54 protein-coding genes (2 of these 54 running past the window's edge) are annotated in these 56612 nt (G+C 59.2%); 31 read left to right on the plus strand and 23 right to left on the minus strand.

Annotated elements, in window-relative coordinates:
• From GFER_RS08015 to GFER_RS17635, 4 genes are all read right to left on the minus strand, one after another.
• A protein-coding gene (locus tag GFER_RS08015; RefSeq protein ID WP_040098198.1) for a sigma-54-dependent transcriptional regulator crosses the window boundary here: on the minus strand, nucleotides 1-48 show its beginning. 1335 nt of this gene lie to the left of the window's left edge; only the first 48 of its 1383 coding nucleotides appear in the window; its start codon is at nucleotides 46-48; its stop codon lies off the left edge, out of view.
• A gap of 205 nt (nucleotides 49-253) precedes the next feature.
• The gene (locus tag GFER_RS08020) at nucleotides 254-2758 is read right to left on the minus strand and encodes a PAS domain-containing sensor histidine kinase (RefSeq protein ID WP_040098200.1); all 2505 of its coding nucleotides are present in this window, start codon (nucleotides 2756-2758) and stop codon (nucleotides 254-256) included.
• Nucleotides 2759-2847: 89 nt separating this feature from the next.
• The gene (locus GFER_RS08025) at nucleotides 2848-3816 is read right to left on the minus strand and encodes a polyprenyl synthetase family protein (protein WP_040098202.1); all 969 of its coding nucleotides are present in this window, start codon (nucleotides 3814-3816) and stop codon (nucleotides 2848-2850) included.
• Nucleotides 3817-3852: 36 nt separating this feature from the next.
• On the minus strand, nucleotides 3853-5391 hold the full coding sequence (locus GFER_RS17635; protein ID WP_052446180.1) for a sensor histidine kinase: 1539 nt from the start codon (nucleotides 5389-5391) through the stop codon (nucleotides 3853-3855).
• Between the two features lie 127 nt (nucleotides 5392-5518).
• Here GFER_RS17635 and GFER_RS08035 point away from each other — a divergent pair, with 127 nt between their 5' ends.
• Entirely contained in the window at nucleotides 5519-5965 is a 447-nt protein-coding gene (locus GFER_RS08035) for a FixH family protein (RefSeq protein ID WP_040098204.1), read from the plus strand.
• Nucleotides 5966-5976: 11 nt separating this feature from the next.
• Here the strand turns inward: GFER_RS08035 and GFER_RS08040 are convergent, their stop codons facing one another.
• The 3 genes from GFER_RS08040 to GFER_RS08050 form a co-directional block, all read right to left on the minus strand.
• Entirely contained in the window at nucleotides 5977-6945 is a 969-nt protein-coding gene (locus GFER_RS08040) for a helix-turn-helix transcriptional regulator (protein WP_052446182.1), read from the minus strand.
• 202 nt (nucleotides 6946-7147) lie between these two features.
• Entirely contained in the window at nucleotides 7148-9727 is a 2580-nt protein-coding gene (locus GFER_RS17640; protein WP_052446185.1) for an EAL domain-containing protein, read from the minus strand.
• Between the two features lie 44 nt (nucleotides 9728-9771).
• Complete coding sequence (locus GFER_RS08050; RefSeq protein ID WP_040098206.1) at nucleotides 9772-11067, minus strand: glutaredoxin family protein; 1296 nt, start codon at nucleotides 11065-11067, stop codon at nucleotides 9772-9774.
• A 194-nt stretch (nucleotides 11068-11261) separates the two neighbouring features.
• Between GFER_RS08050 and GFER_RS08055 the strand changes: the two genes are divergently transcribed.
• From GFER_RS08055 to GFER_RS08065, 3 genes are all read left to right on the plus strand, one after another.
• A complete protein-coding gene (locus GFER_RS08055; protein ID WP_040098208.1) occupies nucleotides 11262-11897 on the plus strand; it encodes an HAD family hydrolase in 636 nt (211 codons plus the stop codon).
• Nucleotides 11898-11983: 86 nt separating this feature from the next.
• Nucleotides 11984-12745 (plus strand): lytic transglycosylase domain-containing protein, encoded by a 762-nt coding sequence (locus tag GFER_RS08060; protein ID WP_040098210.1) that lies wholly within the window; start codon nucleotides 11984-11986, stop codon nucleotides 12743-12745.
• Nucleotides 12746-13191: 446 nt separating this feature from the next.
• Complete coding sequence (locus tag GFER_RS08065) at nucleotides 13192-15321, plus strand: thioredoxin domain-containing protein (RefSeq protein ID WP_040098212.1); 2130 nt, start codon at nucleotides 13192-13194, stop codon at nucleotides 15319-15321.
• A 103-nt stretch (nucleotides 15322-15424) separates the two neighbouring features.
• On the opposite strand, the gene GFER_RS08070 is transcribed toward GFER_RS08065, so the two are convergent.
• Nucleotides 15425-16384, minus strand: coding sequence for a hypothetical protein (locus tag GFER_RS08070; protein ID WP_040098214.1), 960 nt, complete (start codon nucleotides 16382-16384; stop codon nucleotides 15425-15427).
• A 280-nt stretch (nucleotides 16385-16664) separates the two neighbouring features.
• On the opposite strand from GFER_RS08070, the gene GFER_RS08075 reads away from it, so the two are divergent.
• The 8 genes from GFER_RS08075 to GFER_RS08110 all read left to right on the plus strand — a co-directional run bounded on the left by GFER_RS08075 (nucleotide 16665) and on the right by GFER_RS08110 (nucleotide 26193).
• Entirely contained in the window at nucleotides 16665-17024 is a 360-nt protein-coding gene (locus GFER_RS08075; protein WP_040098216.1) for a DUF1622 domain-containing protein, read from the plus strand.
• A gap of 174 nt (nucleotides 17025-17198) precedes the next feature.
• Nucleotides 17199-17603: a hypothetical protein gene (locus GFER_RS08080; RefSeq protein WP_040098217.1), complete on the plus strand. Its 405-nt coding sequence runs from the start codon at nucleotides 17199-17201 to the stop codon at nucleotides 17601-17603.
• Between the two features lie 481 nt (nucleotides 17604-18084).
• Nucleotides 18085-18549 (plus strand): c-type cytochrome, encoded by a 465-nt coding sequence (locus GFER_RS08085; RefSeq protein WP_052446186.1) that lies wholly within the window; start codon nucleotides 18085-18087, stop codon nucleotides 18547-18549.
• 29 nt (nucleotides 18550-18578) lie between these two features.
• Nucleotides 18579-19490 carry a heme o synthase gene (locus tag GFER_RS08090; protein ID WP_082047971.1) on the plus strand — a complete coding sequence of 304 codons (912 nt, stop codon included), beginning with the start codon at nucleotides 18579-18581 and terminating at the stop codon, nucleotides 19488-19490.
• Between the two features lie 6 nt (nucleotides 19491-19496).
• The gene (locus GFER_RS08095) at nucleotides 19497-20519 is read left to right on the plus strand and encodes a cytochrome c oxidase subunit II (protein ID WP_052446188.1); all 1023 of its coding nucleotides are present in this window, start codon (nucleotides 19497-19499) and stop codon (nucleotides 20517-20519) included.
• Complete coding sequence (locus tag GFER_RS08100; protein ID WP_052446190.1) at nucleotides 20516-23056, plus strand: cbb3-type cytochrome c oxidase subunit I; 2541 nt, start codon at nucleotides 20516-20518, stop codon at nucleotides 23054-23056. The genes GFER_RS08095 and GFER_RS08100 overlap by 4 nt, the downstream gene beginning before the upstream one ends.
• A 12-nt stretch (nucleotides 23057-23068) precedes the next feature.
• Complete coding sequence (locus tag GFER_RS08105) at nucleotides 23069-23464, plus strand: hypothetical protein (protein ID WP_052446192.1); 396 nt, start codon at nucleotides 23069-23071, stop codon at nucleotides 23462-23464.
• 167 nt (nucleotides 23465-23631) lie between these two features.
• Nucleotides 23632-26193 carry an amino acid permease gene (locus GFER_RS08110; protein ID WP_052446193.1) on the plus strand — a complete coding sequence of 854 codons (2562 nt, stop codon included), beginning with the start codon at nucleotides 23632-23634 and terminating at the stop codon, nucleotides 26191-26193.
• Between the two features lie 105 nt (nucleotides 26194-26298).
• Here GFER_RS08110 and GFER_RS08115 read toward each other — a convergent pair whose 3' ends face one another.
• Genes GFER_RS08115 through GFER_RS08130 form a run of 4 tightly spaced genes read right to left on the minus strand, consistent with a single transcriptional unit; the run spans nucleotide 26299 to nucleotide 30106 of the window.
• Entirely contained in the window at nucleotides 26299-26493 is a 195-nt protein-coding gene (locus tag GFER_RS08115) for a hypothetical protein (protein WP_040098222.1), read from the minus strand.
• A gap of 37 nt (nucleotides 26494-26530) precedes the next feature.
• Entirely contained in the window at nucleotides 26531-28183 is a 1653-nt protein-coding gene (locus GFER_RS08120; RefSeq protein ID WP_040098224.1) for a putative manganese-dependent inorganic diphosphatase, read from the minus strand.
• 49 nt (nucleotides 28184-28232) lie between these two features.
• Nucleotides 28233-29162: a DUF3108 domain-containing protein gene (locus GFER_RS08125; RefSeq protein ID WP_040098226.1), complete on the minus strand. Its 930-nt coding sequence runs from the start codon at nucleotides 29160-29162 to the stop codon at nucleotides 28233-28235.
• Entirely contained in the window at nucleotides 29159-30106 is a 948-nt protein-coding gene (locus GFER_RS08130) for a calcium/sodium antiporter (protein WP_052446195.1), read from the minus strand. The genes GFER_RS08125 and GFER_RS08130 overlap by 4 nt, the downstream gene beginning before the upstream one ends.
• Before the next feature lie 213 nt (nucleotides 30107-30319).
• Here GFER_RS08130 and GFER_RS08135 point away from each other — a divergent pair, with 213 nt between their 5' ends.
• Together GFER_RS08135 and GFER_RS08140 are read left to right on the plus strand one after the other, a co-directional pair.
• A complete protein-coding gene (locus tag GFER_RS08135) occupies nucleotides 30320-30607 on the plus strand; it encodes an ArsR/SmtB family transcription factor (RefSeq protein ID WP_040098228.1) in 288 nt (95 codons plus the stop codon).
• 5 nt (nucleotides 30608-30612) lie between these two features.
• On the plus strand, nucleotides 30613-31785 hold the full coding sequence (locus GFER_RS08140) for a class I SAM-dependent rRNA methyltransferase (RefSeq protein ID WP_040098230.1): 1173 nt from the start codon (nucleotides 30613-30615) through the stop codon (nucleotides 31783-31785).
• Between the two features lie 42 nt (nucleotides 31786-31827).
• On the opposite strand, the gene GFER_RS08145 is transcribed toward GFER_RS08140, so the two are convergent.
• From GFER_RS08145 to GFER_RS08160, 4 genes are read right to left on the minus strand one after another with little or no spacing between them, the layout of a single operon-like run.
• Nucleotides 31828-32637: a methyltransferase domain-containing protein gene (locus tag GFER_RS08145; RefSeq protein ID WP_040098232.1), complete on the minus strand. Its 810-nt coding sequence runs from the start codon at nucleotides 32635-32637 to the stop codon at nucleotides 31828-31830.
• Entirely contained in the window at nucleotides 32634-33437 is an 804-nt protein-coding gene (locus GFER_RS08150; RefSeq protein ID WP_040098235.1) for an alpha/beta fold hydrolase, read from the minus strand. Before GFER_RS08150 ends, GFER_RS08145 begins: the two co-directional genes overlap by 4 nt.
• A gap of 50 nt (nucleotides 33438-33487) precedes the next feature.
• A complete protein-coding gene (bioF, locus tag GFER_RS08155; protein ID WP_052446197.1) occupies nucleotides 33488-34687 on the minus strand; it encodes an 8-amino-7-oxononanoate synthase in 1200 nt (399 codons plus the stop codon).
• Nucleotides 34687-35502, minus strand: coding sequence for a 6-carboxyhexanoate--CoA ligase (locus GFER_RS08160; RefSeq protein WP_200889305.1), 816 nt, complete (start codon nucleotides 35500-35502; stop codon nucleotides 34687-34689). The genes bioF and GFER_RS08160 overlap by 1 nt, the downstream gene beginning before the upstream one ends.
• A 150-nt stretch (nucleotides 35503-35652) precedes the next feature.
• On the opposite strand from GFER_RS08160, the gene ccsA reads away from it, so the two are divergent.
• The 8 genes from ccsA (at nucleotide 35653) to GFER_RS17645 (ending at nucleotide 44021) form a co-directional block, all read left to right on the plus strand.
• Nucleotides 35653-36456 (plus strand): cytochrome c biogenesis protein CcsA, encoded by an 804-nt coding sequence (gene ccsA, locus GFER_RS08165; protein WP_052446199.1) that lies wholly within the window; start codon nucleotides 35653-35655, stop codon nucleotides 36454-36456.
• A 15-nt stretch (nucleotides 36457-36471) separates the two neighbouring features.
• The gene (locus tag GFER_RS08170) at nucleotides 36472-37521 is read left to right on the plus strand and encodes a cytochrome c biogenesis protein ResB (protein WP_040098236.1); all 1050 of its coding nucleotides are present in this window, start codon (nucleotides 36472-36474) and stop codon (nucleotides 37519-37521) included.
• Nucleotides 37522-37701: 180 nt separating this feature from the next.
• Nucleotides 37702-38139 (plus strand): response regulator transcription factor, encoded by a 438-nt coding sequence (locus GFER_RS08175; RefSeq protein WP_052446201.1) that lies wholly within the window; start codon nucleotides 37702-37704, stop codon nucleotides 38137-38139.
• Between the two features lie 135 nt (nucleotides 38140-38274).
• Nucleotides 38275-39129, plus strand: a complete 855-nt coding sequence (rpoH, locus tag GFER_RS08180; protein ID WP_040098238.1) for an RNA polymerase sigma factor RpoH — start codon at nucleotides 38275-38277, stop codon at nucleotides 39127-39129.
• 184 nt (nucleotides 39130-39313) lie between these two features.
• Complete coding sequence (locus tag GFER_RS08185) at nucleotides 39314-40063, plus strand: outer membrane protein assembly factor BamD (protein ID WP_040098240.1); 750 nt, start codon at nucleotides 39314-39316, stop codon at nucleotides 40061-40063.
• Between the two features lie 348 nt (nucleotides 40064-40411).
• On the plus strand, nucleotides 40412-41998 hold the full coding sequence (locus tag GFER_RS08190; protein ID WP_040098242.1) for an acetyl-CoA hydrolase/transferase C-terminal domain-containing protein: 1587 nt from the start codon (nucleotides 40412-40414) through the stop codon (nucleotides 41996-41998).
• A gap of 185 nt (nucleotides 41999-42183) precedes the next feature.
• Nucleotides 42184-43005 carry a carbohydrate deacetylase gene (locus GFER_RS08195; RefSeq protein ID WP_040098244.1) on the plus strand — a complete coding sequence of 274 codons (822 nt, stop codon included), beginning with the start codon at nucleotides 42184-42186 and terminating at the stop codon, nucleotides 43003-43005.
• A complete protein-coding gene (locus GFER_RS17645) occupies nucleotides 43002-44021 on the plus strand; it encodes a glycosyltransferase (RefSeq protein ID WP_161807399.1) in 1020 nt (339 codons plus the stop codon). The genes GFER_RS08195 and GFER_RS17645 overlap by 4 nt, the downstream gene beginning before the upstream one ends.
• 46 nt (nucleotides 44022-44067) lie before the next feature.
• Here the strand turns inward: GFER_RS17645 and GFER_RS08205 are convergent, their stop codons facing one another.
• Both GFER_RS08205 and GFER_RS08210 read right to left on the minus strand, forming a co-directional pair.
• Nucleotides 44068-44670: a peroxiredoxin gene (locus GFER_RS08205; protein ID WP_040098246.1), complete on the minus strand. Its 603-nt coding sequence runs from the start codon at nucleotides 44668-44670 to the stop codon at nucleotides 44068-44070.
• Between the two features lie 146 nt (nucleotides 44671-44816).
• Nucleotides 44817-45719: a tyrosine recombinase XerC gene (locus tag GFER_RS08210; protein WP_040098248.1), complete on the minus strand. Its 903-nt coding sequence runs from the start codon at nucleotides 45717-45719 to the stop codon at nucleotides 44817-44819.
• A 144-nt stretch (nucleotides 45720-45863) separates the two neighbouring features.
• Here GFER_RS08210 and GFER_RS08215 point away from each other — a divergent pair, with 144 nt between their 5' ends.
• Genes GFER_RS08215 through GFER_RS08225 form a run of 3 tightly spaced genes read left to right on the plus strand, consistent with a single transcriptional unit; the run spans nucleotide 45864 to nucleotide 48227 of the window.
• Complete coding sequence (locus tag GFER_RS08215; protein WP_052446205.1) at nucleotides 45864-46727, plus strand: esterase/lipase family protein; 864 nt, start codon at nucleotides 45864-45866, stop codon at nucleotides 46725-46727.
• A complete protein-coding gene (locus tag GFER_RS08220) occupies nucleotides 46690-47085 on the plus strand; it encodes a secondary thiamine-phosphate synthase enzyme YjbQ (RefSeq protein WP_040098250.1) in 396 nt (131 codons plus the stop codon). The genes GFER_RS08215 and GFER_RS08220 overlap by 38 nt, the downstream gene beginning before the upstream one ends.
• Nucleotides 47082-48227, plus strand: coding sequence for a DUF362 domain-containing protein (locus GFER_RS08225; protein ID WP_040098252.1), 1146 nt, complete (start codon nucleotides 47082-47084; stop codon nucleotides 48225-48227). The genes GFER_RS08220 and GFER_RS08225 overlap by 4 nt, the downstream gene beginning before the upstream one ends.
• A gap of 82 nt (nucleotides 48228-48309) precedes the next feature.
• On the opposite strand, the gene GFER_RS08230 is transcribed toward GFER_RS08225, so the two are convergent.
• The 5 genes from GFER_RS08230 to GFER_RS08250 form a co-directional block, all read right to left on the minus strand.
• Nucleotides 48310-48504 carry a hypothetical protein gene (locus GFER_RS08230; RefSeq protein ID WP_040098254.1) on the minus strand — a complete coding sequence of 65 codons (195 nt, stop codon included), beginning with the start codon at nucleotides 48502-48504 and terminating at the stop codon, nucleotides 48310-48312.
• Nucleotides 48505-48534: 30 nt separating this feature from the next.
• A complete protein-coding gene (locus GFER_RS08235; protein WP_040098256.1) occupies nucleotides 48535-48771 on the minus strand; it encodes a NifU family protein in 237 nt (78 codons plus the stop codon).
• Nucleotides 48772-48857: 86 nt separating this feature from the next.
• The gene (locus tag GFER_RS08240; RefSeq protein ID WP_040098258.1) at nucleotides 48858-50024 is read right to left on the minus strand and encodes a class I SAM-dependent methyltransferase; all 1167 of its coding nucleotides are present in this window, start codon (nucleotides 50022-50024) and stop codon (nucleotides 48858-48860) included.
• A gap of 106 nt (nucleotides 50025-50130) precedes the next feature.
• Complete coding sequence (locus GFER_RS08245) at nucleotides 50131-50775, minus strand: HAD family hydrolase (RefSeq protein ID WP_040098261.1); 645 nt, start codon at nucleotides 50773-50775, stop codon at nucleotides 50131-50133.
• 53 nt (nucleotides 50776-50828) lie between these two features.
• Nucleotides 50829-51605 carry a glycerophosphodiester phosphodiesterase gene (locus tag GFER_RS08250; RefSeq protein WP_052446206.1) on the minus strand — a complete coding sequence of 259 codons (777 nt, stop codon included), beginning with the start codon at nucleotides 51603-51605 and terminating at the stop codon, nucleotides 50829-50831.
• Between the two features lie 407 nt (nucleotides 51606-52012).
• Between GFER_RS08250 and glpX the strand changes: the two genes are divergently transcribed.
• From glpX to ruvB, 6 genes are all read left to right on the plus strand, one after another.
• Nucleotides 52013-53014, plus strand: a complete 1002-nt coding sequence (gene glpX / locus GFER_RS08260) for a class II fructose-bisphosphatase (protein ID WP_052446207.1) — start codon at nucleotides 52013-52015, stop codon at nucleotides 53012-53014.
• 74 nt (nucleotides 53015-53088) lie between these two features.
• Nucleotides 53089-53916 (plus strand): cytidylate kinase family protein, encoded by an 828-nt coding sequence (locus tag GFER_RS08265; protein WP_040098266.1) that lies wholly within the window; start codon nucleotides 53089-53091, stop codon nucleotides 53914-53916.
• A 173-nt stretch (nucleotides 53917-54089) separates the two neighbouring features.
• Complete coding sequence (locus GFER_RS08270; protein ID WP_040098269.1) at nucleotides 54090-54836, plus strand: YebC/PmpR family DNA-binding transcriptional regulator; 747 nt, start codon at nucleotides 54090-54092, stop codon at nucleotides 54834-54836.
• A gap of 61 nt (nucleotides 54837-54897) precedes the next feature.
• The gene (gene ruvC / locus GFER_RS08275) at nucleotides 54898-55407 is read left to right on the plus strand and encodes a crossover junction endodeoxyribonuclease RuvC (protein ID WP_040098272.1); all 510 of its coding nucleotides are present in this window, start codon (nucleotides 54898-54900) and stop codon (nucleotides 55405-55407) included.
• Nucleotides 55408-55426: 19 nt separating this feature from the next.
• Entirely contained in the window at nucleotides 55427-56026 is a 600-nt protein-coding gene (ruvA, locus tag GFER_RS08280) for a Holliday junction branch migration protein RuvA (protein WP_040098719.1), read from the plus strand.
• Nucleotides 56027-56059: 33 nt separating this feature from the next.
• Nucleotides 56060-56612, plus strand: partial view of a Holliday junction branch migration DNA helicase RuvB gene (gene ruvB / locus GFER_RS08285; RefSeq protein ID WP_040098274.1) — the 5' portion only. It continues 473 nt past the right edge of the window; only the first 553 of its 1026 coding nucleotides appear in the window; the start codon lies at nucleotides 56060-56062; the stop codon falls past the right edge of the window.

Genomic DNA, 56612 nt, shown 5'->3' on the forward strand with positions numbered 1-56612 from the left:
ATTCTCGCGAATGAATGCCTCGTCGTCGACAATCAGGATTTTTTCCATGCTTTCCTGCCCGCCTTCCTGAAACCTGAATCCGCGAAATCCGAACGGACCCAGGTGAAAATTACCACTCGCAAACGAACGGCTACCAGATATTAGGCGAATTATCCCATTATGGCAACGACAAAAATGGTGAATTTTCGCCACACTGCAGATAATAAATGTGCTTTAGGGTATTTAGAAGACCTAGCAGGACGGGCGGGATTGCTCAGCCCCTATTCAAAGGAAACCACAAAATAAACTCCGCCCCCTGCCCGGGTTGACTCTTCACCTCGATGCGACCACCGTGATCGGAAACGATATTGTGGGTGATGGAGAGCCCCAGGCCGGTGCCCTCGCCTTTGCTGGTATAGAAGGGCTCAAAGATAAGGGGCAGACGCTCTTCGGCAATTCCCTCGCCGCTGTCCTTGATCACCACCCGCACCTGATCGGCGCAGACCTCGGCGGCCACACTGAGGTGTCCGCCCTCGGGCATGGCGGCAATGGCGTTGGTCAGCAGGTTGAGAAAGGCCTGCTTGATTTTGGCCGGATCCAGAGGAAAAGGCGGAATGTTCTCGGCGATGGACTGGTCGAGCTGAATATTCGAACGTTCACACTGTTTTTCAACCAGAAACAGAATGTCGCGCAGAACCGGCGCCAACGGACTCGGCTTCAGGGTCGAATGGGCGGTGGTGGCAAAGGTCAACAGCTCATTGACCAGGCCTTCAAGGCGTTCCATTTCCTGCAGAGCGCGCTGAATCAGGCTCCGGTCAGCGGGATTGCTCAGCAACCGGTCATGCAGATCATCGAGCATGATGCTGATGCCGGTCAGAGGGTTGCGGATTTCATGGGCGATACCCGCAGAGAGCCGCCCCAGGGATGCCAAGCGCTCCATGCGCTCAAGATGCTCGCGCATGTTGACCCGCTCGGTCAGGTCCTCAACCGTCAGGATGCGCCCCTTGGTCTCGGCCTGCGCCAATAGCGGCACCAGTGCCAGGCGCACCGTCATGACCCGCCCCTGGCGTTCAAGCTTGACGTAGCGCGCCCAGCGCTCGCTGGGGTTCAACGGCAAGGCCTCGCGCAAAGGCTCCAAAAGCTCAGGCCATTGCGCCAGACAATCGAGAAGGTCGACGGAGCCGCTCATTTTCCCCAAAACCAGAATTTTGCGCACGGCTCCGTTGAGGGACGTCACGCGACTGTCCTCGTCAAGAGTCAGGATCCCCGTTTCGATGTTTTCCAGCACCGTTCGCTTAAAATTGCGCTCGCGCATGATTTCCGTGCGTGAACGCCGCAGCGCCGCCAACGAATCGACGAGACGGCGGCGACGGTTTTCGAGTTCCCGAGCCATGGCATTAAAGGATTCGGTCAACTCGCCCACTTCGTCCTGTCGGCTCACCGTCACCACACCCGCCAGCTTGCCGCGAGCCATCTGCCGCGTGCCTTCGGTAAGGCGCAGCAAGGGCCCGGTAATGCCCTGCGTCAGCCACCAGGCGACGGCGAACACCACGGCCATGGTCAGGGTAACCAGCAACCATGAGCGGTGCATGAAGCGCGTGACCTCGGCACGGATGAAGGCCGAGGTTTCCAGCGCCGCCTGATGAAACTGGCGCAGTTCGGCGCCGATGGTGATTCCGCCAAAAACTCCGCTGTCCCGGTAAACGCCGCGATCATAGGGAATGGGGGCATACGCCATGATCTTCTGGGACCCGCCGACGTTGGTAACATCGACCACACCGAGATCGCTTCGCAAAACCGCCTGTGCCGCCACCGGGTAGTTGGGATGAATGAAGCCTGCGTAAAAGAGATTGTAGGGGATGCGTCCCGCCTCGATCTCTTCGGAAGAGGAATCGACCCGGTAAGGTGGCACGAGCCGTCCCTGGGCATCGAGTCCGCGCAGGTTCCAAAACTTGGGATGGGTGATGATCCATCCTTCATCGTCAAACATGAAAGCATAGTTGCCGCTGTCATAGGACGGGAAAAGAACGTAGTTTTCTGCGGTGGGGGTGATGTGCTGGGTAAACGCCATGAGGTGACGGTGATCAAGGGAAAGAACCAGCACCGCCTGCAAGGCTCCGTCTTGGTCGTGCAGTGGCTTGGCAAAACGCACCACCCCTTCGTACTTGGCTCCCTCTACCGCCTCTTCCGGGGTTGCCGCATCACCCAACTGCTCCTGCTTGCCGACATGCCAACCGGTCAAATGTGTGACGTGAATTTCACCGGGCGGCAATTCCCGCGCCCGCAGAAAATAATCTTCGGTTAAATAGGTCGTATTGCGTGGGTCGGACAGATCGCGTAAATCCGTGCGCGGCACCCCGTTTTCGATGCGCAGACGCTCCCGGCCATCGGCCCCCACCAGCGTCACCTCGCGATACAGAGGAACGTTTTCACGAACTTCGACGGGTTCGGCGTTGGTTCCAGCGCGATACCAGACGGGTCGGCGGTGGTGTTGCTGAAACCGCAGATAATTTTCGGGGCGCGGGGGAATCAGCGCGAGGTCGTACAGGTCTTGCTCGATTCTGCGCAGAAACAGGGCAACGTCCTCGGCCACCATTTGCGCGCGCAATTCGAGCGCCTTGGCCGCCTGCTGGTCAAGAGCGCGGGTGGCGCTGTCACGCAGATAGACCTCGACCTCACGCAAGTTGCCGGTGGAATAGGACGCCAGAAAGGCCAGAGGAACAAAAGCCAGGACAAGAAAGGCGAAAAGGACCTTCTGATGGAGATTGATGCGCGGCATTCGTCGATTATAGCCGCAACCGGCGGAAAAATAGAAGGGGGCGATGCAAAACCCCGGACGGGCGCGGACGCGCCCACCGGGGCAATGAGCTATTTACGGCGACTGACAACGTAGTCGGCCAGATCGAACAGGGCCTGACGGGCTTCGCTGGCGGGAAAGTCGCTCAAACGCGCCTTGGCCTGCGCGACCAGTTCCATGGCGCGCCGACGGGTGTGGTCGATTCCGCCGAAGCGCTCAATGAGGTCACAGACGAATTCCAGGGACTCGGGCGTCAGTTCATCCTGCTCGATGATTTCCTCAACCCGCGTGCGCTCTTCGGCACTACACTGGCGCAGGGCATGGATCAGCGGCAAGGTCATTTTGCCCTCTTCCAGATCGTGCCCACGGGCCTTGCCGAACTCGGCCTCCTCCGCGACATAATCCAGGGCGTCGTCCATAAACTGAAAGGCAATGCCCAGATCCATGCCGAAATCCGCCAGAACCTTGCGCCGCTTGGCATCGACCTCGCCGAGAATGCCGCCGACCTCGCAGGCCGCTGAAATCAGCACCGCCGTTTTGCTGCGCACCACATCGAGGTAGCGCGCTTCATCCATGCTCAGATCGCAGGTGCCGATGAGCTGCATGATTTCGCCTTCGGACATGCGCGTGGTCGCATCGGAAAGCACCTGAAGGATATCGAGGTTGCCGCCGCGCACCATAATGGAAAAGGATTTGGCTAAAAGAAAATCGCCCACCAGCACCGAAGCCTGATTGCCCCACAGAGTATTGGCCGAGGCATTGCCGCGGCGCAGTACGGCGTCATCAACCACATCGTCGTGCAGCAGGGTCGCGGTATGCAGAAATTCAACCACCGCGCCCAGGCCGATGTGCTGATCTCCCTGGTAATCGCAGAGTCGCGCGCAGAGCAGGAGCAGCATGGGACGCATGCGCTTGCCGCCGCTGGCGATGACATACTCGCCCATCTTACGGACGAGATAGACATCAGAGTCGAGAAATTCCTTAAACTGGCCTTCGACCTTCACCAGGTCGGCAGAGAGAAGCTTCAGAGCATTTTCCATGGCAGGGGCAATCTTCCTCAATCGGTAAAAGTGCTGCTATCCTAATGAATTATCCGGACTGATGTCAAAACATTTTTCCTCTTGCGCCAAAGGCAGCAGCACACGGAACTGCGCGCCGCCGTTCGCGCGCCGAGCGGCACTCACGCGACCTCCATGCTCGTCCACCAGCTTGCGGCACACGGCCAGCCCCAGACCTGTTCCCTGACCACGCTCCTTGGTCGAGTAAAAGGGTTCAAAGACCTTCTCCAGGTCGGCTTCGGCGATGCCCGGCCCGCTGTCGGCCACCAGAATTTCCGCGCAGCCATCCACCCGGCGAATCTCTAAACAGATCTCGCCGTGGCCGTTCAGGGCCTGGCCGGCATTGAGCAGCAGATTGATCAGAACCTGCCTGAGTTTATCTGAATCGCCCGCGACGATCACCGGCGCGGGCGCAAAAGAGGTGACCCAGCGGATGTCCCGAAACAGTTTCTGCACCTGCAGGGAGCGGAGAATGTCGGCCGCCAGGGTGTTCAAGTCGAGAGGTTCGCAATGGGTCGGCTGCTGGCGGGCAAACCCCAGAAGGCCGCCGGTGATGCGGCGACAACGCTGACATTCGCGAATAATGGTTTCCACATCCTCGCGGCGCGCATCCCCGTCGGGAAACTCATCCCGCAGCAATTCGGCGTAGCCGAGGATAATGCCGACGGGATTGTCGATCTCATGGGATACGCCGGCTGCCAACTGCCCGATGGCGGCCAGCTTTTCAGCGCGCACCAGACTGTCCTGCATCTGCCGCAGATCTTGATTGGCCGCGGCAAGAGCGGTATTTTTTTCGAGGAGCTCGCCATGCTTGGCCGCCAGACTGGATGCCATGTCGTTAAACGCGCGCGCCAGGGCCCCGATTTCATCGCGGCCTCGCAGATGCAGATGTTGCGGGGTTTCGCCGCGGGCCAAGGCACGCGCCCCGGATGTCAACTGGCGTACGGGACGGCTGACCCAGCGCGCCATCAGAGCGGCGAGGACCAGCGAGGTCAGCGCGGCAATCAGAGCGATGCGCAAATAATCGGCGCGCGTCGCCGCTTGCAACTCTCTGATGCCCGCCGACGAGATCAGATAGCGGACAGATAAAACGTGTTCACCCGTCGGCCCGAAGGCGGGATGAATCAGGTCGAGAAAATGCTCGCCGCCAAGCTGCCGCCTTTCCAGCGATGTTTGCGGCTGCTGCACGCGCAGGGACCCAGGATCGGCTTCGAGCAGATCACCCACCGCGACCACGGCAGCCTCGCCCAACAGGGGCGAGGCATAGAGCAGGCGCCCGCTCGGAGCGTACAGGGAAAACTGCATCAGATCCTGATTAAAACTCAGCAACTCACGGAGTTCTCGCGGCGGCGGCTGTTGGGACGGAGGGAAGGTTCCGCGAAAAAACCTCAGCAGTTCGGGGGTCGCCAGGCGCGCAAAAGCCAGGCTCTGGGTATGAAGATGTTCTTCCCACTGACGCGCCTGGCTGCGTTCGAGAAACCCGAGGGTTGCCGCCAGCACCAGCACTTGCAGGGCCGCGGTGAGGAAAAAGAGTTTTTTACCGATAGTGGAAATCACATCATCTCCGTAGGCGCCAAGGGCCTGTGGTCGCGGGTGCGATTCGTGCTAAGATTAAAGAGGATTTGAAAAGTTCCAAGCGAAGGAAGCGTTGAGAGAAATCTTCAACAACGGAAAGGAACGGCCGATGAAACGCCCTGCCTTTGACAGCCGCATCCCCCTTGTCATCGTCATCATCGGCGCCCTCTCGGTGTTTCTCACCCTTGGCGGACTCAACCTCTCCATGCGCCAGTTGCCACAGTCCGCAAACCCCGCTCCGAGCGCGCCCCGCGAGGTGTTTCCTCAGGAGGAACGCGCGGCGGCAGGTCTGACCTGGGAACTGGCCTTGAGCATCGAAGAGAATCAGCTCCGGGCGCACCTGACGGACCACCAAGGTCGGCCCGTGACCGGCGGCCAAGGCCTGCTTACCCTGGCGGAAGGATCGCGGCAGCTGCGCGAACTGCCGTTGCGCGAAACAGCCCCGGGGCTTTACGTTGCCGCTTTGCCCACCGACCTGGCCGAACAGGTGCAGGCCCGGATCCGCATCGAACAGGCGCAAAATCACATCGCCCGCTCGATGCTCATTATGTTCTGAGCAGAAGGGGTTTAAGGGGTCAGAGGCGAAGAGGCATTGGGCGCGGCAGGCCGTTCGGGGATAAAACGAACTTCCTCGGCGTCCCAGCGATAACCACCGGCATCCCAGATCTTTTCGAGGATGTCCCAATCCATGTGCACACCCCTCATTTCATCATAGGTATCCGAGGCTTCCAGCATTTCTCCATCGTCGATCACGCCGTCGCCGTCGAGGTCGGCCCAGATGATCGGGGCGACCTTGAGAACCTTGTCGCCGTTGGTCGGCACCGACAGGCTGCGGCCCGTCGGACTGACCACAATCTCTCCGCTGAAGCGGGCCTGGCTGCCGACGTCCGCCGTCGCGTCGACCTTGAGCCGATATACCACGCGCGGCCGCTCCTCGCCCGGCTTGATGATCCAGCGTGCCACCCCCGCTTCGTTATCCAGGCTCGAAGGAGGCGGACTGGCTTCAACCATCTTCCAGCCTCGGGGAAAATGCTCGCGCAGAATGAAACCCTTGGCCGTGGTATCGGCCATCAAGCGAATCCGGACCGGAATGACCGTCTCCGGCGCGGCATAATTGGGCAGCAGGCGTTGCGCGGAAAATCGGTCCAAGGCTAGTTCGTCTTGGCGCCCCCAGAAAAACACGGTCACCGCGACCGCGACAAAGGCAAAAAACACCAAGGCAACAATCCGGCGCAGTAAAGGAGATCCCTTCTCTCCCGCAGGCTCTTCAGGCACGACATCCGCACCCTGATCCGGCGCTGTCGGGGCTGTGCCCTTTTCCAAAATATCACCAACGGGGATTTCCAACGCCTCGGCAAGACGCAGGGCATTCTCGCGCTTGATGCTTGGATAGCGGTTATTCTCCCAGCGCGACACCGTATCGGTCGTCACGCCGACGACCTTGGCGACATAGAGCTGGGTCAAGCGTTTTTCTTCGCGAATGCGGCGGATCGCATCGCTGTCAAGGTTGACCATGGGTGGCAAAGGCTGCTTCATAATCCCCTCGAAACGAAAAAATCACACGACTTTAGCAGATTTTCACCTCAGGCGTAAACATCAAACAAAAACACTGCGATGGCGCGCTACGCCAAGTCCGCCTCGCCCCCTGCAGGGAACGCAGAAACAGATGCGCACCGCGGGGCGGAAAGGGGGGGGTCGCGAACCGGTGGACAATAACACAGCGCAGGGATGGAGGGCGTCAGGAGGAAGACGGAGCAGGGGAACCTGGCTTGGCCTCAAATGGGCAGATGTCTTTCAGCGCGAACCCGGAGCGCAGAAGTTCGGTAAATTCATCAACACCGATGGGTCGACCGAAGTAGAACCCCTGCAGCTCGTCGCACTGGCGCGCAAAGAGAAAGTCGAGCTGCTGGCGGGTTTCGACGCCCTCGGCGATGACCTTGATATTGAGGCTGTGGGCCACGGCAATCACCGCGTCGACAATCGCCGCGTTATCCGCGTCGGTGGTGACATCCTTCACAAAAGACTGGGCGATCTTCAGGCGATCGAAGGGAAAGTGCTTGAGGTAGCTCAGGGAAGAATAGCCGGTGCCGAAATCGTCGATGGCCAGGTTGATGCCTCGCACCTTGACGTCGGTCAGGGTCATGATGGTGATGTCGGCATTTTCCATGATAGTGCTTTCGGTCAGTTCCAGCTCCAGCCGGGCAGGGTCGAAGCAGGTCGACTCCAGTACGTGATCAAGCTGGTCGATAAAGCACGGATGGTTGAACTGACGGCCGGAGATGTTGACGGCCAGACGCAGGGGCGCAAAACCCTGCGCCGTCCAGGCATTGGCCTGCTTGCAGGCGGTGGTGATGACCCATTGGCCGATGTTCAGGATCAGGCCCGTGTCCTCGGCCACACCGATGAACTTATCCGGGGTGAGAACCCCCAGTTCCGGATGGTTCCAGCGCACCAGCGCCTCCATACCGACCATACGCCCGGTGCGAAGATCAAGCTGGGGCTGGTAGAGAAGGAACAGCTCGTCGCGCTCCAGCGCCTTGCGCAAACAGGTTTCAACTTTAACCCGCTCCTGTACCCGCGCGTTGAGATCCTGAGAGAAAAACCTGTAGGTATTTTTCCCTTGCTCCTTGGCTTGGTACATGGCGATATCGGCGTTGCGCAACAGATTGCCCGAATCCTCACCGTCCTCGGGATAGATGGAAATGCCGATACTGGTGGTGGTGATCACCTCTTGATCGCCGAGCATCACCGGCGTGGCCAATCCGTGAAGAACTTTCTGCGCCACATCGGCGGCGCCGCCCTCCTGATCGAGTTCGGCCAGAAGAATGACGAACTCGTCTCCGCCCAGGCGCGCCACCGTATCGGTCTGGCGCACACTGGCAATCAGACGCTGCCCGACAATCTTCAGCAGCTCATCGCCGCTGGCATGGCCGAGGGTATCGTTAATGGATTTGAAACGATCGAGATCCAGAAACATGACGGCGACTTCATGACCACCGCGACGCGCCCGCGAAAGCGCACCGTCGAGGCGATCATGAAGCAACGTGCGGTTGGGCAGCCCGGTAAGGCGATCGTAATAAGCGAGTTGCTGAATTTCCTGATCGGTGCGGCGACGATCGATGGCGACGGCCAGAATATTCGCCACCGACTGCAGAAAGAGCAGATCCTCAGGCGCGAATGAGCGCAACTGCCGGGTATAAACACCGAGTACGCCGAACGGCCGGTGATGCCCCGGGATGGCGATGCAGGCGGCGGACACCGCTTGCTCCGGCACAGGCCGGCAAAACTCAAGCGGTTGCCCTTGGGCCAAGTCGCCTGAAACCACCGGCCGGGTCGCCTCAAGCAGGGCTTGCCCCTCCAGGGTCCAATTCAGACAATCCGAAGGTCCACGATCCTCGCCTGAGTGGGGCGTCCAGCCCGAAGCGGCGCGCATCACCAGACGGCGCTCCGCGGGATCAAGTTCCAGCACCCGGCTCCAATCGCCGCCCAAAACCTGAGAAATTTCTATGACCACCTTGGCCATGAGATCATCGAGTTCCATCCCGGCCAGGGCGTCACGTCCCAACTCGGCGACCATGGCCTGCTGGGCAACGCGGTGTTGAATCTCCTGCTGGGAGTGCGAATGCGCCTGCAGATTCTGCAAGCAGGCGCGCAGAGTGATACGGCTGCGACCGGACTGGGCGCAATCAAAAGGAACGAAGTAAAGATTGCGGTGAAATTCACGGCCGAAGATCACCTGCTCGTGAGTGGACAACAGATCGAGCAGCGCGCCGCTGTCGAAAAAGCGCAAATCGTACTGGCAAAGGGTAACGCAGCCCTGCTCACGCACCAGGGCCTGCACCTGGCGCTTGTAGGCGAGGCGGTCCGGAGGATCCTCAAGAAACTCGATGGACAAGAGCTGCTCGCTGGTCATTCGCAGACCGGAAAAGCCTTGGCGGCGCGCAAGCTGGAGTTGTTCAAGCAAAAAGCGGCGGTAGATGTCGACCAGGGGCTCCGCCAGAGGTGAAGGTGGAAATTGTGCCGGGACAATGCAAATCTGCTCGGCGCGAGGGCATAGTCCTTCGGGAAGGTCGAGCGTTTTAAAGTAATCCTGAATGGCGGCAACGGAGCGCCGCGCCGTCAGATAAAGAATCTTCTCTCCCTGCTCCAAGCCGTCCCGGGCAAACTCGCGAATGACCTGCCGGTGATCTTCATCGGAATCGAAGAAAAATCCGACATTCTGGCCCCGCGCAATGCTTAAGACCTGGCGCCTTTTCGTCGCCGCCGGAGAGCCGCCGCCCCCTGAAGAATCGGCACGGATGGATTCGGGGAAAGACATGAACGACCTCAACAACATAAAATTCTTAAATCCTGTCAGTTAACTTACACGCCCTGCTCCATGCGCTTGCGCAGCGCGGCCACACACCAGGTGATCAGAACCGCCAGAATCAGCAGCCCAAGGGACACCAGAACCTGGCTGAGCAAAAGTGGACGCAGCAGCAGAACCGTACCAAGCAGGAGCATCATGGTTCCCGAAAGAAGCTTGAGAACCCGTCCCTGCCACTCGCTGAGCTTGGACGCGCCTAAGGTCCAGGTAAAGACCACAAGAATGACCAATAAAGGGACAACATAAACTAGGTTGTACACGGAAAGGAACAGATAATATTGCCAGGTGGGCAATTCATGCAAGGTCAATACCCGCGTGTAAACCATGGGGAATCCCGCAGTGCACAAAAGCTCATACATGTTGGCCGCAGCCGCCAGGACAATGGTGGCGCCGATCATCGAGCCTAAGCTCGACGCCTTGAGCAGTCCGCGCATTCGCTGAAACAGTCGCGGTTTGGCCGACTCGGGAATGGAAAGACTGAAGCCCTGCTTGAAATAGAAAAAGTCCTTGATGTTGATCCCGCCCATGATCAGGGCAAGGGCTCCCGCCGCCAGGGTCAGACCGCGTATCTGTCCGAAGGAAAGAAACAGGTTGAGCCAGGCCGCCATGAACAGAAAATAAAACAGGCCGGAAAAAAAGATGAATATGCCGCCCACCAGCAGCATGCGGCCCCGCGAGCGCAGATGAACCAGTAGGCTCAACAGAAAGAGCAGCACGAAAAACGCGCAGGGGTTAAAGCTGTCCAGCAGACCGATGACCAGGGTGAAGACCGGCAGGCTCAGGGTGCGCCCATCCACCCGCCCCACCCAGGGAATAAAGACGCTGGTGTCCTCGCTTTGCGTCTCCAAGGCCGGCGGGGGTGACCGTGGCTGTAGCCGACCCGCCGCCGCCAAAGCCAAGGTGTCGGGACAACCGGTGAGAAGACATTCTTCAACCGCCGCCTCAATCTGCCGCCCGCGCTCGCGACCGAAGCCGAACCAGGCGCGATCGCCGAGAAAGATGGAGGGAGTGGTGACGGACACCTCATAAATATCGGCAAGGCGTATCAACTCTTCGAAATGGCGGCGATTGGTCCAAATATCGCGGACATCAATCACCAGCGCGGGCCTATCCACGGCAAGTTCTTTGAGAAATTCTTCGGCTTGGCGGCAGTGGGGGCAATTCGCGGCCGAATACACCAGGAGCACGACCTGCCGTGAACCCGCCGCCCCGGTTTTTTCCACGGGAGCCGCCACCCCCTGCCAAGGCGACCCCGCCAGTATCAGTAAAAGCCACAACGGAAACCCGCGCATAGCCCTCCCCAATCGGTATCAAGGCGCATGTTCCCATTGATTCTATCAGCCCTGCCCTGCAGCGCAGCAAAATTGAATCGATTTTTCGCCCTCTTGCAATTTGTGCCGCCGAGAGTCGCGCGTGATCCTCGGCGGCGTTGCTTCGTCAGCCACCCTTTGCCTCGGCGGGCGGGATGAAGTATCATTGCCCTATCATGATCAAAGCCATCTTCTGGGATAACGACGGCGTTCTCGTCGACACCGAACCTCTCTACTTCCAGGCCACCCGTGAAGTCCTCGCCGAGACGGGCGTGGCGCTGAGCCGCGAAGCCTTCATTCGCATTTCCCTGCAGCAAGGGCGCAGCGCCTTCGATCTGGCCCGTGACCAAGGGGCCACCCCCAGGGAACTTGAGGACATGCGCCGCCAGCGCAATGAGCGTTACAGCGCATTGCTCGCCCACGCCCCCCCGGCCCTGCCCTGGGTCAAAGAGACCCTGCACGCCCTGCACGGCCGCTGCCGCATGGCCATCGTGACCAGCAGCCTGCGCGAGCATTTCGACATCATCCACCGCAACACCGGCATTCTCGGGTATTTCGACTTCATCCTCACCCGCGAGGACTATCAACACACCAAACCCCATCCCGAACCCTACCTGACCGCTCTGAAACGCAGCGGCATCGCTCCCGCGCACTGCCTGGTCGTCGAAGACACCCAACGCGGCCTGCAATCCTCCGTGGATGCCGGCCTGGCTTGCGCCGTCATTCCCAACGGGCTGACCGGCGACAGCGATTTTTCGCGCGCATGCCATGTGCTGGGGGATATCCGTGAGGTCATCGGCCTACTGGGTTGAGGTCCGCCCCAAGAAAGACTTCGGCACGTTTCCTGCTATTCAATGGTTGCTGATTCGAGTCCATGTCAAACCCGGGAGATGATTTCATGGCCGTCAACCCCATTGCCAACCTGCGTGAAATGCTTGCCGCCCAAGCGACCGGCGCCGACACCGATACCGCAAAAAAAACGCGCGTGTTTGAGCAGTTGCTCGACAGCTCCCTGGCCCAGGGCCAGCCCTTGAGCGGCGATCAGGCCCGCCATCTGGCGGCGCTGGTGAAGCTCGAAATGATGGCTGGCCTCATCGCCTGGGACGATAACGGAAAACGCGACACTGCGTCCTTTTTTGCATCGCTGCCGCCGGTTCCGCCGGCCAATCCCGCCGTCGCCCGTCAAAAGTTCAGCCTGATGTCGGAAAACCGACCCGTTGCAACGGCCGCGCCGCGCTTGACCCATAGCACGGAATCCAAACCCGCATCGACCATCGAGCAGTTGGTCGACAAAGCGGCGCAACGCTACCAGGTCGCTCCCGAACTGATCAAAGCCGTCATCAAAGCCGAAAGCAGCTTCAACCCGCGCGCCCAATCGCCCGCTGGTGCCCAGGGCTTGATGCAACTCATGCCCGCCACCGCTCGAGAACTCGGGGTCGAGGATTCTTTCGATCCGGAGCAGAACATCATGGGTGGCACACGTTATCTGCGCGACCTGCTCAAACGCTACGACGGCAACCTCGATCAGGCCCTGGCCGCCTACAACTGGGGCATGGGCAATCTGGCCCGCAGCGACGGCCGCTTACCCGAGGAAACGCGCAATTACCAGATCCGCGTCAAGCAGTACCTGACGGAATTCAGCGGCAAACGCAGCGCCTAAGCGTTCTCTTCAGTTCCGGGCTCAAGTCATGTTCCTGGTTTTTTTTTTGCCGGCAGAGTTGCTAAGGGCCGGATGTTTAGATCTCCCCCACTCAAAGTTGGTTTTTTTAAAAAAACCCTTGACACCTTCCGAGCTTTGTCCTACTTTCTAAGCAGAAACAAATAAGAAAAACCTAACACCAAAAGACATACCCTCACAGCTCCAGAAAGACCTTTTGCCCCGTGTTACCTCCCTGACACGGGGCACTTTTTTGCTTGACAAAAGATTTAAGAAACTTCATATTAAAAAAAACAAAGACATTTTTCACCGCCTGGTTTCAACGAAATCAGCCGGTTTTGCCCCGTGTATCTCCTCCCTGGCACGGGGCATTTTTTTGTCTGCCGCTCTGCCCTTCATCGAAATTCACGATAAACTAAAACTTGAATCCGACCAGGAAGGAGTATTGCATGCAAGCAGACCACCCCCAGGATCTCGTCACCCGCCTCAGCCAAATCGACCAGTCACGCCTGCCCGCCGACGGCGGTCCCGAGTTCAACCGGCTCATTTTCGAAAAAAGTCCCTACCTGCTGCAACACGCGGAAAATCCCCTCGATTGGTATCCTTGGGGTGATGAGGCCTTCGAACGCGCGCGGCGGGAAAACAAGCCGGTGTTTCTCTCCATCGGCTATTCAACCTGCCACTGGTGCCATGTCATGGCCCATGAGTCCTTTGAGGATCGACAGGTCGCGGACGCTCTCAACCCCCATTTCATATGCATCAAGGTCGACCGCGAGGAACGCCCGGATATCGACAACACCTACATGACGGTCTGCCAGATGCTCACCGGCAGCGGCGGCTGGCCCCTGACCCTGCTGCTCACCCCGGAACGCCAGCCCTTCTTCGCCGCTACCTACCTGCCGAAAGACTCCCGCGGCGGCATGATGGGCCTGCTTGATCTGGCGCGCAAGGTGACCGAACTCTGGCAGACGGAGCGCAGCCGCATCGATCAGACCGGCGCGCAGATTCGCGAATCTCTGCTGCGCCTCGAACAAACAGCTGCAAAGAGCGCCACCCTCGACGCCCAGAGCTTGCGCGCCGCGCGTGATCATTTCCTGCAATCCTTCGATCGCCACCATGCCGGTTTCGGCAGCGCACCAAAATTTCCCACACCGCACAACCTCTCGCTGCTGCTGCGCATTGGCCAGCGCTTTGCGGATCAGCAGGCGCAGGTCATGGCCTTGCAAACCTTGCAGCAGATGCGCCTGGGTGGCCTCTTCGACCAGATCGGCTTCGGCCTGCACCGCTACTCCGTCGACGCGCGCTGGCTGGTGCCGCATTTCGAAAAGATGCTCTACGATCAAGCGCTTGCCACCCTTGCCTACCTCGACGCCTGGCAAGCCACCGGCGAGAACTTCTACGGGCAGGTCGCCCAGGAAATCCTCGACTACCTGGTGCGCGACCTCAAGCACCCCGAAGGTGCTTTTTGTTGCGGCGAGGATGCGGATTCGGAAGGGGAAGAAGGCACCTTCTACGTGTGGACGCCGGAACAGATCCGATCGGTGCTCGGCAAGGAGCAGGGCGATATTCTATGCCACATCTACGGCGTCACCGAATCGGGCAACTTTGAAGGCAAAAACATCCTGCACCTGGAGCGCGATGTCGCGGAACTGGCGAAAGAGACCGCAACGCCCCCTGAGCAGCTGGGCGCCCTGCTCGGCGAGGCGCGCCATAAATTGCTCGCCGCCCGCGCCCGACGCATTCGCCCCCACCGCGACGACAAAATACTCACGGGCTGGAACGGCCTGGCCATCGCCGCTCTCGCCCGCGCCGCAGCGCTGCTCGACCAACCGGCGCTCATCACCCATGCCGCCAAGGCCGCCGATTTCATTCTCGAGCAACTGCGCACTGCAGAAGGTCGGCTGCTACGCCGTTACCGCGCCGGCGACGCCGCCATCCCCGCCTTTCTCGAAGACTACAGCTTCTTTATCTTCGGCCTCACCGAACTGCACCAGGCAGGCTTCGACAACCGCTACCTGGCCACGGCTTTGGATCTGAGCCGCGGCATGTTGCACCTGTTCAGCGATGCCCAGGGCGATCTCTACGACACCGGTGACGATGCCGAAACCATCATCACCCGCGGCCGCAGCCGCCACGATGGAGCGGTCCCCGCCGGCAGCTCCCTGGCCGTCCTCAATCTGCTGCGCCTCGGACGCCTGTCAGGCGATGCACAGCTTGAACAACGCGGAGAAGATCTGCTCGCCCGGCTGCTGCCTGCTGCCATCCAGAACCCCCAGGCCTTCAGCCAATTGCTCATCGCTCTTGATTACGCCCTCGGCCCGCGCGAAGAGGTGGTCATCGCCCTGCCCGATGCCGACGCCCGCCCGACGGAAATGCTCAAGGTTTTGCGCCAGAAACTGCGCCCGCGCACCCTGGTTCTGCTGCGCCGCCCCGACGATGCGGTTCTCGAACACCTCGCCGCCCCGGTCCGCGACAAGCAGGTCGTCGATGGCCGGATCACCGCCTGGCTGTGCCGCGATCAGAGCTGCCAGGCGCCGGTGACCTCGGCGGAGGAACTGGAGAAAATGCTGGCGGGGTGATAGCGCACTCAGACCTTTTGGCCGCAAACTCAACAAGTCATCCAAACGTAGGTTTGACCCCGGCAGAAATCACCTGGTTCAGGCCATCGGCGGCGCGCGCCCACTAGAAGGGAGTGGAAATTTTCACCAGTGAGGCGACCGCGCTCTGCCCCCTGGCGTTGTGCAGCCGAGTGAATGTCAGAGTTTTAGCCCCGGGCGTGTCGGGGCTACGCTTGATGCCCATAGGGTCCACGGTCAGGCGCAGAGGTTCAGACCAGAGGTGAGCCTCGGGCCTGCTTAAAACGTCGACGACCAGTTTGAAGTGCGTGCGGTCTGCTTTGGTATCGCAACCGAGCTTTTCAAGTTCGCTTTCAATTTCGTCAGCTTGCTTCCGCAGCACTGAGCAGTCCATGGGCGTTGACAATGCCGAGACGGAAAATCCGCGTGTAGCACGCTCCGAAACCCGTGCTTTGGCTTGGAGCAGGGTGCGGCGGCGCTCCAGCCCGGCACGTTTGTCGCGATGCATGGCAATGCGGTTAAGGGCGATTTGCAGCAGATGGTTGTAGGCGCGCTGCCTCAGGAGGCAGAGAGTTTCTTCCGCCTCCCAAGTCGGATCGAGCAAGCGATGGTTGCTGAAATCGACGGCGACCTGAGGCACGTCCTTGAGAAGGATGTTGCCCTGCGATGCGGTGCCGAATGTAGATTGTTCCCTATAGTCCATAAGCAGCAGAGCATAGATGGAACGGGGCTCGCCACCACCGGGGCTCCGTAACGCGGCCAGGATGGCATCTTGCTCAAAAACGCGCGTCATGTGCTCTGCCGAGGCAAAAAAGAGTTTAAGCCGTGAATCCTGGCCGAACGCGGCACGATCCACCCTGATCGGTTCTTCAAGGCCGTCGACCAGCGCCATCACCTGATCCAGGGCTTTAATAACCACAGGCCTGAGCTTTCTTCGATAGCCTGCAACGCCCCGCAAACAAGAGTCGGTTTCGTCCACGGCCTGCTCGATGGCGGCTCTGACCAAAGATTCAGGATAAGGCCCTGTGTGATTTCTGCGAAAGATGGATTGAAGCATCCCCAACATGGGTTTTTCTCCTTTAGCCTAAAGAAAAAATTTAGTCCTGTGCGCTGTCCGAACGAATCGCGCAGGGGATTTCTTCGTCCGTAACCACAAGAGCTATGTTCAAGCAACCTTCATGCCTCGGGGACCCCATCCCGTTGTTGAAATGTTGAGGAAAGATTGGTAGATTCTGTCTGCACCTACACCCCCTCTATTTTTTCCCAGAGGGCCCGCAAACCTTTCAATTGCGTTAGCCTGACACCCGCTTTCTTGGACTCCAGAATATTAAAAGTGGATTGGACTTATGATAGAAGTGGTAAAACCCTTTGCAGAGTGGTGTGCGGGGATCGTTGAAATCTTAGGAATCGCAATGATCACCTTGTCTGCTCTGTATTCCATCGGATGGGGCATTGCTCAACGGATTAAGACGGGAGACGACCAAAGTGCATTGCTCATTTGGCAGAAAATCCGTCAGCGCATGGGCCGCGGCATCCTGCTCGGCCTGGAATTTCTGATTGCCGCCGACATTATTCATACGGTTGCCGTTGAGTTTACCTTTGAAGCGATCGGTGTCCTTGCACTCATTGTGCTCATTCGAACCTTCCTCAGTTTCACTCTCGAGCTGGAAATTGAGGGCCGCTGGCCCTGGCAGAAACGCGAGTGAGGCAATAGGTTTTAAGCGGAGATTCCCAGAAAACGTCCGCCCTGTTCTGCTTTTCAGCGACTCTACCCTCGGCCCAAGTTGTCCGTCCCATGGCTGATGGGCCGGACATATCATTCAGGAGTGTCCGCCGGCAGACCTTATCCCCGCTGTTCCCGAATTTTTTTGAGGCCACCAATGCAGCAAAAACCCTCTATCAGCAGTGACAGCGGCGCCAAAATCGGACGGATCTGTGAGCGCCCCTCCTGGGTATTCCCTGTGGCCCTGCTGACCAGGGCGGCGCATCAACTCGGGGCGGCGGTCGTTCTGGCGGCGTACCTGCTCGATGCCATTCCGGGGCCACCGATGGCCTACCTGGTGCTGGCTCTGGTCAGCGGCGGAGCACTGCTGGTCACAGAAGGGATGCAGCATCGCCAGATTTTCCGGGAACTGGTGGGAATCATCACCCTGCTGAAAGTCCTCATCTTCGGGGCGGCGTATCATGGTTTTCTGCCGTTGCAGGAAACAACCCTTCTGGCCTTCGTCATGGCCTCGATCGCGGCCCATGCCCCCAAGAAAATCCGGCACAGACTGCTCCTCTAGTGTCCCGTGTGGTTAGTCGTGTCAAATAATTCTGAGGTATTTTTGGTGCTGTCAAGGCGTCGCCAACGCAGGCCTAGCCGTACGCTAAGTCAAGTTGGCGCAACGCAGGNGTCGTGTCAAATAATTCTGAGGTATTTTTGGTGCTGTCAAGGCGTCGCCAACGCAGGCCTAGCCGTACGCTAAGTCAAGTTGGCGCAACGCAGGCAGCGCCAAAAAGAGCCAGAATTAGAAGGCAGGATTAACCGCACGGGGCACTGATACCTCTCGCCGCAAAATTGCCTTTCCCGCCCCTCTCCACCACGTCAGCGCGCGCAGACCGACAAAACAGTTGATCAGATGCTGGGGCCTGAAAAATCAGCCCCCTTCTTGACATCTAGCGGCAATATTTCAGAATTGCCTCTGGCACTGTCGCGCCATCTCGCGGTCCAGGCATTTACCAACAGCTTTTGGATTGCCGGCGGGGACAAAAGGAGGATTGAGGATGTTGCGCAAATTGATTGGTGGAGCTTTAGCCCTTCTGGTCCTGGGAGGTCTGCTTTTTTACACCTTCCGCTATCAGTGGCCGGGGGAAGGTCAGCCGGGGTTGACCATGGCCGACGGCGATCCGCGGCAGGGGCGCCAGGCAATCCTCACTTACGGCTGCGCAAGCTGTCATGTGATTCCCAACGTTCGTCAGGCGACCGGACGGGTGGGTCCCAAGCTGGAAGACATTGGGCGTCAGATCTATCTTGCCGGCGTTCTGCCCAACTCGCCTGACAACATGATTGCGTGGATCATGAATCCTCGTGAAATTTCCCCCAGAACGGCCATGCCCGACCTTGATGTCAGCGCCCAGGATGCTCGGGATATGGCCGCGCATCTCTACGGCCAGAGGCCGGGCCGGAAAAAGGATCACGGCCACGCGGATGCCCGGGAGAACGGTGTTCATCACTCCCGCCAACCCTGAAAATTCCAACCCACCGAGGAGTGCACCCCATGGGAACCCCTGCTGCTGAAGCCGCCACCACCACTGAGTTATTATTTCGAATGGGGGATCGCCTGCGATCCTATCTCTCCCTGGCCAAACCCAGAATCCTGCTGCTGGTGGGGTTGACGGGCCTGGCCGCCATGGTGCTGGAAGGGTCCCTGCTGACCGATCCAATGCGATTTGCCGGAGTGCTCTTGGGAATTCTCCTCGCCGGCGCGGCCGCCAATGCCCTGAACCAGTACTGGGACCGCGACATCGATGGCATTATGGCACGCACCCGGAGCAAGCGACCGATCCCCGCCGGAAGAATCAGCCCCCGCGCTGCCCTCATTTTCAGCCTGGTCTGCGGGCTGGCGGCTCTCTGGCTGTTGCAGACGGCGGGCGGCATGCCGGCGGCCTTGCTGGGACTGGCCACCATGGCGTTTTACGTTCTGATTTACACGGTCTGGCTCAAGCGGCGCACCAGGTTGAACATCGTCATTGGCGGGGTCGCCGGCGCGGCGCCGCCGCTCATTGCCTGGGTGGCCGGCGCCGGCGAATTGGGCCTGGTGCCACTGCTGATGTTTCTGGTTATTCTGCTGTGGACCCCGCCTCATTTCTGGGCCCTGGCCCTCTGCCTCAAAGAGGAGTACGCGCGGGCCGGGATTCCCATGCTCCCGGTGGTGGCCGGTGAGCAGAAAACCTGCACCCAGATCACCGCCTATGTTGTCTTGCTCCTTCCGTCCACCGTCTGGCTCGGCATCAGTGCGGATCTCAGTTGGCTCTATTTCATCGGGGCGACGCTGCTTGGCCTGAATCTGGTGCGCAGGGTACACGCCCTGCGACGGCACAGAGACCGGCAGGCCGCGCGGGCACTCTTCAACTATTCCATTTTCTATCTCGCCGCCCTGTTTTTTCTAATGCTGCCCCCCCAATGGTGACCGGCCATGACGATGAACAGACTCAATAAAACAAAAACCAGAATCGGGCTCTCGGTCGCGTCGATTTTCGGCTTGGGCGTCTTATTGCTCCTGACGACCCTGTTGCTCACCGGTTGCGAGGTCGAACGGCCGCACTCCATCCTCGACCCGGCCGGTCCCGCAGCCGGTCTTATCTCCGATCTGTGGTGGCGGATGTTCTGGGTCTACGGCCTGGTCTTTGTCATCACCCTGACGCTGCTGGTTCTCGCCTTATTCGCCCGCCGGCGGGAATCTCCCGCGCTGGGCTTTCGCTTTGTTTTTGTGGCCGGGATCGCGATTCCGGCCCTGATAATGGTCATCATGCTGGTGGATACCCTGCGGGTCATGGGGCACCTCCACGCCACGTCCGAAGATCTGCATGTGCAGGTGATCAGCCATCACTGGTGGTTCGAGGTGCAGTATCCCGAACAGGGCGTGACGGATGCCAACGAGATTCATGTCCCGGTGGGCAGCATGGTGCGTTTCGAGTTGATCTCGGATGGCGTGATGCACAGTTTCTGGGTGCCGCGCCTCGGCGGCAAGCGCGATATGCTGCCGGATTACTATACCGAGCTGTATCTGCAGGCGGATGAACCCGGGGTCTATCACGGCACCTGCACCGAATACTGCGCAGGGGTGCATGCGCTTATGGGTTTTCGCCTGGTGGCGCATGAACCGGAGGATTTTGCCCGCTGGGTGGAAAAAGCCGCCGAGCCGCCGCCCGCGCCCACCGACCCACACCTGCAGCGTGGGCGCGAAGCGTTCATGAGCGGCGGTTGCGGTGCATGTCACACCATCAAAGGCGTATCGCGGGGCACCATGGGCCCCGACCTGACTCTGATCGGCGGACGGCATACCCTGGGGGCCGGAACCCTGGACAACAACAGAGGAAATCTGGCCGGATGGATTGCCAATCCGCAGGCCATCAAGCCCGGGAATATGATGCCGAAGTCCTACCTGGAGCCCGAAGACCTCAACGCCCTTGTTGACTATCTGTGGAGCCTGCAATGAAACCTGACGCCCAGACCGAAGAACGCTTCACCCGGGTTTGGCAGTCGCGCCCCGGCATCCTCGGCTGGATCGCCGAGGTCAACAACCGGCCCCTGGGTGTGCGTTACATGGTCACCTCGTTGGTGTTTTTTGCCATGGCGGTGGTCATGGCCCTGACCATGCGCACACAACTCGCCCTGCCTGACAACAACCTGCTGTCGCCGGACACTTACAACGCCCTTTTCACCATGCACGGCTCCACCATGCTGTATCTTTTCGCCGTGCCGTTTGTCGAGGGCCTGGGGCTTTTTCTCATCCCCCTGATGATCGGTGCCCGCGATGTGGCTTTTCCGCGACTGACCAGCTTTGGCTACTGGATGTACGTGTTCGGCGGCCTGATCCTCTTTTCCAGTTTTCTCTTCGGCACCGTGCCGGACGCGGGCTGGACGGCCTACACGCCCATGTCCGGATCGAAGTACTCAGGCCCGGGTATGGACTTCTGGCTGCTGGGCCTGGGCCTGCTTGAATTTGCCGGCATTACCGCCGCCATCGAGATTGTGGTCACCATCCTGAAATTCAGGGCTCCCGGCATGGCCCTGAAAAATCTGCCGCTCATGGCCTGGATCAATCTGATCATCGGCATTATGATTTTGTTTTCATTCCCGGTTCTGCTGCTCGCAACTCTCATGCTGGAATTGGACCGAGCCTTCAGCTTTCAGTTTTTCAATCCCGACCTGGGTGGCAGCTCGCTGCTCTGGCAGCACCTCTTCTGGTGGTTCGGGCATCCCGAGGTGTATATCATTTTTTTGCCGGCCACCGGCGTGATTTCCACCATCATTCCGGTCTTCGCGCGGCGACGTATCGTAGCCTATCCGCTCATTCTCGCGGCGCTGCTGATTACCGGCTTCGTCAGTTTCGGCCTCTGGACCCATCATATGTTCACCACCGGCCTGCCCGAGCTGCCGATGCTTTTTTTCACGGCCGCAAGCTTCATGGTCGCTCTGGCCGCCGGTATTCAGATTTTTGCCTGGGTCGCCACCCTGTGGGGCAGTCGCCCCCGGCTCAGCGTACCGATGCTCTACATCCTGGCCTTCTTTTATATCTTCGTCCAGGGCGGGTTGACCGGGGTGATGGTGGCAACCATGCCCTTTGACTGGCAGGTGCACGACACGGCCTTCGTGGTGGCGCACTTCCACGACGTGCTGATCGGCGGGGCGGTGCTGCCCTTTCTGGCGGGCCTTCACTACTGGCTGCCCAAAATAACCGGGCGCCTGGCGGGCGAGGTCTGGGATCGGGTCGCCGTCGGCCTCATCTTTGTCGGCTTCAACCTGACTTTTGTGCCCTTGTATATTGCCGGGCTGTTCGGCATGCGGCGGCGGATCTACACCTACCCCGAAGAAATGGGGATCGGCACCCTCAATCTGGTTTCGACCCTGGGTTCCTACATGCTCGCTCTGGGTTTCGCCGTCGCCCTGCTCAGTCTGATCTGGCACAGTCGGCGGGGGCGCCCGGCCTCCAGCGATCCCTGGCAGGGTGGAACTCTGGAATGGTCCATACCCTCACCGCCGCCGGTTTACGGCTTTCGCAGTATTCCCGTGGTTAGAGATCTCTACCCCCTCTGGCCGCCGGTCGCATCTGGAAAAGCATCTGTCGATCCGATTGATGAAGACGAATACACCAAAGAACTCAAGCGCGTGGAGGCGGCCATGGATTGCCGGCCGTCCGGTTGGCGCGGCACCTTGGTCACCGACGGGATCAACGGACGTCCGCTGGCGGTTCAAACCCTACCGGGGCCGACCCTGCTGCCTTTCTGGATGGCCGTCATTCTGACCCTGGCAACGGTTTTCTTTCTCGCGCAGTTTTATCAAGCATCCGCCCTGGTCGCGATTGTCGCTCTGGGCTTATCCTTTTATTGGGTCAGTCGCGAGCCGGTCTTTGATCGGCAGGAGAAAGAGGAGCTTGAAGCGCGCCTGGGATTGCCCTTGCTGACTACCGGCAACCTCTCCACCGGCTGGTGCGGCATGGTGGGGTTTCTTGTCGTGCTCCTTACCGTTCTCGGAGCCCTGGTTTTTTCATACTTTTATTTGCGCCTGTATTCGCAGCACTGGCCGCAGGGGGGGCTGCCCTTGCCACAACTCAGCTCCGCCGCGCCGATCTTTGGTCTGTTGGCTGTGGCCGGCGTGGCGCAGATCTGCAGTGCCTGGGGCTGGCGCCGTCACCGTCGCTCAGTGCTCATTGGCGGATTGGCGGCAAGCGTCTTTTTCGGATTCGGCTTTATCCTGGCCCAAGTGCGGTCGCTGGCTGCTGAACCTTTCCTGCCCTCAACCAATGCCTATGGTTCGATCTTCTTTACCCTCAACGGTTATGTGCTGCTGTTGACCCTGGTCGGCATTTGTCTGTTGATCGGCACTCTGGCACGGGTTCTCCGCAAGGACGAGCCGCTCTCAAATCCCAGGCTGGTTCTGTGGCTGCAGAACAGCGAAATGTTCTGGTTTTTCTGCGTTTTTTGCGGCCTGTGTGGATTTTTGGTCATCTATCTCGTGCCCCACCTGCTTTAGGAGGCTATTGATATGTCAAGCGCTGTTGTGCAAGCGTCGGGTCCCCGGGACTGGCGGCGCTGGTTCGCGTTTCTCGGTGGTGGAATCGCCTGGACTTTCCATTTGCTGTCCATCTATGCGGTCGGGGAATTCGGTTGTGTCAGCGGGATGGATCGTTTTACCTATGGGGGAATCAGCGCGGTTGCCTGGATGATCATCATTCTCAGCGCCATGGCGCTGACCATTGCCGTAACGGCGGCGCTCATCGGCTATCGGGACAAGCGCTGGGACAGCGCGCAGGAAAGCGCCCGGCCCGAGGATGAAGGCGGGCGCTTTCTCTCCAGTTTCGGCTTTTTGCTGAGCAGTTTGTTTTCCCTGATCATATTGTTCGAAACGCTGCCGGTTTTTGCTTACCTGGGCGGGTGCTGACCGGCTTGGAACGCCTGTCCGCAGGCGCCCTATTCAAGCCACTGCCATTCGATTGAGTCAATATCTGATCCTCGTGACCAGCCTGGGCACACCGATTGAAGGCACCCACGTCGATTCGCCTGCGGCCCTGGCAATCACCTCAGAACTCACCACCGGGTGCAGAGCAGATGGCTTCTGAAGGAGAAAAAAAGGACATACAGACAGGGCGCCTGGGAACCTTCGCCGGCGTCTTTACCCCGAGCATTCTGACGATTCTCGGGATTATTCTGTTTCTGCGCACCGGGTACGTGGTGGGCAGCGCCGGGCTGCTCCAGATTCTTCTGATTATAGGCCTGGCCAACATTATTTCGATTTTCACCAGCCTGTCTCTCTCTGCCATCGCAACCAACCTTAAAGTCAAGGGCGGGGGCGATTATTATCTGATCTCAAGAACTCTCGGTTTTGAATTCGGCGGGGCCATCGGCATTGTCCTATTTCTCGCTCAAGCCGTTTCCATTGCTTTTTACTGCATAGGTTTCGGCGAGGCGTTGGCGATGGCGGCATTCGCCTCGACCCCTGGCGTCTCGCCGCGCCTGATCGCTCTGGCGGCGGTGGCGTTTCTGTTTGTTTTTGCCTGGATGGGGGCCGACTGGGCGAGCCGGTTTCAGTTTCTGGTCATGGGCCTGCTGGTCGCGGCGCTGGCTTCCTTTTTTGTCGGCGGCGCCCTGCAATGGAACCCGACGACCTTAAGCGCCAACCTGAGTGCTCCGGCTGACGGATTGCCTTTTTGGGTGCTGTTCGCCCTGTTTTTCCCTGCGGTGACCGGCTTTACCCAAGGGGTGAGCATGTCCGGAGATCTGCAGGACTCCAGCCGAAGCCTGCCGCTGGGAACCCTCCTTGCTGTCGGTGTGTCGATGATGGTCTACCTGGGCGCGGCGGTGATTTTTTCAGGGGCGCTCTCCAATCAGGAACTGACCAGGGACTATCAAGCCATGAGCCGCATCGCGCTTTTCCCAGGGTTGATCACCGCCGGGGTGATTGCCGCAACCCTGTCATCAGCAATGGCCTCGTTCCTCGGTGCGCCGCGCATCCTTCAGGCCTTGGCCGCGGACCGGATTTTCCCGCGACTCGATTTCTTTGCCCAAGGCGCCGGGCCCGCCAACAATCCGCGCCGGGCGATTGTCCTGGCCGGGGGGATTGCCTGCTTGACCATCGCCCTGGGTAATCTCAATGTGGTCGCGCCGGTGGTGTCGATGTTTTTTCTTGTCTCATACGGGTTACTGAATTACGCGACCTATTATGAAGCCGACACGGAAAGTCCCTCCTTCCGGCCGGCGTTCCGGTGGTTTCACAAAAGATTAAGCCTGATTGGCGCCCTGGCCTGCCTGGGCATCATGCTGGCCATCGATCCTGCCACCGGCATTATCGCCGTAGCCATTCTGCTGGCCATCTACCAGTATCTGCGCCGAACCGCCGATCCGGCACGCTGGGCCGACAGCCGCCGCGCCCATGAGCTTCAGCGAATCAGGGAAGGCCTGCTGGGGATCAAGGCCACGCCTGAGCATCCCCGGGACTGGCGACCGCAGATTCTCGCCTTTACCCAAGACGCGCATCGGCGTCCACGCCTGCTGCGCCTGGCTGCCTGGTTGGAAGGAGGTTCCGGCCTGACGACCCTGGTCACCCTGCTGCAGGGCAAGGATCTACTGCTGGCAAAGCAGAAAGAGCAACTGCAAGTGGAATTAAGGGGCGATATCAAAGAGCATAACCCGGCAGCCTTCCCGCTGGTGCTGACCACCCCGGACGGCGAGATCGCCGTCCATACCCTGTTACAGACCCACGGCATCGGTCCGCTGCGCGTTAACACCATTTTGCTTAACTGGATCGAGCCAGAGCAAGGAGAAGATCTAAAAATGCGCCAGGTGCTGCTCGGGCGGCAGCTGAAAACCGTTTACCGGCAAAATTGCAACATCTGTATTTTGCATGCGGAAGAACATGCCTGGGAACGGTTGATGGCCACCGACAGGGCACAATCCTGCATCGACGTCTGGTGGTCTGATGATGCCAGCGGTCGCTTGATGCTGCTCTTTGCCTATCTGCTGACGCGCTCCAGCGATTGGGAGGACACGCCCCTGCGCCTCCTGGCATTTCGCGACAACCGGTCACAGCAAGATCAGGAAACCGCCCTGCGCGCAGCGCTCAGTGACGCAAGAATCGGGGCTGAGATTGTCTTTGTGGCGCAACGGCACAAGGCTGACCTTATCGCCGCATCCGAACCTGCATCGATCATTTTTCTCCCCTTTACCCTGCAGCGTGATCAGCTTAAGCTGCCCATTGAGGAGCCGATCGAGGATCTGCTGGATCAGCTGCCGCCAACGGTCATGGTGTTGGCCGCCGAAGATATCGATCTGAGCGCAGAACCCGATGAAGGCGCTGCCGCGGAGCTGGCTAAGGCCAGGGATCTGGTGGAAAAACTGGCAGAACGCGCCGAAGAAGCTGATAAGCTCGCCACAGAGGCTGAAGAGAAGGCACAAAAGGCAGAGCAGGTGTTGCGTGAGGCACTGCAGCAGGATCAGACCGAGCAGGATGAGGAACAGATCGCGCAACTGACCCGGGAGCATGACGATCATGCAGAAGCCGCGGACAAAGCGCGGCGCCAGGCCGCTAAGGACCGCGTTAAAGCCGATGATGCCGCGCAAGAAGAAAGTAAGCAGACCGAGACCGGCAAGGGCAAAAACGGCGGGGAGCCGTGACAAAAACGCGGCGGATGCGGGTCAGGTTAGGTTTTCCAAGGAGCCCCTAGCCTAACCCTGCGCCGGCGGCAGGCGTAATGTTTTCATCTCCTGTGGGTTGAAAAATCACGAATCCGTTTTCTTCATCGCCTGATGGTAAAAATCGATGAGGAAATCGGCATCCTTGGGTGAGAGATCGAACTGAAAAACGGCCTCATCGACAAGCTTGTGGAGTGTTTTGTCGGGATGTTCCTCGATATGGGCAGACATCCACCTAATGGCGCGGCGCAGATCTTCACCCTTGGGCAGCAGGTCATTCATGGCGTTCCTCCTTAAAATCCGTGCAGAGCGGGCAGAATCAGACTCCTTTGAGCACTTTGAGCAGGTGCGGCACAAGCTGCTTTTTGCGCGAAAGCACCCCTTTAAGTTCGTAGATATTCTCCTCCACCTGAGGATAGCTGATGACGTAGGGCAACTCCTTGCCGCCGAGGGCCAGCAGCAGGCTGGTTTCCTGCACGATGTCGGTAACCAGGAGTCCGGCCACGTCAAGATGACGCTCCTCTTTAATCTTCGCGAGGGTGTCCACGAGGGCGTCTTTCAAATTGTGGAATTCCTGAAAGTTGACCACCTCAACCTGACCCACACCGAACTTCTGCTCCCCGGCATCGTACTCCTTAAAATCCGCCAGGACCAGGTGGCGGGGCGAAGGATAGGCTGCCAGGGCGCTACCGGCCGAAAAAATGCGTTTGCCGAAATCCTGAGGGTCGAAGCCAGACAAGCTGCCCAGCCACTTGGCCAGTTCTCGGTCGGTCGTGGTGGTGGTAGGCGATTTGAGGATCACCGTGTCTGAGAGCAGACCGGCGAGCATTAGTCCGGCGGTGACACGATCGGGCTCGATGCCACTTTGACGATAAAGGCTCGCCACCACCGAGCAGGTGCTGCCCAGGGGCTGGTTGATGAAGCGAATGGGATGGTCCGTATGAAAATTGCCGAGGCGGTGATGGTCGACCACCTCGATAATTTCGACCTTGTCGGCACCGTTGACCGCCTGCCCCAGTTCGTTATGATCGACCAGAATCAATTTGACCGGTGAAGGCCGCAACAGATTGCTCTTGGTCGCCACGCCGCACACCCGTCCTTCACCGTCAAGCACCACGACTCCCGGGTCGTCGCTGTGCAGCAACTTGAGGCGTAAATCCTCAAGGCGATCCAAAGCGCTTGTGGTGGTGAAGTCATCCTTGACCAGATGATGCACGGGCGTGGAAAGGCGCGTCAGCCAGCTGGTGGTCGCCGTGTCAAAGGGGGTGGAGATGATGGAAACCTGGTTGCGCACACCCACCTCGAGAATTTCCGGAGGCACCGGCAGGCTGCCGGTCACAATGAGGACGCGCACGCCCAATTCGACGGCCTCGCGCAGAATTTTCAGGCGATCACCCGTCACCAGGATCATCGCGCGCGGATCAAGCCCCTCCATGCGGCTATGAAAGGTCGCCGAGTCCATGGCGCCGACATAGAGATCGAGGTTCTCGATGCTCTCACCGTCCACCAAATTCAGCGCACTGGCCTTGAGGCATTTCATAATGGAGGCCGGGCTGGCCTGCACGCGGCGGATGTCCTTTTCCTGGCGCGGCACCAGGAAGCGCTCCGAGACCCTTTTGAGAAACAAGGCGCCCAAAGGGCGATTGTCCGCATCGACCACGGGCAGCATGCGAATGCTGTGCAGATGAAAAAGCTCCAGGGCGCGTGACAGAGGCGCGTCATGGGCAATGGTCACCACATGCTCACCCAACACATCTCGCACCCGCGGATGGACATCGGTGAGTACCGGCGGAATGGGCAGGGCGAGTTCTTCCAGCACGAACTCGGTCTGACGGTTGATGTTGCCGGCGCGCGCCGCCTGGACTCCTTCCAGGCCTTGGGCGGCGCGCAGGCGCGCATAGGCCATGGCGCTGCAGATGGAATCGGTATCCGGATTTTTATGGCCGATGACGTAAATGGTTGAAGCGCTCATTGATTCTCCGCAATAAACATGATTTTGTTGATATCAGTGGATTTAAGGCCTAAAGCAGGCGGCCGCGGACGTCGCCCACATTGAGAACATTCTCGACGACTCCGATGGCGGGCCGCCCCAGGTCATCGAACCAGACATAAACGTCGCCGTCGCCCGTGTCGAAGATCTCCTCGTCGATTTCGACGCGACAGAGAATGCCACTACTGGGGAAGTCCGTGCCAAACGGCCGGTGGCCTTCGGCATAGACCTGCACGATGATCGATCCGGATCCATGGCGGGTGAAGGTGGGAATTTCATAACGCCCACCCGGGACGATTTCGCCGAAATAACCGGCGCGAAAATTATAAAAGGCGGTGAGTACGTCGTTGAAAAAACCATCCTCGGGCATTTCGTAAACTTCGCGGCTCTGTTCTCCGCCGCGGATGCGATCGCGGTAGATTTCGCCCTCGGCATAATTGTAGGTATAGCGGCTGATACGGGTCGCACGACTGCTACCCCGCCCGCGGGTGGTCTGGGACTCGTAGACCAGGGAACGCAGCCGCCCATCGGGCAGACGCTCCATCACCGAGGAGAAGACGTCGCTGCGATTGCGGGTCAGAGTGGCGGCGAGTCCGCGAGTGTTGGTGTCGAGCGTCGCCCGGTATGTTCCGGATTCCTGCCCGGGAACAAAGCTCAGGCGGGCATGAGCCAGCCGGTTGAACCATAAAAACGAGATATCATAGGGCAGCGATTCGCCCACCATGGCGGCCAGCGGATCCTCTTCCTGAAGCACGAGGGGAGCCGTCACCTCGGGTTCGGCGGGTTCGGATGCCAGCGGGTCGACAGAATCTGCCGCCTCAACCTCGGCGGCCACATCCGAGGTGGTGACGGTCGCGACTGCGGATTCATCTTCGGCACAAGCAGCGGGCCCCGAAAATCCTGATCCTGCCCCGAGCAACAGCGCGAACAAAAAAATCGGACGAAGAATGGCTATTTTCATACAAACAGAACTCCGATGAAAATCAAGTAAGCGGTCAGCAGCAATGCGCCGCGCGGTCGGTCGAGCTTCATCCCAGGCAGAAGCAAGGGGATCAGGGCGATGCTGAAGGCGAGCATGATGGGTAATTCGAAGCGCAGCACGGACGGGTCGATGCTCAACGGGCGAATCATGGGGCAGATGCCGAGGACAAAGAGAACGTTGAAAATGTTACTGCCGATCACGTTGCCGACGCTCAGATCCATCTCTCCTTTCCAGGCGCTCACGACCGAGGCCGCCAACTCGGGCAGACTGGTTCCCAGCGCCACCACCGTCATGCCGATGACCAGTTCGGAAATACCCAGAGCGGTGGCGATGATCACCGCCGAGCGCACCATGAGCTCAGCCCCCACGCCGAGGCCGACCATACCGAGGCCGATGAACACCAGGTGGCGCCGGCGCGACTCACCGGGCCTTCCCCGAGGTGCCTCGGCATCCACCTCAACCACGGACCCTGTACGCGCGGTGCGCAAGCAGTAGAGCAAAAACCCGATGAGCAGCAGAAACAGAATAAGCCCGTTAGCAAAGCCCAGTACACCATCCAGCACGAACAGGTAGAGCAACAGGGACACCCCGATCATGAAAGGGATTTCCCGCATCAGAGTGCTGCGCGCCACGGTCATGGGCATCATCAGGCCGGCGACGCCGAGAATCAAGCCGACATTGGCGATGTTCGAGCCGATGATGTTGCCCGCGGCGATATCGGAAGATCCCTTGAACGCTGCCAGCAGCGACACCATGAGTTCGGGCATGCTGGTGGCAAAGGCGATCACCGTCATGCCGACAATCAGGGGCCGCACACCGAAGGAGAAAGCCAGGTGCGAACTGCCGGTGACCAGGTATTCGGCGCCATAATAGAGCAAAAGAAGTCCGGCGAAAAACACCAGAACGGTCAGAACCATATCCATGAATCGACACCGCAAGATACTTGAGTGAAAAACGTTAAGGACCCCGCAGGGGGCTGGTGCCAAAGATTAAGCGATCCTTGCGGCAAGCGCAAGACACTATCGTTGTCGCCCTTGCAGGACGGCGACTTGACATCCATATCTTGCAATAATAGAATTAGCCGAATTAATTATTGACCAACGTTGTCAACATCTCGCGCGGAGACCAATCCTGGCATGGAATTCGATAAATCTCACACATTTGACCGGGAAGCTGAAATCCTCAAGGTGCTCGGCCATCCGGTGCGGCTCAAGATCGTCGCCGGCCTTATTTCCCAAACCTGTAATGTAAAAAAGATCTGGGAATGTCTCGGGTTACCCCAGGCAACCGTTTCCCAGCATCTTGCCCTACTCAAGAACAAGCACATCATCGAGGGCCGTCGTGAGGGTGTCGAGGTTTTCTACCACGTGGTCTCCGAGGAAGCGCGCGATATCGTCTCCGCCCTTTTCGGCCGGCGTACCTGATCCTCATGGATGTTTTTCTCTCAGCCGGTCGCGAGCGAAGAGTTCGCACCGGTCATCCCTGGGTCTTCAGCAACGAGATCGCCCGGGTTGACGGGCAGGCCGCTCCCGGCGACGCAGTCGCGGTGCATACCGCCAAGGGTGAATTCCTCGGCGTCGGTCATTTCAACCCACAGTCCCTCATCAGCATCCGCCTGCTCTCCACCCGCCGTGAAGATATAGACTCTGCCGATTTTTTTCGCGAGCGTATCAGCCGCGCGCTGGCCTATCGCCGCACGCTTTACGGCGACCTCGACGGCCTGCGCCTGGTTTACGGGGAGAGTGATTTTCTGCCTGGGCTGGTGGTGGATCGCTATGGCCCGGTGCTGTCTCTACAGTTTCTCAGCCTGGGCATGGACAAACGACGTAGCCTGATTGTGGGCGCCTTGCAGGAGCTTCTGCAACCCCAGGCGATCGTAGCGCGCAACGATGTCGGCGTGCGTGACCTGGAAGGACTGCCCCAACAGATTGAGGTGCTCAGGGGGGAGGTTCCCGAGGAGGTGGTCGTCAGGGAAAACGGCCTGTCCTTTGCCGTGGACATTCTCGGCGGACAGAAAACCGGGCATTTTCTTGATCAAAAGGAAAACCACATGGCTCTGCGCGAGCGGGTTGCGGGCGGACGGGTACTTGATCTGTTCTGCTATTCCGGAGCCTGGGCCGTGCACGCCGCCCATTTCGGCGCACGCGAGGTGCTCGGCATCGACATCTCGCCCGGTGCTCTCGATCTGGCCCGAGGTAATGCCGCGCGTAACGCTTTGGCGCAACTCTGCAGTTTCCGCCAGGGAGATGTCTTTGAAGTGCTGCGCGACTTGGCCGCACGCGGCGAGCGATTCGACACGATCGTGCTCGACCCGCCGGCCTTCGTCAAAAGCAAGAAACGTCTGACGGAAGCCGTGCGCGGCTACCTGACCATCAACCGCCGCGCCATTGAACTGCTGGAGCCCGGTGGCTTTCTCTTCACCTGCTCCTGCTCCCATCACATGCAGCGCGATCTCTTCCTCGACACCCTGCGCCAGGCCGCGCTTAAGGCGCGGCGCACCCTGCGTCTGATCGAGGTGGGTGGCCAGGCCCTGGATCATCCGGTGCTTCTTGCCTGCCCCGAAACCGAATATCTCAAGTGCGCCATCCTGCAGGCCGTTTAAAGGCGCACCGGTATACGCGCCCAAGGCGCCGCCTGCGCCGGCCTAGAGCTTTAACGGCGCTCTCGCCAGCCCGTAGATCACTTCGTAGGTCGCAGGAATGCGCCCGTCACAGGCAAAACGCTCGCCGTAGATCTCGCTCATGCGCTGCATGACCCGGCGCGATGCCAACCCGGGAGGGCGGTGGTCACTGGCGTTCTGGGCTCCGATTTTCTTCAGGGCGCGCAGCAGATCGGCCACCGTTGCATGCCACTCCACCTCCCGCTCGCTCCACAACCTCAGGATTCTGAAATCCGTCGCCGCCAAGGCCTCTCCGACCCCTTCACGCCCAGGAAACTCCTGTACGTGCGAGCGCCCCAAAGCATTGACCTCGGCAACCGCCTGACGATGGGAATAACGCAGCTCGTGCAGGGTCTGCGCGCCGAACAGGGCAAAGGCGAACAGCCCACCCGCAGCGAGGATCCGCTGGGCCTCACCAAAGGCCTGGGGCAAATCGTTCATCCATTGGTAGACCGAGGCGGACAACGCCAAGCTAAAAGCCCCCGAGGCAAAGGGCAGCAGCTGAGCATCGCAATCGACAGCCAGCGCTCCAGGCAGAACCGCAGCGGCATGACGGGTCATGCCGGGGGCGATGTCACAGATGACCAGAGAAAGATCGGGATTCTGCTCGAGCAGACACCGGCCCACCTCTCCGGTGCCGGTTCCCACATCGAGGACCCGCCCGGAATCGGCCAGGGGCAAGGCTTCATCCACGAGCCGCGCGGCGACGATTTTCTGCACCTTGGCAAAACGATCGTAGTCGGCGGCATGGCAGGAAAAGTGTTCCCGCACCTGGCGCAGCAAGACTGCGCTCATGACAGAAACTCGCGCCAGAGGGACAGAATTTGTTCGGGGCGGCTGAAAAAGGGCGCGTGGCCGACATCTGCCAATTCATGCAGCCGGGCGTCGGGGATAGCGGAGGCCAGATAACGCCCCGCCGCCACGGGGGTGATGGCGTCGTTGCGCCCATGCACCACCAGCGTCGGGCATCCGAGGGTATGCAGGTCGGCGCGCAGATCGACCTGGCGCAAGGTTTCCAGAGCCGCAAGGGCTGCCTCCGGGGCCGGAACACGACCTGGGCGCACGGCGAATGCGAGGATCTGACGATAGCGCTGCGGAGTAATTTCTTCAGGGCCGAACTGCAGGGCAAAAAAATCGCCGAGCGTCTTTTCATAGACGCGCCGCAGATTGCGCGCGAGGCTGCGCACCTGGACGTCGGGCAGGCCATGAATCCAGTCTTCGGCATTGGAGAAGCGCGGGGTGGTGGCCACCAGCAACAGACGCTCAATACGTTGGGGTTCAACCTGCGCCAGTTTCAGCGCCACCTGCCCCCCCAGCGACCAGCCACCCAGATAAAAGGTGTCGAGATTCAGGGCGTCGAGCCATTGCCGCAGGTCGGCGGAAAAATCCTCGAGTCCGAAACCAGGGGCGCAATCGGACGAACCATGACCGCGCAGATCTGGAGCCAGTACGCGAAAATCCGCGGCGAGACCTTCAATCATTTCGCTGAACACCGTTGCGGACAAAGACCAGCCATGCAGCAGCACCAGAGGCGGTCCTTGGCCTGCGTCACGATAAGACAGGGTGTGACCGTCGGCAAGAGTCAGAGTGTTCATGGGCTCTCCATAGGCATCAGCCAAAGGCAAATGACAGGGATAAAATCGGATCAATGCGGACCAGAGCCAGGATCCGGAGACGGGCTTGCATGCAGAACCTCGATGATCGTTGCGGCGGCCTGCGCAAGTTCCTGAGGGTCATGATCACTCATGATCGTGGCGCGCAGCCGACAGCGCCCTTCGGACACCGTCGGCGGACGGATGCCTTGAAGAAAGATCCCCTTTTCGAGCAACGCGGCAGCCGCTGCCATGGTCGGGTGCGGGCTGCCGGTTAAAATCGGCACGATCTGAGTGGTGCTGCCGCATAAGTCCAGTCCGGCCGCGCGCAGGGGGGCGGCGAAAATTTCCCGCTTGGCCTGCAGGGTGGCGCGTCTGTGGCGGCCTTCTTCCCCGCCTACCAGCTCAAAGGCGGCGATGGCCGCGGCGAGCACCGCCGGCGGCAGGCTGGTGGAAAAAATGAACGGACGTGAGCGGTTGACAAGGATGTCGACCACCACGCGCGGCGCGGCAAGAAAGGCCCCAAAACCGCCCAGTGCCTTGCCCAGGGTGCCCATGTGCAGGTCGATGCGGTGCAGACAACCCAGCGCTTCGGCGCTGCCGCGTCCGGTAGCGCCGAGAACACCGGTGCCATGGGCGTCATCCACCATCAACAAAGCATCGTAGTGCTCTTTGAGGTCGGCCAGGGCGGGCAGCGGCGCCATGTCGCCGTCCATGCTGAACACCCCGTCGGTGACAATGAACCAACGCCCGCGACGCTGGGGCCATTCCCGCTTCATCAGGGTTTCCAGAGCGTCAACGTCACGATGAGGATAGACCAAAGTCCGCGCCCGCGACAGGCGACAGCCGTCGATGATCGAGGCGTGGTTGAGGGCGTCGGAGAAAATGATATCTTCGGGTCCGGCCAAGCCTTGCAGGATACCGGTGTTGGCGGCATAGCCGGAATTGAACACCAGGGCGGCTTCGCTGCCCTTAAATGCGGCGATGCGCTCTTCGAGTTCCTCATGCAGCGCCAGGCTTCCCGAAACCAGACGACTGGCACCGCTGCCGGTGCCCAGATCCAAGCTTGCCGCGGCGGCGGCGCGGGCCAGTAGCGGATGCCCGGCCAAACCCAGATAGTTATTGGAACACAACAACAGCACCTCGCGCCCATCGAGCCTAACGCGTGGACCCTGCACACCCTCAATGGTGCGCAGAGAGCGCAACATGCCTGCGCGCGCCAACTCTTCGAGGTTTCGCCGCCAGTTCTCCATCAAATGCGTTCCTGGGGCGGATGAATGGCGCCGATCTCTTCAACCAAAAAAACCTGCTGTTCAAGAAAGCTGATCAGGTCAGAAAAATGAACAGCCTGTTCATCGACAAAAAAGGCGCGGCCGCCCCGCTCGTCGCCACGGGGTTTGAGCTCACTGATACGCACATAGCCCAGGGCCGGGGAGGCGACGTAGCCCGTCGTGTAATCGGGATCATCCGACCAGCAGAGTTCGGCGAGCATCCCGGGAGCGGCAAGAACCTTGGCGGCCAGCACCAGCGCCTCGCGGACATGGATACTATCCAGGGCGTAATGGGCGAGCCCGGCGCGCAGGCGCGCTTGCGCCGCGGCGCTTAAATCCATTCGGGTCACACGCACGCCGCGCCCTGCGTCAGGCTCATAACGCCGACCATCGCGCGCACCGACCAGCATGGCTCCGCGCATGCTCTTGCCCTCCGGTGCGCCCCCCCGGACGAGCTGCGCCAAAGCGCCGCGCGCCGCAGCTTCACTCACCCCGGACCGCTGCAGAAGCTCGATTGCCAGATCGCGCCCGGCATGAAAATCGGCGACGCACACCGTGCGCACGTCGGGCAAACGTCCACGCACCACCTGTGCCGCACCAACCAGGTCAACGGCCAGGCGCAGAGTCTGCGCTCGTCCGCGGGGATGAGCCAAGGCACGGCGCACCAGCATGGCGGCGGCCTGCTCAACTTCTCCCGCGGGCACCAGGCGCTCCCCCCCGGAAAGGTGGGCGCCCTCACGCGTGGCATGCATGCGTACGCTGTAGAGTTCTGTATTCATGGCAGAGAAAATTAGCATGCGTCCGCAACCCTGTCAACCGAGACCGGGGCGAGGGTTGACAAAGCATCCTTCACCTGAAGTCCGGAAAAACTTTTCCGGGCATTAAGGTTGTGTTACCCTCATCACATTTATCAGCACAAGCAAGTGAAAGGAGACATTTCGGCCATCATGTTCAATCACGAATCAGTGCTGCTCCTACAGGCATCCCTGACCCTGTACCTGGCAGCCGCGTTTGCGCAACTCTTTCTGCTCGGCGGCGAGCGCCCCACTCTTCGCCGTTGCGCCCTGACCCTGACCGGCATCGCGTTTGCCGGACAAACCCTCTATCTGGGTGCGGCCTGGATCCAGGAAGGTTATCTGCCGGTCACCAATCTGTTCTCCACCCTGTTTTTTTTCAGCTGGGCCATGGGCGGCACTTTTCTGTACTTCGAACTGCGTTACCGCATCGGCGCCGCCGGCTTGTTCGTTCTGGGCCTGACCATGCTGCTGCTGGTGGGTGCCCTGCGGCGCGGCCCGATGATTTCGCCCCTCATCCCCGCTCTGGACACTCCCTTGTTCACCATGCATGTGGCGTTTTCCTTTATGGGGTACGCCATGTTCGCCATGGCGTTTTCGGTCGCCATGGCTTATCTGATGCCGCGCTTCTTACGACCGGCGAGCATGCCGCCGCGTGAGCTGCTGCGGCGCCACAATGAAGAGGCGATCCTGCTGGGCTTCGTATTCTTCTCCCTGTGCATGATCAGCGGCAGCATCTGGGCCTATGTGGCCTGGGGACACTGGTTCTCCTGGAACATCAAGGGCGTCTGGTCTTTTATCGTCTGGCTGTTCTATGCCGGCATGTGCCACGCCAAATTCGTCCGCCGCTGGCAAGGCGAAGGTTATGCGCTGCTCTCCATCGCCGGCTTTGGCGTGGTGCTGTTCACCTACCTCGGCATCGGCCTGCTGCTGCAAAGCAATCACCCCTTGGAATAAAGCAAAGAGTGACCCATGTTTATTAAAATCTGGAATTGGCTAACCTCGCTCAAGCTGGCCATCGTGCTCGCATCCCTGGCAACCCTGGTGATCATGATCGGATCCCTGATCATGCATTACTACCCTGCGGCCTTCGGCGATTTGGACCGCGTTACCCTCGGCAGCTGGTATCCCGAAGCGGCGCAAAGCACCCCCTGGCACACGCTGTGGATGCCCATCGCCGCCGTTCTGCTGATCGCCTTTGCCATCAACACCCTGTGCTGCCTCATCGACTGGTTGCTGCGCCTGCGCACCCGCTGGCGCAAGACCGGCGAGTACCTGATCCATTTCGGCTTCTGCCTGTTGCTGCTGGCGTTTTTCTGGGGGAATATTTCCGGCTACCGGAGCGCAGGCAATCACCTGGCCGTGGGCGAAACACTGGAATTGCCCCATCACGCGGGGCTGAGCCTACGACTGGATGAATTTCAGCCGGTGTTCGATGAAACCGGTCGCCGCCCCCTCGACATGATCAACCACCTCACCCTGCTCAAAGGCGATCAGGTCGTCAAGTCCGCCGAAGCACGCACCAACCATCCCCTTATGCATCGCGGCCTGGTCGTTGTGGCGGCCAGTTTCACCCGCGAGGCGATCGGGTTTCGCTTCCTCGTGCCCGGCCGCGGGCAAGTGGCTCTGGAACCTGGAAAGACCCTGGCCCTGCCCGGCGGCGAAGTGCTCCTGGTCAAGGAATTTCTGCCCAACGCCCGACGCATGGGCAACCGCGTGCTGCCCCTGGGCGGAGGCCTGATGGCTCCAGCCCTGCACCTGGAACTGCGAACGGAACAGGAGACGGTCTGGGAGGGCTGGTACCTTCTGCGCGAAGGGCCGCCTCTACCACTGGTGCAGCGGGGCCTCGCATTGCGGCCTACCGAACCGCTGCTGCGCACCTACTCGATCCTGACCATCAACCACGACCCGGGTGCGCGCATGGCTCTGGTCGGTGGGTTGGCCATGTGCGCCGGGGTTTTCATCGCCATTTTCTCCTATTATGCCAAACGGCGCCGACACGATCGTCCCGACATTCTTTAAAAACTTCGCGTACCTGTTCAGCATACGCCGCAGACCGCGGCGGCATCGCTTTCGGGTGGCAACGAGCTGAATTTTCTGCTAGGCTGTCCAAACTTTTAATGAACACATACAGCGGTCGCAGGATCCTTGTGAGGTGATCCGATCACCGCGCAACCTTGAGTTGAGGGGAAATAAGCTGAGATGCAGGCAAAAATTCTCTGTGTTGAAGATGATCCGGGCATTCTCACCCTGCAGGTTAAGGTCCTGCAGCGACTGGGTTATGAAACGCTGGTGGCCCGTAACGGTCTGGAGGCTTACGAACTGATTCTACGCGAACGCCCCGACGCGGTAGTGCTCGACGTCATGCTGCCGGGCTGCGACGGATTTACCCTGACCGACAAGATTCGCCGTAATGAAACAGTCAAATCCACTCCTGTCGCCTTTGTCTCCGCCAAAAGCGACCTCGGCGATTTCCGCCAGGGCTTTCGCTGCGGCGCCCAGATCTACCTCGCCAAGCCCTTCACCAGCACGGCCCTGCAGACTGCCGTGGAGAGCCTGTTGCAACAGGCAAAAACGCGGCCGCCGGTGACCGGGAAAAAATCCGCCGCCCCACAGCGCAAAAAACGATTCAAATTCTGATTTCCGCCCAAACAGCCTCCGGGCCCACACCGGAATCTAAACCGCATCTTGCCCGCAAGGACACTCTTTGCTATATTTAGCACTCAGCAAGACCGAGTGCTAACAAATCATATCCGGCCGTGGAGATTTCCGCACATGAGTACAACACTTCTTCCGACCATTCACGACGGCATTGACCACTACATGCAGCAGATCAACCGCTTCGACGTCCTCAGTCGTCAGCAGGAATACGATCTGGCCATGCGCTACCGCAAGCGTGGCGATATCGAATCGGCACATCGTCTGATCTGCGCCAATCTACGCTTCGTTGTCAAAATCGCCAACGAGTATCGCGGCTACGGCTTGAGGATTCTCGACCTGATTCAGGAAGGCAATATCGGGCTGATGCTGGCGGTTAAAAAATTCAACCCAGAACGCGGCATCCGTCTGATCTCCTATGCCGTGTGGTGGATTCGTGCCTACATCCACAACTACATCATCCGCAGCTGGTCGCTGGTCAAAATCGGCACCACCCAGGCCCAAAAGCGCCTGTTTTTCAAGCTCAGCCAGACCCGCGCCCTGCTCAGCAGCAATCGTGACACCGAGGCGGACAGCGCTCAGATCGCCGAAAAACTCTCAGTAAGCGATGAGGAAGTCGAACAAATGGCGCTGCGCATGAGCGCGCGCGACACCTCGCTCAATGTCGAACTCAGCGAAGGCAGCGACTACAGCCTGCTCGACACTCTGGCCGATCAACGCGACAACCAGGAAGAGCAACTCGCTGAAAAACAGCAAAGCCAGGTCCGCTCGACCCAGGTTCGCTCTGCCCTCAAGACTCTCAATCCACGCGAGCGAAGCATCATCAACCAGCGCATTCTCAGTGACTCACCGCGCACCCTGCAGGAGATCGCCGATGATTACGGCATCAGCCGCGAACGGGTGCGCCAGGTAGAGCAAAACGCCATGCGCAAAATGCGCGAACACCTCGCACCGGCCAACGCTGAAAGCTGACAGGGGAACGTGCGCTGCGCGCGTTGACACAAAAACCAGCCTGGGTTAATGTGTTTTTTTGCTACTATTCAACCGCACTGCCAATCATGCCGAGCAGTTACATTTGACTTGCAATCGGGTTGGCCGCAAGCCTGCGGCATTTACCGCCCCCGCTGACGCTCCCCCTACGACAGAGGTCGCCCTCATGCTGAAAAAAAACATTTTGCTGGCCGTGCTCCTGATCCTTGGCAGCGGGCTTTTTGGCTGCAACCCCAAGCAACCCCAGGCACCGCAGACCGCCGAGCACTACCTCAAGGAAGGCGAGGACTATTTTGAGCGCAGACTCTATGACCAGGCCATCGAATCCTGGCAGAAGGTGCGCGACAGCTATTTCTCTCCGGAACTCAACATCATTGCCGAACTCAAAATTGCCGAGGCCTATTTTCTCGCCGAACGCTACCTGGAAGCGGCGGCAGCCTACGAGGACTTTCTTCGTCAGCATCCGGATCATGCCCGCAGCGCCGATGTGCTTTATCAATTGGGCCTGTCTTACTACCGGCAAATGCTCAGCATCGACCGCGACCAGACGGCGACACGCAACGCTCTTGCCACCTTCGAGATGCTGACGACCAAATTCCCCAATGATCCACGAAGAGAAGAGGTCGGTTTTTTGATGCAACGCTGCCGCGATCAGCTTGCCGCCGGCGAACTTTACGTCGGCCGCTTTTATTTTCGTAGCGGCCAGTATCAGGCCGCCATTCGTCGTTTGGAAAATCTCTTTGCCGAATACCCCAATTTTTTCGAGCGCGACGAGGCTTACTTCTATCTCGGTCGCGCCTACCTGGAAGTCAACCAGCGCGAGCAGGCGGTTGACACTTTCAACACCCTGTTCCGAGAATTTCCCAAGAGCCAATATGTGCCCCGGGCGCAAAAAATTATCGCCCGCGCCTACTAAAAACAAACTCCTTCCAAGGCCCTTCTCAAGGGCCTTTTTTGCGCCTTCGCGCGCCCCTTTTACCACAAAAAGTAAAAACAATCTTTTTCCTTGACTTGCCGTTTACAGCATACTATAAGAGGAAATATTTTAAATATAACGCGATTTTAGTCGGCATGCATGTGGACTTCAGAGCGGCCTGAATCTTGTATACGATCCAGGCAACTCGGTTGGAATTAAATATTATTTTTCTTCTAGCTTCACCTCGAACGTATGTTTCACCCGCAATTTTTTTTAAGTGATGTTAAAACTGACGTGGCACTTTGCCACGCAGCGCCTGTCCTACTTAATTAACAGGAGGAGAGAGAAATGTCCGAGTACGGCACATTGGAAAGTCGCGTTCGTCGCAAGTCCCTGCTCAGCAAGGTGATGAAGGCCGAAGACACTATTCAATACTTCAAGCCTGGGATGAACCTTGCCTGGTCCGGCTTCACCCCCGCCGGTTACCCCAAAGAGGTGCCCATCGCCCTGGCCGACCATGTGGAGAAAAACAACCTGCAGGGTCAGATGAAATTCAACCTCTTCGTCGGTGCCTCCGTCGGCGCGGAAACCGAAGACCGCTGGGCGACCCTCGACATGATCGACCGGCGCTGGCCCTATCAGACCGGCAAAAACATCGCCAAGGGAATCAACGAAGGCCGCATCCGCATGGGCGACAAGCACCTGGGTCACTTTGCCCAGGACATCAGCTACGGCTTCTACACCGAGAACGGCCGCTACGACATCGGCATCATTGAAGTGTCGGCCATCACCGAAGATTGCGGACTGGCTCTGACCACCTCCTGCGGCATCGTTGCCGAAATGATCAATCTGTGCGACAAGATCATCATCGAAGTCAACACCGGACAACCCTCCTTCGAAGGCATGCACGACATCCACATGCAGCAAAAGCCGCCGCATCGTGCCCCCTTCCTGATCACCGAAGCACATACCCGGATCGGATCCCCTTACGTTCCCTGCGATTCCGAGAAAATCGTCGCGATTGTTGAATCCAAGCGCCGCGACAAAGGCCGTGCCTTCGCGGAAATGGACGACACCTCCGAAGCCATCGCCGGCCACATCATGGAATTCTTCGCCCATGAAGTGAAGAGAGGCCGCCTCCCCGAGAACCTGCTGCCCCTGCAGTCGGGCGTCGGCTCCATCGCCAACGCCGTTGTCGGCGGCCTGGCCAAAGGCCCCTTCACCAACTTGTCGGTCTACACGGAAGTTCTGCAGGACACCATGCTCGACTTCTTCGACGGCGGCAACCTGAATTTTGCCTCGGCCTGTTCCTTGTCGCTCTCGGAAACTCCCGGATTCCCCCGGTTCTTCGACAACTGGGAGAAGTATTTCGACAAGATCGTGCTGCGCCCCCTTTCCATCTCCAACGCACCGGAGCCGATTCGCCGCCTGGGCGTCATCGCCATGAACACTCCGGTCGAATTCGATATTTATGCCCACGCCAACTCAACCTTGGTCGGCGGCACCCGCATGATCAACGGCTTGGGCGGTTCGGGCGACTACCTGCGCAACGGCTTTCTCAAGATCATGCACACTCCGTCGACGCGCCCGTCCAAGACCGACCCGCGCGGGATCACCTGCGTGGTTCCCAAGGCACCGCATGTCGACCACACCGAGCACGACCTCGACGTTCTGGTCACCGAGCAGGGTCTGGCCGATCTGCGCGGAATGGCCCCGAAGGATCGCGCCAAGCTCATCATTGAAAAATGCTCGCACCCCGATTACAAACCGATCCTGAATGATTATCTGGAAATGGCATCCAAGGAGTGCTTGGCCAAGGGCATCGGCCACGAGCCGCAACTCTTTGACCGCGCCTTCAAGATGCAGCAGAACCTGGCCGCTAACGGCACCATGAGGATCAAGAACTGGGACATCAAGATCGATTTGTGCGAATAGAAATCCATCAACGGTTCAGCGGCAATGCGCAATCCCGCCTAGGTTTGCGGTGCCTGCTGAACAGCTAAAAATTTCAAACCTGCTTTTTCAGCATGACTTTGCCCCGTCGGATTCCGGCGGGGCTTTTTTTGCTTTCAGCCCTCTACCGACTCCCCTCAGGAAAGAGTCCATGCTAGACTCGGCGCATGATTCGTCTCATCGTCAACGCCGACGACCTCGGTAGCGGCAGGCTGACAGACCGGGCGATTTTTGACTGTTACCGGCATGGCATCCTGACCAGTGCTTCTCTGCTCGCCAACGGCCCAACCCTGGCCGAGGCCGCCCGGGAAGCATTCCGTCTTGAACTGCCGGTGGGGGTCCATGTGAATCTATCTGAAGGACGCAGCCTGAGCGGCGCCATCAGAGGCTTGACCAATGCTGCAGGAGAATTTCCCGGAAAACTTGCTGCACGACGTGCTTTTCTACGGGGCCAAGTGTCCTCTGCCGACCTTGAGCAGGAGATTGCCGCACAGATCAGCCGCATTCTGGAACTGGGGCTTTTGCCTGATCATGTGGACACACACCAGCATACCTGCCTGTTTGGCTGTGTCGGGGGTGCCCTCCTTGAGGTCATCGGCTGTTTCGGTCTGCGCTGCTTGCGCTTACCCTCCCCAGGAGAGGCCGCCGCAGGGGATCCGCCGGGGCCTCTGGGCATGGACATGGCTCTTTATCGCCGCCTGGCACCCAGTTTTCACAGCCAATGCCGGGCCGCCGGAGTTTCCACCCCTGAGGGGCTCTGGGGAATGAGCTGCCTTAACCGGCTGAACACCCAGGTCCTGCTCGGGCTTCTGGAACGTATTCCGCAGGGATTTTGGGAACTGATGGTACACCCCGGCGACATCGACTCGCAGAATCCCTTTTCCGGACCTGCCCGCATATTGGAACATCGGGCGCTCTGCCACCCGAGTGTCGCCCGGCGCATCCTGGAGCGCGATATCCAGTTGATCAACTTTGGAGACCTGCCGTGAGAATCCTCATCCTCTTGCCGGACCAACCCCAAGCCACGGGCAATTCCGTGACCGCCGAACGTTTGTGCCGGGGACTACGACAACGGGAACACCAGGTGCGCCTACTGGCCACCAGAGCTAACGGCGCCGCGGAAATCAAAAACTGTTGCCAAAACTTTCAACCCCAGGTCGCAGTCCTTCTACATGCTTATCGTTGTGGGGCGCCCTGGCTGGATGCGGCGCCGCGCCTTCCCTTCACGGTGCTTCTCACCGGAACGGATATCCACGGCGGACTGGATGATGCAGGCCAAGCCCCGGTTATTCACCGGGTTCTCAGTCAGGCCGGCGCCATTTTCGCGCAGGCCGCACAAACGGTCACTGAGCTGAGGCAGAGATTTCCAACCTTGGCGCCCCGCCTGCATCACCTGCCGCCCGGCATCTGGCTTGGTCGCCAGAGCTATGCTCTGCGAGGCGCGCTTGGCGTCTCGCAACAAACCCTGGTCTTTCTGCATCCGGCGGGCTTGCGTCCGGTTAAAGGCAATTTAGAGCTTCTTGAAATTTTCGCGCCCCTCGCCGCGTCGGAAATCCCCTTTCGCCTGGCCTTTTGCGGGCCCAGCCTTGAGCCCGATTACAGTCGCGCGTTTTTCGCCGCCCTGAAGCGCTGTCCCTGGGCCGCCCATCTCGGCGTCATTCCCCCTGCAGCCATGGCTGCAGCTTACCGGGAAGCCGATGTGATTCTCAATAATTCCCGCAGTGAAGGGCTTTCCAATGCCGTAGCCGAGGCCGCAGCCCTGGGTCGTCCTTTGCTGGTCACGGCAATTGCGGGGAATCTGGCGGTCGTCAGGGACGGCGTCAACGGATTTTGCTGCAGCACGCCGGGGGAATTTACACAAAAGGCCGGAGAGCTGCTGCGCTGCCATGAATTGCGTCTGCGCCTTTCGCAACCCGACGGAGAGACTTTTTCCCCAGAACGTGAAACGGCCGTTTTGGAAAAAGGGCTTTTAGGCCTTGTCCAAAAAGTAAGCCGGCCGGGATAACTCACCGGCCGGCTTGCTTTTTATTGAAGGGGAAAAAAACAGTTTCTCAGAGCTTGTGCGATTCAGCAGCAAGGTAAGAAGAAACGCCCGCCTTGTCGGGTACCATGCCCTTTTCGCCCTTGTTCCAGCCGGCAGGACAGACTTCACCGTACTTTTCGGTAAACTGCAGGGCGTCGACCATGCGCAGCATCTCGTCGACGTTGCGCCCCAGGGGCAGGTCATTGACGACCTGATGGCGAACCACGCCACCTGTGTCGATGAGAAAGGAACCACGGAATGCCACCCCGGCCTCGTCGAATTCGACATCATAGGCCTTGCAGACTTCGTGTTTGACATCGGCAACCAGGGGATAGGTCACCGCGCCGATTCCACCCTCTTCCACCGGGGTGTTGCGCCAGGCCACATGGGTGAACTGGGAATCTACGGAGCAACCGATGACCTGAACTCCGCGATCCTCGAACTCCTCGATGCGGCGACTGAAGGCGATCAACTCCGTCGGACAGACAAACGTAAAGTCCAGAGGATAGAAAAACAACACTACGTACTTATCTTTGTAATCGGACAGCCGAAAGTTGTCATTGATCGAACCGTCGGGCATAACCGCCGCAGCTTTAAAGTCAGGCGCTTTCTTGCCAACCAGAACACCCATGGAAAATCTCCTTTCAAGATTGTTTCGGTAAAATGACTCTGCGCATGATTTTATCCATAGGGAGCGCACTGTCAAGCAAAAGATGACCTTTTTTGTCTCTCTTGCTTGACCAGAGTGAAAAGCTGAGGATCTCAAGGCTTGCCGGGTTATTTTTTTCGGCTGCGGGGATGGGCCTGGTCGTAGACGGCGAGCAAATGATCAACACTTACCTTGGTGTATTTCTGCGTGGTGGACAGGGACGCGTGGCCGAGCAATTCCTGAATGGCGCGCAAGTCAGCACCGCCTTCGACGAGCAGGTGCGTGGCAAAGCTGTGACGCAGGCTGTGGGGTGTGGCATCGCGGGCAATTCCGGCTTGAATCAGTTGTTTTTTCAGATTGCGCTCGACGCTACGTGACGTCAGGCGTCCCCCGCGATGATTGAGAAACAGCGGTTCGCTAGGTTGGGGCCAACCCCGGTGCTCAAGATAGCGAACCAGAGCCTCGCAGGCTTTGCGCCCGAGGGGCACCAACCGTTCTTTGCGCCCCTTGCCGAGTACGCGCACCAACCGTTCTTCAAGGTCGATGCCGCCGACATCGAGACCGGTCAGCTCACTGACACGCAGACCACAGGAGTAGAGGGTTTCAAGAATAGCGCGGTCACGCAATTGCAGCGCATCGTCTCCGCAGGTACGCTCCATCAGGACGCAGGCCTCATCGACGGACAGGGGTGTCGGCAAATACTGATCAAGCCGGGGAGTCACGAGGATTTCTGCGGGATTGGCCGTCAGCAGATCCTCGCGCACCAGAAAACGAAAGAAGGTGCGCAGGGCGGCAACCTTGCGACCGACAGTCGCGCGCCGGCAGCTTTTGCCGAGACGCGCAAGATAGGTACGCAACAGACGCACATCAACCTGCCGCAGATGCTCAAGAGTGGGAGATTCCACCCCGAAAAATTCACTCAGGAAGCGGCGCAACCCTTCGATGTCGCGCCGATAAGCTTTGAGGGTGTGGATCGAGAGATCACGCTCAAGCTGCAAGTAGCGCTCAAAGCGCGCGATACATTCAATCATTGCGGCTGCCCGTGCCGACGTGGGATCGGGATCGCGTTGACCCTTCCGGAACGCCATGCCATAATATCGCCGCGACACCGACCGCAAGCAAATGTTGTCAGGAAACCTTTATCCTTGATTTTTTTTTGACCCAAGGACTCTGCCATGACGTTTCTCATCAGTGTGCTTATTCTGCTTTTTGCCGGCACCGGCCTCTTTGTTCTGCTCAGTTATATCATAGCCTGGTACGAAACAGCCAACCACAATCCTGCACAGGTAGAGACACGCTTCGCGCCTACCAACCTGGCATTTGCCGCAGGCCTGTTGGTACGCGAGACTCTAAGCCTGGCACTGACCGTGGTGGTTCATCCCTCCGGCTGGCTGCGCGAGCGGTCGTTGCCGGCGGGAAAAGGCCGGCCGATCCTGCTGCTGCACGGCCTGTTTCACAACCGCTCCTGCTGGTGGCTGCTCAAGCGCCGTCTGGAGCAGGCGGGATTGGGCCCCATCTACACCCTCAACCTCAACACCTGGCGATCCGACATTGAGCCCTTAACCGAACTGGCCGCCGGAAAAGTCGATGAGATCCGCCGCGCGCACGGTGTCGAGCGCGTTGACCTGATCGGGCACTCCCTGGGCGGCCTTATCGCCCGAAATTTGGTGCAACTGCGGGGCGGCGCCGACAAGGTCCGCCACTGCATCTGCATTGCCACCCCCCATGCCGGCTCGCGTCTGGCCCCCTTTGCGCTGACTCCTCTGGCCAGGGTGCTGATGCCCGGCTCACCCTTTCTGCAACGTCTGAGCACGGCTGAACTCCCCACCGGGGTGAGTTTCACCAGTCTTTACAGCCGGCACGACAACCTGGTCATTCCCACCGACTCAGCCATTCTGCCCGAGACCCCCAGCCTTGAGGTTTCGGGAATTGGCCACTCGTGCCTGCTTTACAGCCGCCGCGTTACGAACCACCTGATCGACATCCTGTGGAAAGACACCGATGAAAAAAATCCAGATCCAAAGTCGCAAACGCGTTGAAATGATCGAAATGACGGCCGAAATCCGGCGTCTCATCGCCAAATCAGAAGTCAAACAGGGCATGGCCGTGCTCTTTGTCCCTCACACCACCGCGGCGGTCACCATCAACGAAAATGCCGACCCCGACGTCGTGACGGACATGCTGGCCGGCCTTGAGCGGCTGGTTCCCCTGTCAGGCAACTATCGTCACGCCGAAGGCAACAGCGACGCCCACATCAAAAGCTCCCTGATCGGTGCCGGCGAAACCCTGCTCATTGAAAACGGCGAGCCCGTGCTGGGCACCTGGCAGGGAATTTATTTCTGCGAATTCGACGGCCCGCGCTCCCGCCAGGTGTTCCTGCAGATCCTTCCAGCATGAACCGAGTCGTCCTGCACCCCCTGGCATCCTACGACAGGGCGGCATGTGAAACGGCCCTTACCGAGCTTCTCGCTCCCCTGGGCGGCATGGTCGCTTTCGTCCAGCCCGGGCAGCGTGTGCTGATCAAACCCAACATGCTGGCCGGGAAATCCCCGGATCGAGCCGTCACCACCCATCCGGAAATCGTGCGCGCGGTGATCCGCCAGGTGCAGGACGCCGGAGGCGAAGCCCTGGTCGGCGATTCTCCCGGGGTTGGAAGCTGTGTGCAGGTCGCGCGCAAATGCGGGATTCTCGCCGTTGTCGAAGAAACCGGGGCGCGGTTGGTGCCATTTGCGGAATCTCTGCCCGCCTCCCATCCGGGCGCAACCTTTCACCATCTCGAACTGGCCCGCGAGGTCTTTGAAGCCGACCTCATCATCAATCTGCCCAAACTCAAAACCCATCAGATGATGGGGCTGACCTGCGCCGTGAAAAATCTCTTCGGCGCCGTAGTCGGTATGCGCAAACCTCAGCTGCACCTCCAGGCCGGAAGCGACAAGGCCCAGTTTGCGCAGATGCTGCTCGATCTTGCCGGGCACCTGCAACCCGCCCTGTCCATCGTCGATGCGGTCGTGGCAATGCAAGGCGATGGTCCCGGCAGCGGCGACCCCATTGCCGTGGGCGCCCTGCTCGCGGGCGAAAATCCCCTGGCGGTCGATGCAGCGGCCCTCGAACTCCTGGGCCTGGAGGCCGCGGACTGCTGGACGCAGAAAATCGCCTGTGCCCAAAGCCTCCCCGGGGCGGCTCTGACAGAAGTTGAAGTCCTGGGCACCAATCCTCAGGCATTGCGCCCACGCAGCTTTCGCCCGGCCAAGGCGACCGATGTGAGTTTTGGTGTGCCGCCCCTGCTGCGCCGCCACCTGCGACGCTCTCTCTCAGCGCTTCCCGCCATCGATGCACAGCGTTGCAGCGGCTGCGGCCTGTGTATCGAACACTGTCCACCCACTGCCATGGCCATGAACAAACACCTGCCACACATCGATTTAAAGCGCTGCATCGGCTGTTTCTGCTGTCAGGAACTCTGCCCGAGCGGGGCAATTTTGACCCGCCAGGGGTTGTTGCTGCGCCTCAGCCGATTTCTTTTCCGTGCGCCCCAAACCTGAATCCTCCATAGAAAAAAGCCCTGCGCAACTTTGTGCGCAGGGCTTTTCGATCAGTCAGACAGCATGCTGTGGTCGCGGGCGACTACTCTTCGTAAAGCAGCACCCGTACCAAGCCGATGGTCGTGCCACCTTCCGTGGTCGCAGCATCGCTGATGGAGATGACTTTGGTGATGCCGTTGGTGCGGATGAACTCGTTGACTCGCTGATCGAGCTCGTTGAGTTCTTTGTGGGTTTTGAAAGCTTCCAAGGGTTCACCGAAGGTTTTAACCTTGATCATGCTCGCCTCCCCGTCGCAAAAGTTTGAACCTTAGACCTGCACCACTTCCTGCACCCCGGGAACCTTGTCCTTAAGGGTTTTCTCAATGCCCATCTTCAAGGTCACGGTTGACATGGGGCAGGACCCGCAGGCGCCGGTCAGGCGCACCTTGATGATGCCGTCGTCACCGACTTCAACCAGCTCGACATCGCCGCCATCGGCCTGCAGAGCGGGGCGCACCTCGTTGAGAACCTTCTCGACTTGTTCTTTATTGACTTTTTCACTCATGGGATGAAACCTCCTATTTCTGTTGTTTTTCAAGTATAGGCCCCGGTGGGGCCATCGGCAACCCTCTTAAGCAGCAAAAACCCGACTCAGACCATGGGCAATCGGATATCGGAAATAGCTCTCCGACAGAGCAGCTCAGGCGCCCCAACGCCCTTGCCCTGCACCAGAGCCTTAAAAGTCTCGCCCATCCCGGTTTCAGGCATGATAAGATTCTTCAGGGTCAAACGAAGATTGCGGGCGCGATTGGGGTCTGTTTCACGCGCCTCCAGCTCCATCAGCATTTCGACGAAACCCAGCCCCATGAGAAAGCGATACTGGGGGCCGAAAAACAGCGGCAGAAGCCCCAGGGGCTCACCGCAGCGCTGCAAGGTGGTGAAATCGACGTGGCTGGTGATGTCCTGATAGCCGACGTTCTCCAGCGGGTTTTCGCTGCTTTGGTGGCGATGATAGCACATCAGCGTACCATTGCGCCGCAGGGGAGAATAGAGCTCCGCAGCTGGATAGCCGTAATCGATGGTCATGACAAAGCCCCGCCGCAATTTGCCGGCCAACTCTTCCATCCAGCGCACCGCAGCCAGGTTGACTTCGGCCCGATTGCCGACGGGAAGCCTGATGCCCAGCGCGGTGAGATAGTTCTCAATTTGCGGCGTGGAAAGAGGAAGCAGCTCTTCATGGAAGCTTCCGTCACGCCAAGCGACGTGAATCTCACGCAAGCCCTCCCCAGTCTGTTCGACCAGATGCACGGGAAAGGCATCGACCAGTTCGTTGGACAGAAACACGCCCTCAAGAGAGTCGATTTCATCAAACGCAGCCCACCGCACCCGGCCGGCTTGCAGATGCCGTTCGAGCAACTGCTCTTGGCGGCGCCGGGAATCGGCACCGACTTCACTCAGCACATAATGCAGCCGTTGGTAAAGCTCAGAATCCTCCGCGGCCGCGGCATCAAGAATATCAAGGGCCAGATGCCCCTCGCCGGCGCCCTGCTCAACCAGGGTGAAGTCCTCGCCACCCAGGAGTTCGGCCATCTGCTGCAACTGCCGAAAAAGCAGCCGGCCGAACACAAAGTGGACGCTGCTGGAGGTAAAAAAGTCGCCCTGCTTGCCGATTCTTTGCCGCGGCGCGACATAATAACCCCACTGCGGATGATACAGGCAGTGCTCCATAAATTCGACAAAGGGCATGGCGCCGCGTGCGGCAATGCGATGGCGCAGAAATTCTTCAAGCTCAGGCTTGTTGTTGGTTTGCGAAGGCATACATTTCTATCTTTAGTGAACGATTGTGGATGAACGGCAAGAAGAAAGGAGCGATTTTACTTGATAAACCGACAAGACACAACCATGAAAAGCCGCACTACAAAAGTCAGGGGATAAGGCCGAGAAGTTTGTGGATCTGCAGAAGATCGGCGGCTTCACGCACCAGCAACGCAGGGCTGCCGTGAGCGCGGGGGACTTTGAGATCCACCACTTCTCGATCGCCAACGAAAAGAAAGCTTTCGGGCGGGCCGCCGATATCGTCGATCACCCGAAAAAACGCCTCCCTGTCAGGTTTTGGCAACCCGGTGAACTCGATGGTATAGATACGGCGAAACAACGACTGAACACCCAGCAGGGCCAGAATTTTCTGGCTCAAGGCCAGATTGTTGTTGGTATAAATATAGAGTTCGCAGTGCTCGCTCAAGGAATCGAGCAGAGCCACGAGCACGGGGTCATATTCGAGGTAGCGCTCGGGATGCACGCCATTTTGCAGAGCCAGGTGAAAATCGGGCCAATCAATGCCAAGTTCCAGGCAGGTTCGGGTCAGGGTGGGTTCTTCGTCATACATCTCACCCAACCGCCGTCGCGCCCGCCTGAGCAAATCGCGCCCCTGGGCCAGATCAACCCCGCGAGTTGACGCAACCATCGCCGCTGCGGCCCTTTCGATTTCCGCCGCGATAGGTGGACAGACGTACAGGGTGCCGTCAAGATCGAAAACAATTGAGCGAATCTCGCTGGGATCAGAAAACATGCAGTGTCGATGTCCTTAGGTCCGCGCAAGCCGAAAGGTTACAATCCGATCTCTTACGTTAACAAGTGACGCGCGATTGTCAATCGGCCGGCGCTCTCCAGTTTTTCGCGAAGGACCCCAGGCTGGTTGGTAAACAGTCCATCGACACCCAGACGCAGCAACTTGCCGGCACGCTTCGTCTCGTCGACGGTCCAAGGATAGATCGCCAGCCCTGCGTCACGCACCGCCCGCACCAGAGAGGCACTCACCAGGTCCTGACGCGGATGCAAGCTGTGCGCTCCGGCGGCAATGGCCCGCCGCAACGCCAAACGCCAGAAGCGACTCTCGCACAAAAAACCCAGCGGCAACTGTGGCGCGGCCGAACGCAATGTTTTGAGCAAGCGATGATCGAAGGAGGACACCAGAACCTTGCAGTGCGGATAATCGTTTAACAGCCGCAGCACGACTTCCCCCGTCCGGCGATTCTTGAGTTCGAGGTTGAGCGCCACCCGGTCGGCGGCCCATTCCAGAACCTCGACGAGAAGGGGAATCGGCTCACGGGAAAAAGCCGGTGAAAACCAGCGCCCCGCGTCCAGTCGGCGCAGTTCTCGCGTCCCCATATCAGCCACCGCACCGCGACCGTTCGTGGTTCGCTCCAGGGTATCATCATGAATGACCAGGGGAGTGGCATCGCGCGACAAATGCACGTCAAGCTCGACCCCGTCGGCCCCTTGAGCTTCAGCCAGGCGAAAGGCCGCCAGGGTGTTCTCCGGCGCACAGGCCGAGGCGCCGCGATGAGCCCAAAGAAAAATGCGGTCCTCGTGCTGCTTTGAAAAAATTGGAGGCTTCATGAAATTCTCCCGCGACCAAATATTTTTGCTGCTGCTGGCCCTTTGCCTGGTGGCTGCCATGCTCATAACCCTGTTTCTGGGAGGTAGCCGCAGCCGCCACGGCTATGGAAATCTAAAGCGTCCCGTGCCTTGCTGTGTCCAGACAACGAACCACGCATACCTCGCGGACAAGGGATTTCCCCCAGGCGAACAATCATAAACAAAACAAACCGCAAGCTCCAGCCCTGAAATCTTGAGTTTCGGGACTCTTTTATGCCATCATCCGTTTTCGCGCCGCAGGGCGTTGCGGTTGGGTGCCGCGGCGCATATCTGAACCGCTGGCGCGTCTTTACCGCAAGCGATGCCGCCGCGGTCTGCGGTGCATGCTGAATAAATTACACCAAAACAAAATAGGATAAGAGGTTCACATGGATCGCAATCTGGCGCTGGAACTGGTACGTGTCACCGAAGCCGCCGCCTTAGCGTGCGGCCGGTGGGTAGGGAAAGGCAACAAGGAGGCGGCCGACGATGCCGCCGTCAACGCCATGCGCAAAACCCTGGAAACCGTCGGCATCAGCGGCACGGTCGTCATCGGCGAAGGGGAGATGGATGAAGCGCCCATGCTCTATATCGGCGAGAAAGTGGGCAACGGCGCCCACACCGAGGTGGATATCGCGGTAGACCCTTTGGAAGGCACCAGCATCTGCGCCAAGGGCATGAACGGGGCTATCGCCACCATCGCTTTGGCGCCCAAGGGGGGATTTCTCCATGCCCCGGACATGTATATGGAAAAGATTGCCGTTGGTCCCGGGGCACGCGGCGCCATCGACATCAACGCGCCCGCGACGGTCAACCTGAAAAATGTGGCCGTGGCTAAGGGCTGCCGGGTGGAAGATCTGACGGTCGTCATCCTCGACCGCCCGCGCCATGACAAAACCGTCAAAGAACTGCGCAAAGCGGGCGCACGCATTCACCTGATCAGCGACGGCGACGTGGCCCCAGCCATCGCCGCTGCCGTTGAAGGCAGCGGCGTTGATCTGATGATGGGCATCGGCGGCGCACCCGAAGGCGTACTCGCGGCGACGGCCCTGCGCTGCATGGGAGGCGACATGCAGGCGCGCCTGGTTTTTCTCAACCAGGAAGAACGTGACCGGGCGCGGGCCATGGGCATCGATGACTTTGACCGCATCTATCGCGCTGAGGATCTGGCGCGTGGTGAGGTCGTTTTTGCGGCCACAGGGGTCACCAATGGTGACCTGCTGCGCGGCGTGCGTTATTTCTCCGGAGGCGCCTCAACTCATTCAATCGTCATGCGCTCCCGCACCCGCACCGTGCGCTTTATTGAAACCCGCCACTTTTTCGACTTCAAACCGAGGCTTGATCAGGCACCCGCTACCCAGGAAACACCCTGCCCGGCAAAGACATTTTAAGACTTGCAATCTTGCTTCGAATTGCTTAGATTATCAGTGTTTTTCTTTATGTAACCCGATTTGAGAGAGTCTTCATGGCGATTATTACCATCTCCCGCGAAATGGGCAGCAGTGGCATTCCTATCGCGCACAAGGCCGCGGAAAAGCTTGGCTACACCCTGATCAACGGGGAATCCATTCTCAAAGAGGCCGTCAACAGCGGCCTGAGTCCAGAGGCCATCGAAAAGGCTGACGAGAAACCCCCTGCATTCATCGAACGCGAAGACCAGGAAATCGAAGCCGATCTGCATAAGATTGAACTGATCATCCTCGAAGCGGCGCTCAAGGGCAACGTCATCATCTACGGCCGCGGCGGGCAGGATCTGCTGCGCGATGTCGCCAGCGTTTTTCGGGTTCGCATCATCGCGCCCTTCGAGTTGCGCGTGGAGCGCTGGGCCGAGCGCGAGTGGCTCGATCCAGATCTAGCGCGCAAGCTGGTGCGCCGCAGCGACCAGCAGCGCGCAGGGTTCATCAAGTACTACTTCGATCGTGACTGGGAAGATCCCTTGGGTTACGATCTGGTCATCAATACCGAGCGTCTGACAGAGGACACGGCTGTCAAGCTAATCTGCGAGGGGGTACGCGACTCCTACCTTAGGGAGCAGCAATCAAGCAAAACGCAAATCCTCAACGATCTGATCCTGCGCAAACGTGTGGAAATCGGCCTGCTCACCGCCCCGGGCGTTGAAGACGTTAATGTCGACGTCTCCGTCAGCGACGGCATCGTGACACTTCACGGCACCGCCCACAGCGAAGCGGAACGCCGGGAGATGATCAAGATTGCTGGCAGCTGCCCCGGTGCCACGGATGTCGTCGACCGACTGCGGGTCATCGAATATCGCACCCTGCCCGATGAGCATTGAAAAATAACGCAATATCAAATACCAAGCCGGCTCTTCGCCGGCTTTTTCTTTAGCGCCGAGTCGTCCAACAACACCTTGCCGCTCTTGTGCGCTTCATGCTAGGATTCCCACCCTGTCTTTTCGCAAAAATTCGCCGCGCGGCGTGATTTATCAGCAAGGAGCAGATTCTTTTTATGGCCGGACACAGCAAGTGGGCAAACATCAAACACCGCAAGGGCGCGCAAGATGCCCGTCGTGGCAAAATATTCACGAAATTGATTAAGGAAATCACAATTGCCGCGCGCCTCGGCGACGGCGATCCGGACACCAATCCGCGACTGCGCCTGGCGGTGGACAAGGCCAAGCAGGCCAATATGCCCAAGGATAATATCGACCGGGCGATTAAAAAAGGCACCGGCGATCTGGACGGCGTCAGCTACGAGGAAGGGATCTTTGAGGGTTACGGCCCCGGCGGCGCGGCAGTCATGGTCGAGTTCATGACGGACAACCGCACCCGCACCGTTGCCGATGTGCGGCATATCTTCAGCAAACACGGCGGAAATCTCGGCGTCAACGGGTCGGTGGCCTTTCTCTTCGACCGCAAGGGGCTTATTTCCTTTTCTGTCGACAACGATTTCGATGCCATTTTCGAGGCCGCCCTGGAGGTCGGTGCCGAGGACATGAAGGACGAGGGCGACGCTTACGAAGTTATCACCGCGCCGGAGAACTTTATCGAGGTGCGCGAGGCACTGGAGGCCAAGGGCCTGCAACGGGAAACGGCGGAAATTACCATGATCCCCCAGACCATGGTCAAACTCGAAGGTAAGCAAGCCGAGCAGATGCTCAAATTGATGGACAAGCTCGAAGATTACGACGATGTGCAGAACGTCTACGCCAATTTCGACATTTCCGATGAAGACATCGCCCAGATCCTGGGCTAATCGATGAGGTTCGGGAACTCAAGTGCGCAAACGAACGACTAACGACAGGCAAGAGTCTTAAATGCGCATTCTCGGCATCGACCCCGGCAGTCGCGCCACCGGCTATGGCCTCATTGAAAAACAGGGCAATCGCCTAGTGCATATCGACAACGGTGTCATCCTTACCGGCAATGAGACCGCGTTGAGCAAGCGCCTCGAGATTATCTACCGACAACTGGCCGAGATCATCACGCGCTATGAGCCGGATACCATGGCGGTTGAGCAGATTTTTTTGGCGCGCAACGCTCTTTCGGCACTCAAACTCGGCCATGCCCGCGGAGTCGCCCTGCTTGCCGGGGTACACCAGGACCTGCCGGTCTACGAATACACCGCCCTGCAGGTCAAAAGCGCGGTGGTGGGTTACGGGCGTGCCGCCAAGGGCCAGATCCAGGAGATGGTGAAAATCCTTCTCAATCTTCCTGAAATTGCTCAAGAAGACGCGTCCGACGCCTTGGCGGTGGCGGTTTGTCATGCGCACAGTGTCGGACTCAACACCAGCCTGGCAAAGGCGCTTGGCCGCGCCGGGCGCTGAACTCCAGAGCGAGAACCCCATGATCGCCTTGCTGACCGGAAAAATCGCCTATAAATCCCTGGATCACGTGATCGTCGATGTCGGAGGGGTGGGCTATCGGGTCACGGTTCCCCTGTCGACCTTTTATCAGCTTCCCGACGACGGTCTGGTGCAGTTGCAGATCCATACCAACGTCAAGGAAGATGCCATCTCTCTCTACGGCTTTCTCACCCCGGCCGAAAAGGCGATGTTCGCCCTGCTACTGTCGGTTTCCGGCGTTGGCCCCAAGCTGGCGGTCAATATCCTCTCAAATATTCCGGCAAAGGATCTGCGCACCGCCCTGGGCCAGGGGGACATCCGGCGGCTCTCAGCCGTTCCGGGAATCGGCAAGAAAACCGCTGAGCGCCTCAGCCTGGAGCTCAAGGACAAGGTGGCACGCCTGGCGCCTTTTTCGACCGACGAGCACTCTGCGACAACCATCGAACCGACCGCGACAAGTCTCGACGATGCCCTTTCCGCACTGGTCAATCTGGGCTACAAGGATGCTCAGGCACGCAAGGTCCTTGAATCCCTTGAAGTTGCTCCAGAGGCCGGATTGGAGGAAATCCTCAAGGGTGCCCTGAAGGTTCTCATGAAGTAAACAGGGGCAACGGCCCCAGCAAGGTTGCATCGGATGGAAGATCGCCTGATTTCTCCACAGCTCTCCGACACGGAGGATCGCTTCGAGAACAGCCTGCGTCCTCGGTTGTTGCGCGAGTACATCGGTCAGCTCAAGGCCCGCGAGAACCTCGAAATTTTTATTCAGGCCGCGCGCGGCCGTCAGGAGGCACTTGATCATGTGCTTTTCTACGGCCCGCCCGGACTGGGAAAAACGACCCTGGCCAACATCATCGCCGGCGAGATGGGGGTCAGTATCAAGAGCACCTCGGGTCCGGTCATTGAAAAACCGGGTGATCTGGCCGCCATCCTCACCAACTTGGAGAGCGGTGATGTGCTGTTCATTGACGAAATTCACCGCCTCTCGCCGGTCATCGAGGAAGTTCTTTATCCGGCCATGGAGGACTACCAACTCGACATCATCATCGGCCAGGGACCTTCGGCACGCACCGTCAAGCTCGATCTGCCGCGCTTTACCCTGGTGGGCGCCACGACTCGCGCAGGCTTGCTCTCATCCCCGCTGCGCGATCGATTCGGCGTCATCAGCCGTCTGGAATTCTACTCGCCGT

The organism is Geoalkalibacter ferrihydriticus DSM 17813, assembly GCF_000820505.1.
In the GTDB taxonomy this organism is placed as follows: domain Bacteria; phylum Desulfobacterota; class Desulfuromonadia; order Desulfuromonadales; family Geoalkalibacteraceae; genus Geoalkalibacter; species Geoalkalibacter ferrihydriticus.

Coding starts and splice junctions, on each gene's coding strand:
- GFER_RS08235 (WP_040098256.1), bottom strand. CDS start 48,771: ATGAGTGAAAAAGTCAATAAAGAACAAGTCGAGAAGGTTCTCAACGAG.
- GFER_RS08265 (WP_040098266.1), top strand. CDS start 53,089: ATGGCGATTATTACCATCTCCCGCGAAATGGGCAGCAGTGGCATTCCT.
- GFER_RS08120 (WP_040098224.1), bottom strand. CDS start 28,183: ATGAGCGCTTCAACCATTTACGTCATCGGCCATAAAAATCCGGATACC.
- GFER_RS08130 (WP_052446195.1), bottom strand. CDS start 30,106: ATGGATATGGTTCTGACCGTTCTGGTGTTTTTCGCCGGACTTCTTTTG.
- rpoH (WP_040098238.1), top strand. CDS start 38,275: ATGAGTACAACACTTCTTCCGACCATTCACGACGGCATTGACCACTAC.
- GFER_RS08270 (WP_040098269.1), top strand. CDS start 54,090: ATGGCCGGACACAGCAAGTGGGCAAACATCAAACACCGCAAGGGCGCG.
- GFER_RS08170 (WP_040098236.1), top strand. CDS start 36,472: ATGTTTATTAAAATCTGGAATTGGCTAACCTCGCTCAAGCTGGCCATC.
- GFER_RS08100 (WP_052446190.1), top strand. CDS start 20,516: ATGAAACCTGACGCCCAGACCGAAGAACGCTTCACCCGGGTTTGGCAG.
- GFER_RS08145 (WP_040098232.1), bottom strand. CDS start 32,637: ATGAGCGCAGTCTTGCTGCGCCAGGTGCGGGAACACTTTTCCTGCCAT.
- GFER_RS08250 (WP_052446206.1), bottom strand. CDS start 51,605: ATGAAGCCTCCAATTTTTTCAAAGCAGCACGAGGACCGCATTTTTCTT.
- GFER_RS08055 (WP_040098208.1), top strand. CDS start 11,262: ATGATCAAAGCCATCTTCTGGGATAACGACGGCGTTCTCGTCGACACC.
- GFER_RS08110 (WP_052446193.1), top strand. CDS start 23,632: ATGGCTTCTGAAGGAGAAAAAAAGGACATACAGACAGGGCGCCTGGGA.
- GFER_RS08150 (WP_040098235.1), bottom strand. CDS start 33,437: ATGAACACTCTGACTCTTGCCGACGGTCACACCCTGTCTTATCGTGAC.
- GFER_RS08160 (WP_200889305.1), bottom strand. CDS start 35,502: ATGCTAATTTTCTCTGCCATGAATACAGAACTCTACAGCGTACGCATG.
- ruvA (WP_040098719.1), top strand. CDS start 55,427: ATGATCGCCTTGCTGACCGGAAAAATCGCCTATAAATCCCTGGATCAC.
- GFER_RS08115 (WP_040098222.1), bottom strand. CDS start 26,493: ATGAATGACCTGCTGCCCAAGGGTGAAGATCTGCGCCGCGCCATTAGG.
- GFER_RS08140 (WP_040098230.1), top strand. CDS start 30,613: ATGGATGTTTTTCTCTCAGCCGGTCGCGAGCGAAGAGTTCGCACCGGT.
- GFER_RS08230 (WP_040098254.1), bottom strand. CDS start 48,504: ATGATCAAGGTTAAAACCTTCGGTGAACCCTTGGAAGCTTTCAAAACC.
- ruvC (WP_040098272.1), top strand. CDS start 54,898: ATGCGCATTCTCGGCATCGACCCCGGCAGTCGCGCCACCGGCTATGGC.
- GFER_RS08025 (WP_040098202.1), bottom strand. CDS start 3,816: ATGGAAAATGCTCTGAAGCTTCTCTCTGCCGACCTGGTGAAGGTCGAA.
- GFER_RS08095 (WP_052446188.1), top strand. CDS start 19,497: ATGACGATGAACAGACTCAATAAAACAAAAACCAGAATCGGGCTCTCG.
- GFER_RS08020 (WP_040098200.1), bottom strand. CDS start 2,758: ATGCCGCGCATCAATCTCCATCAGAAGGTCCTTTTCGCCTTTCTTGTC.
- GFER_RS08245 (WP_040098261.1), bottom strand. CDS start 50,775: ATGTTTTCTGATCCCAGCGAGATTCGCTCAATTGTTTTCGATCTTGAC.
- GFER_RS08135 (WP_040098228.1), top strand. CDS start 30,320: ATGGAATTCGATAAATCTCACACATTTGACCGGGAAGCTGAAATCCTC.
- GFER_RS08220 (WP_040098250.1), top strand. CDS start 46,690: ATGAAAAAAATCCAGATCCAAAGTCGCAAACGCGTTGAAATGATCGAA.
- glpX (WP_052446207.1), top strand. CDS start 52,013: ATGGATCGCAATCTGGCGCTGGAACTGGTACGTGTCACCGAAGCCGCC.
- GFER_RS08205 (WP_040098246.1), bottom strand. CDS start 44,670: ATGGGTGTTCTGGTTGGCAAGAAAGCGCCTGACTTTAAAGCTGCGGCG.
- GFER_RS08210 (WP_040098248.1), bottom strand. CDS start 45,719: ATGATTGAATGTATCGCGCGCTTTGAGCGCTACTTGCAGCTTGAGCGT.
- GFER_RS08195 (WP_040098244.1), top strand. CDS start 42,184: ATGATTCGTCTCATCGTCAACGCCGACGACCTCGGTAGCGGCAGGCTG.
- GFER_RS17640 (WP_052446185.1), bottom strand. CDS start 9,727: ATGTCTTTCCCCGAATCCATCCGTGCCGATTCTTCAGGGGGCGGCGGC.
- GFER_RS08090 (WP_082047971.1), top strand. CDS start 18,579: ATGGGAACCCCTGCTGCTGAAGCCGCCACCACCACTGAGTTATTATTT.
- GFER_RS08085 (WP_052446186.1), top strand. CDS start 18,085: ATGTTGCGCAAATTGATTGGTGGAGCTTTAGCCCTTCTGGTCCTGGGA.
- GFER_RS08105 (WP_052446192.1), top strand. CDS start 23,069: ATGTCAAGCGCTGTTGTGCAAGCGTCGGGTCCCCGGGACTGGCGGCGC.
- GFER_RS08225 (WP_040098252.1), top strand. CDS start 47,082: ATGAACCGAGTCGTCCTGCACCCCCTGGCATCCTACGACAGGGCGGCA.
- GFER_RS08035 (WP_040098204.1), top strand. CDS start 5,519: ATGAAACGCCCTGCCTTTGACAGCCGCATCCCCCTTGTCATCGTCATC.
- GFER_RS08050 (WP_040098206.1), bottom strand. CDS start 11,067: ATGCGCGGGTTTCCGTTGTGGCTTTTACTGATACTGGCGGGGTCGCCT.
- GFER_RS08190 (WP_040098242.1), top strand. CDS start 40,412: ATGTCCGAGTACGGCACATTGGAAAGTCGCGTTCGTCGCAAGTCCCTG.
- GFER_RS08215 (WP_052446205.1), top strand. CDS start 45,864: ATGACGTTTCTCATCAGTGTGCTTATTCTGCTTTTTGCCGGCACCGGC.
- GFER_RS08080 (WP_040098217.1), top strand. CDS start 17,199: ATGCAGCAAAAACCCTCTATCAGCAGTGACAGCGGCGCCAAAATCGGA.
- GFER_RS08240 (WP_040098258.1), bottom strand. CDS start 50,024: ATGCCTTCGCAAACCAACAACAAGCCTGAGCTTGAAGAATTTCTGCGC.
- GFER_RS08075 (WP_040098216.1), top strand. CDS start 16,665: ATGATAGAAGTGGTAAAACCCTTTGCAGAGTGGTGTGCGGGGATCGTT.
- GFER_RS08070 (WP_040098214.1), bottom strand. CDS start 16,384: ATGTTGGGGATGCTTCAATCCATCTTTCGCAGAAATCACACAGGGCCT.
- bioF (WP_052446197.1), bottom strand. CDS start 34,687: ATGGAGAACTGGCGGCGAAACCTCGAAGAGTTGGCGCGCGCAGGCATG.
- GFER_RS08065 (WP_040098212.1), top strand. CDS start 13,192: ATGCAAGCAGACCACCCCCAGGATCTCGTCACCCGCCTCAGCCAAATC.
- GFER_RS08040 (WP_052446182.1), bottom strand. CDS start 6,945: ATGAAGCAGCCTTTGCCACCCATGGTCAACCTTGACAGCGATGCGATC.
- GFER_RS08060 (WP_040098210.1), top strand. CDS start 11,984: ATGGCCGTCAACCCCATTGCCAACCTGCGTGAAATGCTTGCCGCCCAA.
- GFER_RS08185 (WP_040098240.1), top strand. CDS start 39,314: ATGCTGAAAAAAAACATTTTGCTGGCCGTGCTCCTGATCCTTGGCAGC.
- ccsA (WP_052446199.1), top strand. CDS start 35,653: ATGTTCAATCACGAATCAGTGCTGCTCCTACAGGCATCCCTGACCCTG.
- GFER_RS08175 (WP_052446201.1), top strand. CDS start 37,702: ATGCAGGCAAAAATTCTCTGTGTTGAAGATGATCCGGGCATTCTCACC.
- GFER_RS08125 (WP_040098226.1), bottom strand. CDS start 29,162: ATGAAAATAGCCATTCTTCGTCCGATTTTTTTGTTCGCGCTGTTGCTC.